Genomic DNA, 57,671 nt, shown 5'->3' with positions numbered 1-57,671 from the left:
CCCATAATAAATAATGGGAATGCCACGCTGCAAATACAGGGCCGTCGCTAACGCCTTGGCACTTGCTTGCGGATAATCAGGATCACCGTAACGCGTGGCGACCCGAGCCATATCATGATTATTCCAGTAAAGTGTTGGTAGACTGGTGTCTGCTAAAGCCGCTTGAATACCGACCGTATTTTGCTTATAGGCCGTCACATCCATCGGTCGGGGCTGAAATGTGTCGGAGAAGCTCGGATCATCCTGGGTATTGTCGTCCGCAAAAGTTCTGAACGTAATCACTTGATCACACTCATCCGTACCTAGTGTCGTATAGTCGACCATCAAATGGGGGTCAGCGGATGACGCTTCACCGACGACGTACGTATCCGGGTGCTTAGCTTTGATTGCGGCGACAAAGTCGTGTAAGTACTGATGCACTTTCGGTAAGTGGGCATAAAACATATCGCTAATGATGGGTGTCGAATCACCAGTCCGATTTGGATAAGTTTGGCGAAAATCTGCTTTAGCCAGATGAATAAACGCATCTAACCGGAGACCATCAATCCCCTTTTCAACCCAAAACTCAGCAACATCACGCATCGCCTGTTGCACTGCCGGATTCTTCCAATTGAGGTCCGGCATCCGTTTATCAAACAAGTGGAAATAATACTGTGAGCCGCCTGCCGGATCCTTCGCCCAAACACTGCCACCGAAAAATGAGCCCCAGTTGTTTGGGCGCCCACCATCGGCTGCGGGATCTTGCCATAAATAGTAGTCCCGATACTTACTCTGTGGATCAGCGAGAGCTTGCTTGAACCATGGATGCTGATCTGAAGTATGATTCAAGACAAAGTCAAAGATAAGATACATGCCGTGCTCATGGACCGTTTTAATGAGCGTCTCAACGTCCGTCATGGTCCCTAAGCTCGAATCAACTTGGTAGTAATCCGAAACATCGTAGCCATTATCAACCTGGGGTGATTGATAAATTGGGTTTAACCATATCGTGGTAATCCCAAGTTGCTTCAAATAGGGAATCTTCGCGGTAATTCCCGGAATATCACCAATGCCATCGTGATTACTATCGTTAAAACTCTTAGGATATATTTGATAAATCGTTTGTTGATCATACCAATGCTTGCTCATCTATCCAGACTCCTCTTTAACGGGTCGATTCAGCCACCGACAACCGTGAATTAATGATGATTTTTTCTTGATCATGCCGCCCGCGAGAACGATCAGTATGGTTGATATTAGCCAATAATAGCCGTGCAGCAGCTCGTCCCATTGCTTCAAGCGGTTGCTTCATCGTTGTCAACCGTTTGGCTGCAATCTGATTTAATAACACGCCATCAAAACCGATAATGCCATATTCTATGGGAACGCGACCACCTTGATTAATAATTGCCGTTTCAACGCCGATCGCCAACCGATCACTTGCACAAATAAACGCCGTATTACGTGGAAAACCAGACCAATGGCTCTTCACATACGCAGTTGCAACGTGTGAATGATTGGCTAATCGAATAATCTGAGCGCTAATATGATGTGTCGTGACGTACTCTCGAAAACCTCGTTCACGATCTAGCTCAAACGGTTCGGCAATAGCGATACCAATAAAGACAAGATGCGTATAGCCCTGTTCCGCGGCATAACGTGTACTTTCCCAGACCGCCTGATAATTATTAGTATCAACGTAGTCGTATCCCTGACGATTGCTACCAACAAAGACGACTGGCTGATTAAGACGTTCGACCCATGCGTAATCGGCTTGCCGAATACCAGTCAAAATATAGCCATCACATTCGCCAACCTCATAGCTATTGCGCGTCGCAATCTGCAAGGCGTATTGATGTTGATTCAATTCATTCGCAATCCCCGCGAGCAACATCATGTAATAGGGTTCCGTCGTGTCCATGTCTTCAAAAATCGTTAATTTTACAACCCGGGTTCTCCGCCCTACTAGGGCTCGCGCTGCCGCATTCGGATGATAGTCTAGCTGTGTCATCACATTTAAAATCATCTCTCGAAGCTCAGGACGAACCTGTTCCGGATGATTAATGACTCGTGAAACTGTCATTTTTGAGACATTAGCTTTTTTCGCGACATCGTTTAGCGTTATCATAATCAAAATACCCCCCTAACTTACTACTGTAAGGACTTGATTTGGTGGACGGAATGGCGTTTAACAATTTGATGAGGCACAATTACTGCCGTTGATAATTCATCAGCAGGATGGTCAGCCATCGCAATCTTGGCCGCTTCTTCACCTAAACGCTGTGGAAAGACCGCAATCGATGTCAGCATCGGGTGCGCTAAATCAGAAAAAATGGAGTTATTAAAACCAATCAGTGAGAATTGTTTAACTTTCCAGTTCGGATCATTATGGAGAACCTGTTGTAATTTCAACGCCAACATATCATCTACGGCCACAAACCCGGTAACATCTGGATACTGTTCAAAAAACTTATGTAGTGTTTTAACACCCGCCGCATGAGTCTCAAACCGTTCTTCCAACATAATATTTGGTAACTGATTTTGCATCATTACACGTTGATAGCCAAGCATCCGATCACTTTGCACCATCCGTGATAAATCTGAATACAAAAACCCAATGCGCCGGTGTCCATGATCAATTAGATATTGGGCTGCATCCGTTCCGGCTTGGATATTATCATTATCAACATACGATGTTTTATTGACGTCTTGGTAAGGTTTACCAATCACAACGTATTGGACATCAAATTGCTTCAAGCGCTCAACAACTGGGTCATTTTTTTCAGAATACAGTAAAATAAAAGTTTTGATATGGCCTTGTGCAATCATGACATCAATATTATGCACCAGTTCATCACTTGAAATCCCCGTTGCTAGCGTTGTCATTGCGCCATTCTTACTACAAACTTCATTGATACCCCGAATCATCTCTAAGAAAAATGGGTTAGAAAAGATTTCGTGATGATCTACTGGTAGTACCACCCCGATTGTATTACTAGCCTTAGTTGCTAAATTCTGCGCATTAAAATCCGGCGCGTAATTTAACTCCCGCGCCGCTTTAATGACCTTGTCACGTGTTGGCTTACTGATAATCTTGCTACCATGCATTGCACGTGACGCTGTTGAAGGCGAAACACCTGCGCGCTGGGCAACATCTTTGATCGTTGCCATCATGATCCCCCCGATCTATTTGAATCCATCTCATTAAATATAAAACGTTTTCATCGTTATTGCAAGCGATTGCATAAACTTGCATTATTTATTTAATTATACTTTATAACAAAAAACTGTGCCCAACAAAATCGGCACAGTTGTGAGTATTTAACTAATAATTGTTTCCAGACCAGCTGCCAAAATACCACCAAGCAATGGACCAAACATTGGAACCCAGGCATAACCCCAATTAGCCAACCCTTTATTAGGAACCGGGAGAATCGTGTAGGCTAATCGTGGCGCCCAATCACGCGCCGGATTAATCGCAAAGCCTGTGGTTCCACCCAAGGTCTGACCAACGACAACAATGAGCAGCCCCACCATCAATGGCTTTAATCCCTGGGTAAAGTTACCGAGATTCAACAACACGAAGATAAAGAAGAAGGTCGCAATCGTTTCGCTTAGAAAATTAAATACCGGGTTACTGATGGCTGGACCAGTTGCAAAAATGCCAACTTGATTGCCATCTGCCGCCGTTTTGGCAGCTTGAAAGTGTGGGTAGTACTGAATAATAACGATTACCGCGCCGATAAAGGCCCCTAAGAACTGGCCTAATAAGTACGGCCAAACGTTAGCCATTGGCAAATAACCGAATAACGCAAAACCAACTGTCACCGCTGGATTTAGATGACCATCCGAACCAAATTGTCCGGCAACATAGACCCCAAACGTAACGGCTAGGCCCCACGCCAAGCAAATAAACGTCCAATTCTGATGGCGTGCATAATTACCCTTTAAATTCATGGCGGCACCACTACCAACCCCAAATACAATTAACACCATGGTACCTAAAAATTCACCTAAAAAACCGTGCATGTTTCGTCACCATCCTACTTGATTTTTAATGGCGCTAATTGAGCTTCGACATCCGCAAGTGGCACAGCCGCCTGTAATAGCGATGCGGCCGTGTAGGCACTCTCAATGAGTGCCGTATCATATAAATGGACCGTTTTATCACTCATTTCAATGGCCATTTCCAGATTCATTTTGGCACTACCAAGATCATAAAAGGCCAAGAGTTCATCCGCATGATTTGCATCAAACGCTTGTGTAATTTTGGTCAGGCTGGTTCCGACTTGATTGTCATCCGTACCACCAGCAATCGTAATCGAAACGTCCTGGGCAACTTGCCCTAACAAACGCTGAATACCTGCGGCAATTTCTGGGACGTGTGAAACAACTACAATTCCTAAACTCATAAGATTCCCTCCGTATCCAGTAACGTTGTAAATAAATAACCACTCGAGACAGCACCTGGATCAAGGTGTCCCACTGAACGTTCACCTAGATAGGATGCTCGCCCTTTTTTAGCCACCATCGGTTCGGTGCTAGCAACTGCATCATCGATAACATCCTGCGTCAATTCGCCCGCTTGGACCGCCTGAACAACCGGCGCCCACACATCAATCAGCGTCTTATCGCCGGTTGTCGCGCCACCCCGCTTTTCAATCCCAGCTAATGCAGCGGCCAACAATCCACCTAAATCGCTATCAATCTTACTTTGCTTTGCCATTTCTAAGAAAGCTGTTCCGTACAATGGTCCAGAAGCACCACCGACTTTGCTAATCAATGCCATCGCCGTTGCTTGAAATAGTTTAGTTATGTCTGCTGGTTGCGTGGCAAGTGCTGCCTTAACTGCTGCTAGGCCCCGAGCCATATTACCCCCATGGTCACCATCGCCAATCGGCGTATCTAATTCACTTAGGTAACTTTGGTGTTGTTCAATCTGATCAGCAAACTTATTCAGCCATACTGTTGTGTTCTCAACTGTTAACATTCTCAATTCCTCCTTATGACCACGCGATTGTTTTGACCGGGTACTGTAAGTAATCTAGCCATTGAGATTCAGCAACATCGAATATCGTCAGTGAAATACCGGCCATATCAATCGAAGTCATATAATTACCAACCTTCATAAAGGCCGGTTGAATGTGCCGTGTTGCCAGTTCATCCAACAAGTCATGGCAAAAGACATACTGATCCATCAATGGCGTCGCTCCCATACCATTAACCAAGAACGCATACTGATGATCTGACTGTAGGTGTAATTCATCATCTAATTTACCTAGCAATTCCTGAACAAGTTGTTTGGATGGCTTGATTTTTTCGCGCCGATAACCTGGTTCGCTATGGATTCCGACGCCAAACTCGATTTCATCATCTGCCAATTCAAAGCCAGGTTTGCCGACTTCCGGCACCGTCGCTGCGGATAATGCGACCGCAATCGTTTTAATCCGTGGTAAAACATGCGTTGCTAAACTTTCTAAATCATCCAAATCAGCGCCTTGATCCGCGGCCGCCCCAAGTATCTTATGCATAAAGATAGTGCCGGCAACCCCGCGACGACCCTGAGTATATAAACTATCCTTAACAGCAATGTCATCATCAACGACAATCGATTTAACTTGAATATCATCTAATTCAGCCATATCTTTCGCCATATCGAAATTCATGACATCACCAGAATAATTCTTCACGACTAAGAAAACGCCCTTACCTTGATCGACAGCCTTAATTGCCGCATAAATTTGGTCTGGCGTCGGTGAGGTGAAAACCTGTCCTGCCACGGCAGCGCTGAGCATGCCAGGACCAACAAAGCCGGCGTGGGCGGGCTCATGACCACTCCCGCCACCACTAACAATTCCAACTTTTCCCCGCATTGAATCTTGATCACTACGAACCATTGCTTCGGTATCCGGTAATTTAGTTAAATATTGAGGATAGGCACGTACTAACCCATCAACCATTTCGTCGACGACATTCTTGGGATCATTAATTATTTTTTTCATTTTTGTTGTCCTTCCTTTCTCGAATTAACAAGTTAATTGTAAATGAATCCGCTTTCAAAAATAATGGACAGTTTTGTTATTTTGTCCGCCAGCTTCCGACAAGCATGGTCATTCGAATGCGTTATAATAAAATCAAACTAACAATATAAGAAGGTGTTCCCATGCAAATCATTAATGAACCTCAAAATGCCCTGAGTCAAGCAACTCAGGGCATTCAATGGGCCTATCCAAATTTAACATGGGTACCAAATACATTCGGATGTTACGACAGCAACTTTCAAGATGATCAGATTCCGTTAATTGCTGGTGGGGGCAGCGGTCACGATCCGGCACACTGGGGTTATGTTGGGCCTGGTATGTTAACTGCCGCAATCATGGGAACGGTTTTTCAACCCCCTACATCTCAAGAAATCGTTAAAGTCACAAAACAGGTGACACGCCAGCGTCGCGTTTTTTTCATTGTTAAAAATTTTCCAGCAGATGTTAGTGCGTTTACGGCTGCTCAACAACAACTGAAAAAGGAACATTGGCAAACTGGTCTATGTATTGTGGCAGACGATATTTCCGTGGATCATGAATCTTTAAAACAGCGCCGACGAGGAGTTGCTGGCACGATTTTAGTGCATAAAATTCTTGGTGCCGCTGCAGCTCAGGGGGCCTCTATCGCTGAATTGACCCACATCGCTGCCGCCCTAGTGCCAAACATTCACACGATTGGGGTTGCTGCTAGCGGTGCCCGCATTCCAGGACAGTCAACGGCATCGTTTAACTTGAATCCTGGTGAAATTTATTACGGTATCGGTATTCACGGGGAACCCGGTTATCGGCGTGAACCTTTTCAATCGTCAGAACGACTCGCACAGGAATTAATTAGTAAATTACGTCTCAACTTTAAGTGGCATGCTGACGACCATTACGCCGTTTTCGTTAACTCCCTCGGTGGGACAACGCCCATGGAACTCATGGTGTTCAATAATGATGTTCACGAATTACTCACCTTAGCCGCACTAACAATCGACTTCAACAAAGTGGGAACTTTTTTAACTGCTAACGGGATGCATGGGTTGTCATTAACCTTACTCAGCCTAGCCGACCCTGACTGGTTAACTGCTCTAAACCGACCCGTCAAAACTGCTGCTTGGCCTAACTAGTTCAAAATTTCGAGTGTCATTTCGATGGCCGCAATAGCGTGCTGAGAAAGCACCTCATAATCTTCAGGATGATTCGCAACGATATTATGCGTTAACGATTGTGCGATTCCCAAGCACAGCAACCAGATTAGGGCCGCCGTTTCTGTTGTATTGGCGTGCGTTAGTTCAGTCAATAACGTGGCTAAGTGGTTACCGACAAGTGCCGTCACGTCAATTTCATGCTGCGTGTTAATACATTCTGCATAAAATTGACGATTCGCATCTAACTCGTAACAAACTAGTTTAATAATGTCGATCCAAGGCAAATAATTCAGATTATGTTCAACCGTTTCAGTCAGGGTGTCATCAATAAACCAGGTTAATAATTCATATTTATCTTGAAAATAATCATAAAATGTTTGCCGTCTAAAATCGGCGGTGCTCATAATTGCCGTCACGGAAGTTCGGCTAAAGCCCCTCACTAGGACGACGTCATGAAAGGCTTGTGCAATTTTCTTTTTTGTAATGTATGCCATTCAAACGCCTCCATACTGCCTTTTATCAACATTGTAGCGATAACTGCAACCCATGTCCAACGGAAGCCATATTCCGGATTAATTGACCACTAGGAGAAACGCTACATAATGTCATAGCGTTTCTCCTAGTGATATTTTTATATTACTTATAACCAATAATTTCAGGTCTAGTAATTCTCAACAAATTCCCCTAAAATACATTCAACACACTTAGGGGGCTTCAATTATTATGACATCATCACTCACGGTTCGGCGTATCCCGTTACTCGGTGCTTTAATTGCCATGCAACTTATCTTAGGAAGTTTACTGTCAATTCAACTATTGCTAACCAAGATATCCTTCGCGTTTATTATTATTGGTTTAACGGCCCGTTTATTTTCACCACTAGTTACAGCCGGCAGTAGCGCGATTTCCTCCCTACTCGGAATGCTGCTCTTCCCAAAGTTCACCTTTTTTCCTGGTTTTATCCTAACCGCTTTTCTGACCGGGTTAGTCTTTGGATACGCCTTTCAACATCAAACTTCACTGACACGCGTTCTCGTCGCTAACTTTATCGTCGTCTTTATTCTCAATTTGTTTCTAAACAGCCTCTGGCTTCATCTCATGTACTTAACACCATGGTCCGTTTTGCTAACAACGCGCATGATACAAGAAGTCATAACCTACGTCTGCTACTCAGTTATCTTGATCGCCCTATTTAAGATTCCGATTCTGAACCAGCTCACCGCACGCTTTAAGTGACGGTGGTCATTAATTATTTCGTTAATTAAGTAATGACTGGTGGTACTTAATTTAAAGCTAAGTAAAAAACCAAGGGCCACAGTACATTGCTGTGACCCTTAGTTTTTGTGCAAACAATTGATTGTCATACGACCCCGTCAGACCTACCAACAGTGCCGAACTCGACTTCGTATTAATTTAATGCTGCCACCATTCCGGCCAAAAATTCAGCGGCACCGCCCACGAAAATTTGTTGTGAATGCTTGAAGATTGGCGCTTGTTCATCCGTATTCACAGAAAGAACGTGTTGCGCACCAGCCATGCCAGCCAAGTAATCATCATCACCAGCGACGCCAATGTTGATCAAGACTTCTGGTGCAACCGTCACTGCTGAGGCACCAATTTGTTGCTCAATGCTAAATTGTTCCATAGCCGTTAGCGGCTGGGTAACAGCCAATGCTGCACCAATCCACTTGGCCAATTGTTGGGCTTGAAGCAATACTGCCGGTTCCATCGCGCCTCGACCTAATGCCACGACGCGTTTCGCCGTAGCAATACTGCCGACATTGACTGGCACATCCCTAGTCAAATTCAAGCGTTTTACGACCCGATGTAGGTCGGCCACGACTAGGTGCTCAGGAGCTGTGTGGGGTCCCGTTGTCGGGACATCGGCCACTTCGTCATTCAGGCTCGTCGTGGCAAAAGTCAACGCCAATTGCGTATCCGTGCCAACAATCAACGGTAGTGTCGCCACGTCATTTTGCAAGGCACTTAACGGCGAGTGTTGCGTATAGGCTAGATCACCGATCAATGGCATCAAAATTTTAAACGGCGCCAAGGCATTTTGGCTGGCAAACATTGCCGCCAATTGCGCTGCGTCTGTAAATGGGCGCTCATCATCGGCCTGTTGGGCCGCATTGTAGACACTAGTCTGTAAGGCGGCCGTAATCGCCATTGCTGGCGCCAAGGCAGTTAACGGCGGCTGTTCTGTCAGCGCTAACTGTCGTGCCTGGTCTGTGGCATGTTGCCATATTCCCGCTGTAATCGCCCCGGCAAATAATTGCCCCAAGCTTTGCGCCCGTTGCATCACTCGTTGTCCTTGTCCCAATTGACCGATTTGATCAGCGGCCGTAACCGGGACATCGGTGAGTTGAACATCCGCGATGGTCAATCCGTGTAACCCTAAAGGGGTTATTGGTTGGCTGACCGTGACGCCTGGCTGATCAGCACTAATAACAAAGGCCCCTGTAGCATTCGGTGGTGTCTGTGCGAGAACTAAATACTCAGTTGCCTGTGTAACATTCAATACCGTTTTAACCGCACCGGACAGTTGCCAGCCAGCTGTTACCGGCGTTGCTTTGACGGTACTACTAGCCATGACTTGTTCCGGTAATGCCGCGAGTCCAAAAACACCTGATTGTGCACAATACCGTTGGCGTTGTTGCGGGGTTCCAAACGTTAATATTGCATCCTCAACTTGCCAACTACTGGCAAAACTCATAGCGAGCCCAGCTGAACTTTGCGCCAGCGCTAATGTACTCAAAACCCGTTGGCTCAGGCGGTCATCTGGTAGTGGATCGTCCAAAGCCAATTGCTGGGCAAGCGTTGTCAGTGTCGGTCGATCGACTTTCCCAGTCGACTCCATCTGCATGGCGAGTCCCATCAATTGCTCACGTGCCAGTGCCATCAACCGTTGCCACAATCCCGTCTGTCGTGCCGTTAAATGTAATTCCATTCCGATCCCTCACTTCATCCGTCATCTATTAAGTCTAACTTACCACATTTTTAGCCTGCTAACGAAAAAAGCGAATAAACATTATCACTATTGAACGCTGCCGAATCCACCGGTCGAAAAACAGTCGTCCGGATTAAACATCCGTCGACTGTTGAAATACGTATTATTACTGCTGGTCATCTAAATCTGCCGCCATAAACCCATGTTCTAAAATCGCCATGTAGGTTTTTGCGCGACTGACCACCCATTCGATATCGGCCATCGATTCAACTTGATGATTCTCACGCATATAGGTCTGAAATTCCATAAAAATCTGATTGTAAACACCCATAATCAAAGCAATCGTTGCATCACGATCAACATCCGCACGCAGCGTCATTTTATCCAGCACCTGACTGATCATTTCCCGGGAAATAGTCATCGACTTAGTATACAGGATCTTCATTTGTGCCTGTATCTTTACCGGCAAGCGCTCCAGCGCGCCATACGCGTCAATCAAGACCTTCATTTCATCCGGGTGGTCTTTACCAAACGCCGCCTTGTAACGCGCACTCCGCACCATCAACGTGACTAGGTCATCTGGAACATCAAAAACTTGTTGATTAATGGTGGCAATAATCGTGTCAGTAGCAAGCTGAACAGTGGCCAAATACAAGCGCTGTTTGCTACCGTAATAATGAAATAATAGGCCCTTAGACACCGTTGCCGCGGACGCAATCACATCCGTTTTAGCATCTCGATAGCCACTGACGGCAAAGGTGTGCATGGCCGCGTGCATAATACGCTCGACCTTCGCCGGGTCTTTAGGAACAGGTTGTTTTACTGCCATGTCACGCACTCCTTTCGTTTACTGAGCTAGATCACGCCGCCGATAACTTAGTGCTGCTACTACTAATATTAGCACAGTTAATAACAGGCACCAGCTACTTGTCGTTCCATCTAAGGGCTTGATTGGTACCTTGTTAACAAAGCCAAGGGGCGTTAAACGGCGTGCCCATTTTGGCAAATCAATCAAATTACCAAGATACAATGAGAAGAAGGCGTAAAATACCCAGATCCACGCAGCATACCGCCATTTAGGTCGCCAGCCCGCTAAGGCACTCGTCACCGCTACCATCACTAACATCGCCGGTGCATAGGCCGCAAACACGTGCCAATAGGTCACCCAACTGATGGGCTTGACCATACTCGTCAGGCCCATCAAATACATACCACTTAGACCGGCAAGTAAAACGAGCAGTCCCGTTACGATTGCCCAGCCGGTATAGCTTGCCCACACGTGCCACCGTGATGTGGCCGTCGCATAAACTTGATGTAGATAGCCTTTTTGTTCATCATTGACCAGTTTGAGCATTAACTGTACTGCTGGAACCAGTGCAACGATCACCATGACGATAGCCAACACAGCAATGAAATTTTTGACGATCAAGCGATTCGCTGCTGCTAAAGCTAACGCACCTAGCAGTTGTTTGATCATTGGATTGCTCTTTGCCAGATCGCCAATCGTATTAAAGACGGACGCATACGCGGCACCTAAGATAAAGTTCCCTAGTAGCCATGCAATAATCAGACCATGTGCCTGCCGCCATAATAGGGTCACGGGACCCCGCAACAAACCGCTAGCCTGTCGCCGACCGCGCCGTGATTCGACTAAGCCCGCGCCCAAGTCCCGATAAGCATTAAGAGCTGCAGCCAAACTTAAACAACCAAGACCCAGTAATACATACAGACCGATTGGTAACCAATCATTGGTTTGATACGCATCTAATTTTTCAATCCAACCAAAGGGGATCCACCAAGTCAGGTCTGGACGGTTAACATCCGTGCCCATTCGTGCAACGTACATGACGCCCAGTAGCAAATAGCTCAGCATCGTCGTACCACTCGCACTAGTCATTACCTGTGCAAGTAACAGCGTCAACATTCCAAAAGCCCAGCCTAAGCCCCCTAAGCCCAGACCAATTAACCAATTACCTGGCGTCGTCGCTCCCGGAAGCTTGGCGACGGTCAGCCCGAGGGCAAAAAGAAAACCAATCAAACCATTTAGCGCCGTTAACTCAGCTGCCCCGGCGAATAGTGGTGCTAACCGACCGACCGCGTGGGCACGCACTAGCTCTAGCAGGCCATCATCTTCATCCCCGCGCGTCGTAACCACGGCCACCATGATATTCATCACAATCATGACGATGGCCATAAAAACCATCATTTCAGTTGCAAACACCTTGGCCGTCGTATATGGCGATTTGGCCGAAAACGCACCAAATAAGGAAATCATCGCGGGCGTTTTAAGCGTTTTGACAATTTCATTCAGTGCCATCTGAGTGCCATAAATACCATCAAACTTCGCGGCGATGGCCGTGAATAGCCCCGTCAACACGACGACCCAAATGAGCAACTTTTTCCAATCTCGTCGTAAGTTGAACCGTATCAGTAATCCGGTACGAGCAAATAGTTGTGTTGCCATCAGCATCACTTCCCCTTCACCGGTTGTTGTTCGGTCGTGTAATAGCGCATGAATAAATCTTCTAACGTTGGTGGGGTCGTTGTTAAGCTGATCAGTTTCCGACTCGCCAAGTACTGCACTACCGGCGTCAACTGGTCAGCATCGACGGCTAGACTGACGTGGTTATCTCCGTGGCGCGCTGTGACCCCGTGAACACCAGCTAGGGTGGTCAAGTCAGCCAAAGGCAGTCGTGTTTGCACATCGACCGTGGTTCGGGTTAAGTGCCGCATCTCAGCTAACGACCCCGTTTCAACAATCTGTCCCTCACGGATAATACCGATGCGATCACACATTTTTTCCACTTCTGACAGAATATGGCTAGATAACAGGACGCTCTTCTCTCGCCGTTTTAAAGCCAATACTTCATTTTGAAACGTCTGCTCATTTAGCGGATCCAGTCCGGACGTTGGTTCGTCAAAAATATATAGATCAGCATCCGTTGAGAGTGCCGCAATCAAGGCCACCTTTTGCCGATTACCTTTAGAATAAGTGCGCGCTTTTTTACGCGGATCCAGTTCGAATTGTTTAATTAGCGCGTCCGTCTTAGCCGTATGCTGACCACCGTTTAGTTTAAGAAACAAGTCAATAATTTCCCCACCACTTAGATTAGGCCATAAATAAACATCGCCTGGCACATAAGCAATTCGCTTATGAATCGCCACACTATCCTGCCAGACATCGCGACCAAAAATCGTCGCCTGCCCACCACTAGCTTTTAAAATTCCAAGTAGTACCCGAATAGTAGTTGATTTACCAGCACCATTCGGACCGATAAATCCAAAAACTTCCCCCGCGTTGATTTCAAAATTAATATCCTTGAGAGCCTGAAACTTCCCGAAATGCTTTTGCAAGTGACTAATCCTTAATAACGGTTCTTTATCCATATGACTCACTCCCATCCTTCAAATTCGAGCATCTTATTGTTGATGCTGCAATCATAGGCGCCGTTGACTAGTAAGTCAATGACTAGCCAGTCAATCAGTTAAAAATTTCATTTTAAACATCTAATCCGCTTGAAACTGGCTTCTGAGGCTAGTCAAGTCAACAAAAAAACTGTTTTGGCGATAAACTTTACTCGCTAAAACAGTTTTTTGACATCTGAATTTCTATGGCAGAACCAGAAAGATATATCGTCTTCATTAGCCACTAGAAGATAGTTGGGACTAACCCACCATCCGCCCGCAATGCTTCACCAGAAAAACTGCTAGCAAACGGACTAGCGATAAACACTGCTAACCGACCAATTTCTTCCGGCCGAATCAAACGCTGAATTTGTGATAGTGGTCGATGATTAATCATAAAGTCATGCTCCCACTGATCCTTTGGCAAATCTGAATCAGCATACATATCATCTAACATTTTCTGAACACCTTCTGTTAATGTCGAGCCGGGCATAACCGTGTTAACCGTTACGTGGCTACCAACTGTTAACTTCGACAGACTCTTCGCTAAAGAAAGGTTCATCGATTTAGTCATCGAATATTGGGGCATTTCCCCCGAAGGCATAACTGCTTCTTCACTCGCAATAAAGATAATGCGTCCAAAATCTTGGGCTAACATTGCAGGTAAATAATGTTTTGCCAACCGATTGCCAGACAACACGTTCACTTTAAAGAAGCGTTCCCAAGTTGCATCGTCAATCTCATCGTAAGCCATTGGCCCAAAGATTCCCATATTGTTGACCAATACGTCAACCGTTGGAATTTGTTGAAACATTTTGTCAGCTTGCTGCGGATCACTAATATCATACGGTGCCGCCACTGGATGAGTTGTTGGGTATGCCGCTGCGAGTTCATCCACAACCGCTGCCACCGTATCTGTGCGGCGACCATTAATGACCACATCCGCGCCTTCCTTGGCAAATGCTACCGCAATTGCCCGTCCGATTCCCTTAGTCGAACCAGTGACCAAGACCCGTTTCCCTGCTAATCCCATTTCCATGCTCAAAGTTCCTCCGTTCTAATTTAAATTGCTCGTTAAGTCTAACTAGTTTGATCAATAAACACAAATAATCGGTCCTCACGGGTATTAATCTAACTCGTTTATTTCCCGGGTAATAATCGCAAAAAAAGCACACCAGTCTCCTGGCATGCTAATTATGTACGCATCTTAATCCGCGCTTGATTTCGCATATTCTTCTAACACTGGCATAACGTAGCGTTGTTCTGCTTGCTTACGTGCCATGATGGCATCATCCATATCAGCAAACTGCTGATTCAAAACTAAGCGGCCCCGATACATTAACCGTGCGACCCACTTCTGTGAGCATCGGTCAAAGGAAACACCAATGACCCCGCTCCGATTCCGGCTATTCGGTTTCAATCGATCGACCGAAGTTCCTTGATAAAGCGGTAAGTTATCACTACGTCCCATATTTTTACGGGTTTGCGGATTTTCAAAAATATTCTTTCGACTAACATCTGCCCGTAAACAGCCACAGCTCTTCGTAATCCCTTTCCGTAACCGATAACTATCGACAACTACTTGTCGTCCACATGAACACTGACACAACCACCGTGCATTACCATTCGGCGCACTTTCAGCCCGTTCGATAACGGTCAAACGGCTGAAAGTCTCACCAGTTAAATCCTTAAGTCGCATCAAAATCACCTCACTAAGCTTTCTGTGTAATCAGCTCAATTGTCTTCAACACAATCGAGCTTGTACTATTTAAGTTAACCCGATTATATGAAATATTTGTGACGAATAAAAAAACTTTTATAGTAAAATTCGCGCAATATCCATTAATTTCCAGCTGATTAACTAACACTCAACCTATTCCAGCTTTGTCTTTTATTTAGAATACTACTATTATGATTATATGTCACTTTTTATCATTTATATTATCATCAGACCGGTAAACACAAAAAAACGTTAGTCTCAGAATAGTCTAACGTTTTATATGTTAATTGTACAAACAATTATTGCCAATCACACAAACCAGCCCAGTGGCGCGAGCCCTAACCAGCTCAGAACGTTAACGTTAGTGTCAGTCGCAACAAATGGTCGTAAAGTCTGCTTAATTTCTGTCGCATTGGCTAGCGTTTGCAGATCATACCAATACTGGCCCTTTTTACTATGACCAACTAAGGTCCACCGACCTAACGACTTTAATGCCGGTTTCTCGGTGTCAAGATCAGCAGTCAATGCACTCACAAAAACGTGCATCGTCGGCATCCAGGCCCCGTCGTACTGTTCAGTGTCACGCCGTAACTGGCTGATTTGATTCTGCAAACGATGCGCCGTCCGATACAGTCCTAATACCGCGAGAAGTCCTACTAACAGCATTAGCATCCAGACGCCTATTAAATCTGTATCACCCCGATGAAGATCAGAATCAAAAACAATCCCCATACCACAACCCCTGCATAAAGACTGAGGTTGATCGTATTCATCGCCCGATCACGTAACTGCAAAGCTACTTGCAAACGAATCTTAGGATCAGTTGGTGCCATTGTCGTTTGCTGTAATGCTGGTTGGTCGCTGCCGGTATACACAATCTGAACATCTGGTTGCTGTACTTGCACTTGGGCGAGAACTTGAAACGCGCTGTTACTGTTGCTCATGTCAGCCGCGATTGCTTGCGGCACATACTCACTAAAGACCCGATAAATCGTCGGCACTTTTTTAAACTGATACCAATTTCCATGAATAGCCATCAATAAATAGCGTCGCTGCGCTTGCGCATTCAGCCATGCCAACTCCTGTTCAGAACCTTTGATCAAAAATCGATGCCGCCACATACCTACCACTTCCATTTTAAAAGTTTAAACAAATCCAATTGGTGCCAATCCCAGCCAACTTACAATCGATACAGAAACGCTATCTTCCACAATTAGCTGTAGCGATTGCTTGATTTCCGCAGCACTTGCCAGCGTCTTCAAGTCATACCAGTACATCCCGTGATGATCTTGACCGACGTAAGCCCACGCCCCTAGACCTGCCACTTTTTCTGTATCCAGCTCAGTGGACATGTTTTTCAAGAAAACGTGCATCGTTGGCCGCCAAGCATCATCATATTGTTGCGTAATGACTCGCAGCGCATTCGCCTGTTTATGCAGCCGACTTGCTTGCCATGCAGGATAGAAGGTAAATAGCAACCATGCTAGCATTCCCCAACTGGCCACGTTATCACTCACATTCAGGCTAATCACGATCACGGCCAGTATCAGACCAACCACTAACCTAATATTCATGACATTTAACAAGTGTCCCCGTTGCGCCAGTGCAATTTTCAACTGCAACGGTGCGTCCTGACGATCCACTCGTGCCCCCTGCAACTCAGTCTGAGCCGTGCCCGTATAAATCACCTGTACGGCTGGTTTCGTCAATTGTAGCCGTGCTAACAATTTGAACGGTGTGTGCTGGTCGTCGATTTCAGTTGCAACATTACCGCTCACATATTCACTAAAGACTTGATACCGCGTCGTCGTTTTTTGAAATTGATACCAGTTCCCCCTGATACGCCGCAGTAATTGCCCGCGTTGTACCTGCTGATTGAGCCATCGCAATTCCTGCTCTGAGCCTTTGACTGCCATTTGATAACGCCACATATACTCACTTCCCCGTTAAATTAACCCATTACAATCCCGCCTGCTCACAAATCTGATTCAATAATTGCAGTCGTTTTCGTTCAGCCGCCAAAACCGATTCACCACTCCCCGTGATTTCATATGTATGCACGTCATTTTCATCGACTCGTTCCGTCATTAAATAATCCTTAGTCATGGCATGCAAATTCGTAAATAAGGTTCCCAATCCTAGCTGTAGTTGATTATTGGTCATTTCAGCGATCTTTGCCGGAATCGCTTCACTGGTAATTGGCTGGCGAACACTGACTAACACTAAGAACGCTGCTTCCGTCATTGGTTCATACTTATCAATTAATCGTTGATAAAAGTTAGCTGGCATATTTTCATCCCCCTTAATCAGATTATTGAAGCGCTTTCTTTTTCAATCAATTTAATTATGGGCCACCGTTTTCTTGAATGCAACTCCCCAGAATAATTTCCACAAAAAATCGGTAGCCACTGATTAACGCGGTTACCGATTGCTTTAATGAATTTGAACATCCGCTACGACCGTACTTGTCTCGTATGGGAAATGTGATTCGGAGACTTCAAAGGGTTGACCATCATCCATGTAACTAATCTGATTAATGACCAACACGGGATCATTCAGAGTCGCGCCCATTGCGGCAACGTCATCAGCCGTCACTCGGGCTGCCGAGATAATACGGTGTGAACCCGCGATTTTCTTGCCACTATGTTGCTCTAAGTAACCGTAGACCGAGCCTTCGAGGACTTGCTTCGTCAACGTCACGATACTCGTTGGCATAATCGTATGCTCATACGCCCACACCTTACCATCAACGTAGCGGGTCCGCCGAATAACGTACACCGGATCCATCTCATCGATTAACAACTGTTCCGCTTCCCGCTTAGTAGGCAAGCGAGCTTGTAATTCCAACACCTTACTCGTCACCTTTTTACCGGCATTCGTTTGCGTTGTTCCCAGGGGCTTGTCTACCAGCGTTTCTTGGCGCCGTTCAGTCAAACCAAAGTCCTTGCGAACAAAGGTCCCCGCGCCACGCTTGGAGTAAACCATCCCTTCAATAATCAGTAATTGAATGGCCTTGTGAATCGTAATTCGTGTCGTATCAAAAGTTTCAGCTAATTTATTCTGGTCGGGCATCAATTCGCCCGGCGTATATTTACCGGATTTTATGTCTTGTCGCAGACTATCCGCAATCGTTTCATACTTATAAGCCAAACTACTCACATCCCCTTCATCATTTGGTCTTGTCAACTAGTTTACCCCTTTTAGTAGCTAATTGAAATCATTTGTATATACTTTTATTGGCTTTGTTTAATTAACGACCAATCCAACTAATCATCAGCATCCGTCACTGACCGTATAGCCGAATGAATCAGCGCATTTGACCACCATTTAATCAGCTGTTCCCGATTTTCCCGTTCAATCTCGATGTAACCGGCTACATCCGTTCGGTTTTACTTGCACCCCCACAGACTTTGGCGTATGCTTTAATAGTTAAATTCAGATTAGAAAAAGCTGTGACAAGATGAGTAAGCTAATTCTCGTGCTTAGAGAGTCGTATTTTTGGTGCAAAACGATGACGTGGTTAGTTGAAGATGGTCTTGAAGAAGCTACTGGGGCCATCTCAGTCGGAGCGATCCGTTACGATCATGATAAGTCCCTGTGGGAAAATCTCGGTGGTAACACGCAAACGCGTCCTAGAAAGCATTCGCTTTTAGGCGCGTTTTTTTATGACCATAACTGATCTGAAATTAACGCCTGTTCGCTTTTATTAATGGTTATTAGAACTTATTCATTCTCAATACTTAAGGAGTGTTACACTATGCAAAACAAGCAATCCAATTCAATTCGTACCGTCGTGGCTACCGGGATCGGCGCCGCCGTTATTTTTGTTCTCATGAAATTTGTCGCCATTCCAACGGGTGTGCCGAATACCCAGGTTAACGTCGCGATGGGGTTTTTAGCCTTACTAGGAGCCATCTTTGGTCCCGTTGCAGCTGGTTTAGCCGTGTTCATCGGTCACGCCTTAAACGACTTCGTAACTTATGGTTCGCCTTGGTGGACCTGGGTCATCGTTGATGGTCTGATTGGGGTTGCCTTCGGACTAGCTAAAAATCGGCTCAAGATTGAAAATGGCGTACTAGGAACGGCAAAATTAGTCTGGTTTAACATTTACCAAATCATCGTCAACTTTATTGGTTGGGTGCTTTTAGCACCAACTGGTGATATTATTATTTATCATGAACCGGCCAACAAAGTTTACCTTCAAGGTGTCATTACTTGGATCGCCGATTCCATCTCAGTTGCCATCATTGGGACCATCCTACTAGTCTTGTACGCCCGGACGCGGACCCAACGTGGGAGCTTAACAAAGGAACGTTAATAACATGAGCGCACCCATCATTAGCTTTAAAAATTTCTCTTTTCAATATAATAGCCAAACGGAACCAACTTTACGTGATATTAATCTGGATATTTACCCCGGTGAAAAAGTGTTGATTGCTGGACCTTCTGGCTCCGGTAAATCTACATTAGGCCGGTGTTTGAACGGCTTGATTCCGCAGTCCTATCCAGGAACAGTGACGGGCCAAGCAAGGATTGCTGGTCAAACCATTACTGAGAGCTCCATTTTTGCATTATCCCAAGACGTCGGTACGGTACTGCAAGATCCTGATAGTCAGTTCGTCGGTTTGACTGTCGTCGAAGATATGGCTTTCTCATTGGAAAATGATCAGCAGACCCAACCGGCCATGCGACAAGCAACTGAACAGTGGGCCCAAACTTTAAACCTCCAGGACTTATTGACTCACCGCCCGCAGGAATTATCTGGTGGGCAAAAGCAACGGGTCGCCATGGCTGGTGTTCTGATCGACAATAGTAAAATCCTATTATTTGATGAACCGCTAGCGAGTCTTGATCCGGCATCGGGTAAAGCCTCGATGGCACTCATTGATCAGCTGACTCATACGCAGGACCTGACTGTCATCATTATTGAGCACCGCATCGAGGACGTGTTACAGCAACCAATCGACCGGCTGATTGTCATGCAAGACGGCGCGATCGTCGCTAACGACCGGCCGGAAACGATTTTGCGGCAATCACTCATGACTCAACTCGGGCTACGCGAACCATTATACCTTTCAGCGCTCAAACTAGCCGGTGTTGATCTAGCAACTTGCCAACACTTGGATAACCTCCAAGCCTTACAAGTACCCGACCTCACCGCGACGTTGCAAAACTGGACCGCCGGCGTACAACTACAGTCGCCCACCGTTCATGACCAACCGTTACTCGCAATTGAGCATCTGACATTCGGGTACGATCCCGCCAAACCAATCATCAACGATATCACCGTCACACTTCATCAGGGTGAAATGATTAGTCTAGTGGGTCAAAACGGGACTGGTAAGTCAACATTAAGCAATCTGATTACTGGGTTTTTGATGCCACAGTCCGGCAAAATGCGATTTAACGGTCATTCCCTAGCTGACCAATCAGTCAAAGAACGTGCCGACCAAATTGGTTATATCCTTCAGGACCCCAATCAAATGATCTCTAAAACGATGATTTTTGATGAAGTTGCTGCCGGTTTGGTCCTCCGAGGTGTCGCTGACGATGAAGTAAAGCGCCGTGTCCAGGCCGTTCTGAAGGTCTGTGGTCTCTATGAGTTTCGCCACTGGCCTATTTCTGCGCTCAGTTTCGGTCAAAAGAAACGGGTCACGATTGCGGCCATCCTCGTATTAGAACCGGCCATGCTAATTCTTGATGAGCCTACTGCGGGCCAAGACTTGCAACACTATACTGAAATGATGACCTTCTTAACTAAGATCAATCAGGAACAACACATGACGATTATGTTGATCACGCATGATATGCACCTAATGCTAGAATACACGGATCGCACGATTGTGTTGGGCCACGGCAACATTTTGATGGATGCTCGCCCAGCCGATGTGTTGACCAACGCATCCATTATTCAGCAAGCTTCCTTAGCCAAGACAAGTTTATACACCCTGGCAGAAGCGCACCATTTAAACCCGACAGAATTCGTCGCAAAATTTGTTCAGGCTGAACGGGAGGCGCGCTAAGATGCAACATGAATTATTGATCGGGTACAACGACCGTCATACTTTTTTAAACCGACTTAGCGGTAGCACTAAACTACTCTGCTTTGTTGGCTTATCAGTTATCGGGATGATGACTTACGACACGCGTTACTTAATCGGGGTGATGATTTTTTCACTGATTCTATTCCGCTTTTCAAAAATTCATTACCGCGATATCGCGTTCGTGCTTAACGTTATTATTGGTTTTTCCGTTTTAAACTTAGTGATGGTGTACGTCTTTGCGCCTCATTACGGCGTCTCGATTTATGGTACCGAACACTTACTACTGGGATCTGCTGATCACTACTTTAACTTGACAGCCGAACAACTTTTTTATGAATTTAATTTGTTATTAAAGTACACGTTTGCCGTGCCACTCGCCCTGATTTTTCTCATGACGACTAATCCCAGCGAATTTGCTGCGAGTCTCAATAAGATTGGAATTTCTTATCGTATCAGCTATTCCGTAGCGATTGCACTACGTTACATTCCAGACGTTCAAGCTGATTACCGTACTATCAGTCTGGCACAACAGGCTCGGGGGTTTGAAATGTCGAAAAAAGCGCATTTTATGACCCGTATTCGTGGCGGCATCCAAATTCTGCTTCCATTGATTTTTTCAAGCTTAGATCGAATCGAAACCATTAGTCAGGCGATGGAATTGCGGCGCTTCGGTAAGGGAAAACATCGCACATGGTACATGGCCCAACGCTTTAAACGTAACGACTATCTGGCGTTAACGTTAGTTGCTCTGCTGATCATCCTCGGCATCGCCCTCTTTAAGGTCAACGGTGGCCGTTTCTGGAATCCGTTTAAGGCATAACGTTGCATCATAATTTTCCAAAAAACTTCGTCGACCATGCTTATCGATGAAGTTTTTTGTTTGCATCTACCTATCAAGCCTCACCTGACTTAACAACAGCAACAATCCCCTTATTCCACACGCACCATCCTGTTATGCCAAGATTAACTAAAACCAGCGACTTTAAAATTGAAAAAACAAATTTCAACCGCTAAACTGAAACTAGATCTTACAAAAAGTAAGCAAAACTAGCTTGAAAGGATGTTTTATTGTGACTAGTTTTAACGAACCACTCAAATTCAAATCTGGCGTTACACTACGCAACCGCCTAATGATGTCGCCCATGACGACGACTCAAAGCTTTTACAATGGTAGTATCACCCATGACGAAATCGACTACTACACACAACGAGCTACTGGCTTAGGTGCCGTGATTACGGGTGCTGCCAACGTCGAAGATCTCGGTAAGGGTTGGCATGGCGAGCTTAGTATCGCGCATGACACGATGCTGCCCGGTCTAAGTGCACTTGCTCATGGCATTCAAAGTCAAGGTGCCAAAGCTATCGTTCAAATCTTCCACGCCGGTCGAATGACGCATCGAGCCGTCTTAAATGGCGAACAGATTGTCTCTGCCAGTGCCGTTGCGGCCCTTCGTGACGATGCGGAAACACCGCGAGCAATGTCGATTGACGAGATCCACGCAACAATTTCAGCATTCGGTGAAGCAACTCGGCGCGCGATTCAAGCCGGCTTTGATGGGATTGAATTACACGGTGCCAATACCTATTTGATCCAACAGTTCTTCTCACCACATAGTAATCGCCGCACCGATGAATACGGTGGTCGCACGCCGCAAGAACGGTTCCGCTTTATTGATGAATTATTAAAGGCCGTCTTTGCAGCTGTTGACCAATATGCGGACCGGCCCTTCATCGTTGGCTATCGTTTCTCACCAGAAGAATTCGAAGAACCAGGTATTCGGCTTGAAGATACCCTTTGGTTACTCTCACAACTACGGGAAAGTCGATTAGATTACGTTCATGTCTCACTCAACAACTATGACCGTGTTTCACGAGACCCGCAGTATCAAGATAAATCCATCATGACCTACGTGCACGAAGCGTTACAAGGTAAATTGCCACTAGTTGGTGTTGGTGGCGTCCGGACCCGCGACGATGTCAAGACTGTGTTACAAACTGCCGAACTAGTCGCAGTGGGCCAACAATTACTTTATGATCCAACTTGGGCCGTCAAACTCGCTAAAAACGCTGACAACACCATGGTTACGGCACCATTTGAAGAAGCCGTTGAGGTCACACCACTTAGCCGGCCGCTGTATGAATTTGCAGCCTCGCGCTATCACAGCGTCATTAATAGTTAACCTGTCAGCCGAATTAAAAACGTCCACTGAAAAAATCAGTGGGCGTTTTTATGTTTCACGTGAAACATTTAGACTTTCAATAACCAATTCAGTTGTTGTAACGCACGCTGATGGTCACCTTGATATTGACGCGCAATATAGTAATAGGCTAACGTTTCATGGGCCGTTGCTTGCCGGTCGACGGGCAATTGATACTGTTGGTCAAAGACCTGTTCAAATGCTTCTAATGTCGGCGCAGCTGGCTGTTCACGCAAACAAAACTGTCGTAATTCCGATCTAGTCATCCGGTCACGGGCAATCGGTTGGCGGTCTTCATGCGCAGCCAAACGTTGCTGTAGTGCTGCTTGCATACCGGCATCCGCATTGTCCGCAAGCCACTGTTGAGTTTGTGGCATTGTCGTTTGCATGGCTAATTGTTCAAACCAAGCCAGCGACAATGATTGGCCCCACCGGGTCGTCAATAAGTGCTCCCAATCCGCACGTTGGGTCGCCTGCTGATGATACTGCCAGCCCCAACAACTATTGAAGACATCGTCATAAAAACGCGTCGTTTGTTGTTCATCTAGCTGTTGAGTCACCTGATTAAGTGCGGCAACGAACTGATGATCAAGCATGGCTAGGCGCCGAACTTGAATCTTCCCAGTCTGTCGATATTCAGTCACCATTTGCCCGAATTGATAAGAGTTCACCAAAGGGCGTTCGGTCGCTGGTGGCGTGATTTTTTCAAACTGTTGCTTCGCCATCGGTCGTTCCGGACGCATCACAATAATGGCCGCCAGCTGCTGTAAATAACATTGATAGGCGTGACTCTGGCGCAAGGTTTGCTCGGCCTTCACAGCACTTTGCTGCGCTTGTGCCTGGCGTTGTTGTTGATTAGTCACAATTGCTTGACGGGCCGCCCGCTCAGCCGCTTCAATCACCGTTTGTTCATCATGGACTAACCGCTGATAGGTTTGTTCAGCGGGCTTTAGTTTCTGTAATGGTAGCTGCTTGGTACGACGTTTTAGGTACGTCGTGACGGTTTGCGTCGTTGTTTGTCGCAACTTGCGCGCTTGGGGCGCTTGCTCAGCCGGTAATTGTGGTAGCCACGGCTGAGCAAACATGATCGTTGGCACTGTTGGTACAGCGGTAGTCAGCGTCTGATACTGGGCCACCGCATAAAAGTTATCTTCTGTTGTAATCACCATCAAGTAACGCGTTTCGGCGTTCATGAACTTTTTGACGCATTCAGAACCGACAATCAACTCACGATGATTATGCTTGTTTTGAACATGGTACTCATAACGAACCGGCTTATGACACAATTCGCAATGATGCCATGCTTGTCGGCTTTCATTCGGGTTAACAACGTACGGCAGACTCGCCAAAAGTTGCCACTCATGACTACAGTCGGTCAACCACTGTGCATGATCTTGTAAAATCAAGTTACGAACAGTCGTTTTCAAGAAATCACTGTCAGCCTTTACCGTTACGTGTGCGCGTAATAACGCACTAATTTGTTGGAGCGTGGTCCGCCGTCGAGCTCGTTCACTTAACAGAAAGAAACGATTTTCAGCGGGGGTTATTAAAGTTGTTGCTGCCGGCAATGCCGCCCACCCCTTTCAGTAAAAATACCGTTCTAGCATACCATAACTTTCCCATTCAGTGCGAACGTTAGTTCTAAAATCTCGATCACTCTCATTAACCCAACGGTTACTCCCATCGCGGTTCGTTTGTTATCAAGCCTTTATTGATTGCATTCAAATTCACCCACTTTTTGATAATTTTATTGATATTACGATTGTTACAAAGCAGTCAAGGTGCTAAACTATCTTCGAATCAAAAAAGATTCACTTTAAGGGGGATTTTGAAATGAAAAAATTAACATCAGTCGTTGCAACACTTGCTTTGGCATTACCATTGGCTGCCAGCCCGTTTGCTATGACTACCACGGCTAATGCCGCCACGGTAACCCCAAAAGCCACTACCCATGCACTTACTAAAGCGACCCACTTTCCCGCCATCACAATGCACGCGAAGGCCGCCACGACTTTGAATACAATTCACTTTGCCGCCGATCGGGCAATCGCCTTTGTTAGCCCGGCCAAAGCAAAACTCAGCACTAAAAAGACTTACACGGTAACTAAGACGATTACTTTAGCAACCGGCAAGCATACGTCGGCCACATATTATCTCATTAGTGAACACGGTAAGGCCCTCGGCTGGGCTAAAGCCACCACGATGATTAAAGGGAACGCCCCGACCGCTAAATTAAAAGCGACCAAGAAAACCCCGAAGACTAAGTTGACGATTGCTAAGAAGACCACCAAAGTAAAATCAACGAAGCTAACGATCAAGCACCCTAAGGCAAGTATCAAACCAACTAAAAAGGTAACGACTCTCGCCACTAAAAAAACGTTAGCCCAACCAACGAAAACTAAGAAAATGGCACCAAAATTAATCAAAAAGACCGCCAAGCAAAACGCTAAAAAGGCGCCCAAACTTGCAACCAAAAAGCATCTCACGGTCAAAACCACTACTAAACACACACCGTCTAAATTAACACCTAAAGCAGCTGCTAAAATTTGATCAACCACTAAATTGCTTAGCAACCTGATCCTGTTAATGACGGCGTCTCAACGAGCCGTTACTACTGATCGTGATGCACACTAAAACGCTCCCTATGAAAGTCATCTTTCATGGGGAGCGTTTTTAAATCATGCCATCATCAGTATTAACCACTGACAGGCCAGCATTTAATTAATCAAACATCTTCTTAGTTGCCTTGAGCAAGGTCTTTGGATCCTTATCGTACCGTGGTGTCTTGACCAAGTTATCCATTGGGACCCCAGCAAAGTGATAAGCGGCAATCTCACCAGAGCGGACCGCACTCTGTTCCGTGAAGATCATCTGGTATGGTTGTTCCGCAAATTCACCCGTAAAGGCTAGGTTCGTTGAGTGCTTTGGTAAGACTTCTGGCCGATCAGACTTAGCCCGGTTATTAAAGAGTGCGGAAGCATATGGCATGTATACCGGAATATTGTTCACAATACTGTCCAAAATTTCCTTTTCCTTGTCCTTAATATTGCCTGGACCCGGATCTACTTTGGAAAGTTGACCAATTAATTCTTGAGCCATTTCCTTACCCGTCATCTTGATATACGGCTTGTTAACAAACTCACCTTGACGCCGTGGATACAAGAAGTAGCCCCACAGAACTGTTTCGTTTGGTTGCTGTGTCGTAAAGTGTGGTTGGTGGTGCACCACGATCGACATATTAACATCCTTTTGGTTCAACGGCGTAATTGGCGTAGTTGATAAGAAGGAGTTCAACGCATTCCCGGGTTCCTGGGTGGTGATCCGAACGATTTCATTTAAGAATAAATGATTCTTAGTCGTCAACGTGAAGCTGACCCATTCGCTAGCATTCCGATCGTTGAAGAACTTATCTGGCGTCCCTAAGTTATAGAACCGCTCAGTAGCCTTCTTCCACAAACTAGCACTAACACCATAATCCATATTTTCAGGAGCAGGCGTGTTGTAATCACCCATCGTTGCAGAATCGGTAATTGAACCGTTAGTGAAGATCACCGCTGTGTCCTCATCAACTTCAACTTCTTCCGTTTCGCCAGTCTGCGCATCCTCAATGACTAAGCCAGTCACCGTAATTTCGTCTTGCATTGGCGTGTCTTTAAATTGCCAATCCTTAACAATCTTATTATCAATGAAAGTCACACCTTGCCCTTGCAAGTACTTAATTAATGGCAAAATCATGCTTTCGAATTGATTGTAACGCGTCCGGTTGACACCAACTAAGTGTTCAATTTGTGTAAATTCATAAATCATTTGATGCATGTAACGCCGCAGTTCTTGAGCAGAGCTTTGCGTTCTAAAGGCAAAGGTTGTTTCCCACATATACCAGAAATTCGTTTGGAACATATGCGGATCATCCTTGAAGTACTCAGCAATCGAAACGTTGTCGAGCTTCGTTTCTTCACTATCTGGCATCATAATCAACTTAGTCAGCAAAGTCCGATCCTTATTATTGAATCCTAACTTACCAGCATTAATAATGCCTTTACCACCCTGCATCAAGCGGGCAATATCATACGTCCGATGTTTCGCATCAAAATCACGCGTATCTTCGGCCGCCGTCATCCCCGGTTCAGTTACCGATGGAATCCGGTCCAATAAATCCATTAAGTCAACGTACGTCCGGTAATTCAGCATCCGACCACCCCGGGCAACATACCCAGTCGTGTTAGCCATCGGATGATTCTTATTCCAATACTCATTGGTAAAATCAGTCGTGGCACCACCATCATTGGCACCGTGCATATCAACACCATAGAATGTGATGTCCTTACCATCCCAATGACCCTCTTGAATCAAGTAGACCGCCGCAGCCATATTTGATAGCCCGGCACCAATCATAATTGCTTTACTTTTAACCATAAATAACGCCCCCAAAATAGGTAATTAGGTTCTGATAACGCTTACAAGTACATTATACAACTTGGATAGTGATTGTCTAGTTTGAACTGAACTTTTTTGTTTTCTTGCCGCTTTCTTAATATTTGCGCTAGTCAACCAATTTCTGCCCATAGCGTAACACCATTTGATGACTTTTCTCCAATTAAACACATTGCCTTTAACAAATATTACATTTTTTCAAGCGGCTCATTCCCACCACAAGTTCTGCCATTTATGTATGCAAAAAGCGAGCCTTAACAAATGCAGACGGCTCACTTTTTATTTTGACTAACCGTTCAAATTAACGAATAGTTCCTGTATATTGAAAATCATCGGCAGTGGGATCTTGTAGAAAAGCCTTCAAATCAGTCATGTTCTCAATAACCGCTTTGCCGGACTTAGCCAGCATCACATTAAACGTGCCATCAGCTAACGTTTCACTATAGTAAGCAACGGGGATATCTAAACCATATGCTGTTCCAGTTTCCCAAATAGTTCCCGTGTCAAAGCCATCAACCACGGCGACAACTAACTTGGCCCGTTTTAAATGGTCCACATTGTCCGTAAATACCGCGTTTCGATCAGCTTCGGTCGCATCCGGCGTCAAATCGATGCCGTCTAGCCGTGGACTGTAATAAGTCAATTCTAACTCGTCCATTAATTTTTCGATCTTAGCTAGCCGTTCTGGTTGGCCCTCAGTAAACCAAGGTCCTGCTAAATAAATTGTTGGCTCATCACTCATCAAACGCGTACTCATTTGCTCAATCCTCTTTCTCATTCAATGTTTATTCATTTTAACCGTCAACCCCATGAATTTCAAGCGTCGTTTAGCTCGTTTTAGGCAAACAAAAAGGTCGGGAATTCCCGACCTAAATACTCATTTAACACTTAATTGACTTAATCCATTAAAATCGGCCGTTGTTAAATCAACGTTGGCGGCTGCCACATTGTCCCGTAAATGCTCAATAGAACTTGTTCCTGGAATCGGTATGATATTATCAGACCGCTTCAATAGCCAAGCCAAGGCAATTTGCGCTGGGCTCACCTGATACTTTTGGGCCATCGTGCTGAGGACACTCCCAGCCTGAGCCAGTTCACCCGTTGCTAATGGGAACCATGGCAGAAAAGCCATCTTTTGTGAGGCCGCGTAGTCAACAACGTCATCATCACCGTGATTGGCGACATTATAGAGATTTTCAATGGCATCAATCTTAGCGACTTGCTGCGCCTCCTTGATTTGATCAACAGTTACTTGACTCAGACCGATATGCTTGATTTTACCTTCATCCTGAAGCTTTTTGAGTTCACCGACTTGATCCGCAATCGAGTAATGAGGGTCAATTCGATGTAAGAATACTAGGTCTTCATGGTCAATCCCCAGTGTCATCATTGAAACTTCTACTTGCTGACGCAGATACCGTGGCTCACCAAGTGGCGTCCACACATTCGGTCCTTGCCGCGTTTGACCGACCTTATCAGAAATGAAGATCTGATCACGATTAGCGGCATCCTTCAAGCCCGCCGCTAAGTACCGGTCAGCAAACCATGGACCGTATGAATCAGCCGTATCAAAGAAATTAACGCCATATTCCAGTGCTTTCTTAACTACCTTGACCCCATTTTCAGGATCAGCGTATGGTCCCCATGTCCCAGGACCCGTTAACTGCATGACGCCATAACCCATCCGGTTAACTTTGAATTGATCATCAAACGCGTAAGTACCCGCGTTAGCTGCATTAATCGTTGTCATCAAATCGCTCCTTATCGTTTATTAATTATGTTCAGTTTACTCCTATCGACCCAAGTGCGGTCAAACATTTTGTTCGTTAACCTTGGGTTGGGTTGTGCATGTATGAACCAGCCGCATCTGGCAAGTCGTTTAAGGCTTGCATATCGGCCACACTAATTGCGAAGTCCAATTGCGTATTCGCCTCAATATGGGCTGGATTAACAGCCTTGGGCAATGGCAAGACCCCATTTTGTAAAACGAAGCGTAACGCTAACTGCGCCACACTGACGCCGTATTTATCAGCATAGGCCTGTACTTGCGGATTATCGAGGACCCCGCCCGTCGCTAACGGCGAGTATGCTTCTACAAGCATGGCATGTTCCTCAGAAAACTTGGTGATCTTAGGTTCCGTGAAGCCCAAGTAATATTGAATTTGATTGACCATTGGTGGTATCGTCGCCTGGTTAAGAATATTCTTCAAATCCCGAACAGCAAAGTTAGAGACACCAATCGCTTTCGCCCGGCCACTTTGATAAATAGCTTCCATTGCCTGCCAAACATCGAGGTTAGCTTCATCGTAAACTCGACCGACTTGCCCCCATGGCCAAGGTGCGTGTACCAAATAGAGATCCACGTAGTCTAAGCCCAAATTTTTCAGTGAGCGATCGAAATCATTTAGTGCACCTTGATATGACTTCGTTTCGGCCGGTAATTTAGTCGTCACAAAGATTTGCTCACGCGGAATGCCAGAATCACGAATCGCCTGGCCAACGCTTGCTTCATTTTGATAGGCCAGTGCAGTATCAATATGCCGATATCCCGCTGCTAAGGCCGCACGAACGGCTTGATACGTTGCCTCACCACCAGGTATCTGCCAAGTTCCGAATGCGACTTTGGGAATGTTGACACCATTTGCTAGTTGATACATCGTTGTTAACACTGTCATCTTATTTTTGCTCCTTTACTGGTTTTGACTGTCGTTGCTGAGTGGGATCACCTACAAGGCTTGCCCCGATGATCGCCACGCCGACGACCGTTAGAATTTGAATAACCGCCATATTACTGTGGCCTCCTTAATTGAATAGAGATTAGTGTAATCCCTTAGAGTAACTCTAAGGCAAAGATAAAGTTTCAAAAAAAGAACGAAATTGACTTGGGCCAATCTCGTTCTGCATTATTGTGATATTAATTACTCATAAATCGTTGCATGCTGGAAAATGATGCTGCCGGATAATGCTAGTAACGCGGAAAGAATGATAGCTAACCAGAGTACTGGTCCCCAGCCTAATTGACCGCCTAACCAGCCGAATAGTACGGGCCCCACTGCAGCTAACAAATAGCCCGCGGATTGGGCCATACCAGATAAGTCAGCCGTTTCAAACCCATTGGTCGTTTTTTGCGTAAAGAAGACGACTGCCAAACTGAAGGCTGCTCCAGAGCCTAATCCTAGTAAGACGCAGGACAGTGCTGCCACCCAAAAATTCGTTCCGGAAAGTAAGATACCACCAATTCCCGCAATAAAACCGACACCTACCACCATAATCATTGCCCAAACGCCGCGCCGATGACCAGAAGTCGCTGGCACTAAATATGACATCGGTAGGCCGCTCAATTGCATGACCGTAACTAAATTGCCAGCCACAATCAAGGAGAAGCCGTGGGCAACAAATACCGTTGGTAACCAAGTCAGTAATGAATAGTAGACTAGTGCTTGCAAGCCGAAAAAGGCCGTAACGACCCACGCTAACGGCCGCCGCCAAACACTCCCGTGAGTTGCCGTTGACTGCCCATCACTCGCGGTCATCGCAACTGTTGGTGCGCGATGATTGTATTTCAAGTTTGGCAACCAGACAACCAAATTAATTAGTCCAATCACCGATAGCACCGCCATCGTTAGTGGTAACGACCAGTGTGCCGCCAACACTCCCGAAAGTCCCGTTCCCAGTGAACCGACTAATAGCATTGAGAGCGTGTATTGACTAGTTGCGACTGGAATCTTCGTCGGAAAATTATCTTTAATAATCGCTGGAATCAAGACATTGCCACCGTCCGCGCCAATCCCGACTAGTAACGTCCCAATGAAAAGGGCAGCAATCGTTGGGATGACCCGCAGATAACTCCCAACGGCTAGAAAGATCAACATGACATAAATTGTCAGTTCGTTGCCAAATCGCCGCCCCCAATGTGCAATCAATGGGGACATAATGGCAAACGTCAATAATGGGATCGTGGTCAGTAATCCCGCCATCGAGCTCGGCAAACCCAGTGTCCGTTTCAAAGAACTGATTAATCCCGGCATCATTGTAATTGGTAAACGCATATTCGTTGCCGCTAACATCATTCCAAGTGTTAAATAGCGGCTATGTTGATGTGTTGTGGTCATAAGTAGTTGACATCTTCTTTCCAAGATTTTAGTTCGATAATTGTCGAACTAAAAAGCAAAAAAACTAAAGCGTTGCTAAGAACCCCGGTAAAAACCGGTCAAAGGTCGCTAATTGTAAGGATAGATACTTCGTCTGTGCCTTTCGTCGCGTATTGGTGAGACCCACTAACCGCAAGGTCTTAAAGTGATAAGAGACGGTTGACTTGCTGATATTTAATTGCGCCCCCACTTCGCTGCAAGTCATTTCCCGTTGTGCTTGATAGAGCACCCGGATAATCCGTAATCGGTTAGCATCGGCCAGTGCTTTGAAAATCGCCACTCGTTGCTGATCAGCCTGATCTTGTTTGCTTATTTCGATATTCATGAAACTAACAATACACTGAATTAACATCATGTTCAAGGACAAGTAACAAAAAAGGCAGCTAGCCAATTTAATAGACTAACTACCAAACACCTAGGAAACTGCCCGTTTGCCGTTCTTCCAAATATCAGGAACTAACCACAAAATTAAACCTAGGTTAATTAACAAAAGTAACGCCGTCATAATGAATACCGCGTTGTAATTGAACCAACCAGCCACCAAACCACCGAGCAAGGCGCCGAACATATTGCCAATAGCTTGAAAAGATTGATTATAGCTAAAAATCGTTGAGGTAAGATGTACTGGCGTATTCTTAGTCAAAACCGTTTGAATCTCTGGATATAGTGCGCCATCGGAAATCCCAATGGCAAACCGCAAAATACCGAGGGCCACGACGCTCGTAACAATGCCTTGTGGGAAATACATAATCACCGCAAAAATATAGCCAAATAACAATACCTTACCAGAACCGTGCTGATCACCATAACGTCCAAGGCGCGGTGCTGAAAAGATGTTTGAAATACCCGGTAAAGCTGCGATAATTCCGGCCACAACCGTAATCGGGCCACGGTAATGCATCAATTCACGAACGTATAAACTAATGATTGGTGCAATCGAGGCGTTTCCAAATTGGACGATGGCCGTCGAACATAACATCACAATAATCAAGCGCGGATTTTGAAACGCTGCTAAAGGATTGCGACTGTCACCTGGTTCACGATGATGTGCGACTGGTTTGAAGTGTTCCTGTACAAAGAACAGACTCAACAAAAACGCCACCATTAATAATCCGGCCGTAATAAAAAACGTGTTTCGAATCGAAAACAATTGGGCTAGCAAGCCCCCAATCACTGGGCCAAACAATTGACCACTAACGGCACCAGTGATCAAAGTGCTCAACGCCCGTCCACTATATTTACGTGGCGTTTGGGACGCGACTAAGGCTTGGGCATTAGAAATAAAGCCCGCAAACACACCTTGTAGCGCGCGCAAGGCAACTAGTTGCCAGACATTCGTTACAAAACCCATTAACCCCATCGCAACTGCCATCCCTAGGGACGCGCGCAATAGCATGATCTTACGACCTTTTTTATCAGCAATGATGCCCCACAGTGGTGCCGAAATTGCTGAAATCGCGTAATCAGCTGCAAAAGCTAACCCGCTATAAAATGTAATCTGGGCCTTCGTGAAATCACCCAACTGACTAACAAATAATGAAAGAAATGGCATAATTTCGCTAAATGCCATTCCCGCAACGAACGTACAAAACCATAAAACAATCAAATTACGATGCCATGGTCCGCGTTCACGTTCTGCGTCATCCACGCTCGTCATCTCCATATCTAACTGACACTAATTTTCAGTAAGTATTATACCGTTAATTAGCTTATCATATTTAGCGACCACCAGTGACAATTATTTCCCGGGAAATTTTTTGTCATATTTCCTGACCAGTTAGCCCGTTTAGTTGACCAAGTAGCAATAAGCACTAGTGTCAAGCCGCATTTTTCACTACAATAAGCTTATCAAAATCGCTATTTAAGGGGGGAATCAGCGATGCACGTACAGTTAACCATCTCTGAAACGATTCATCAATGTTTTTCAAGATCGCTCGCTCATTAAGCTGCCACTTCAATCGGTGTCACGTTTTTACACTGCCAATAAACGACTTTATTGTGAAACAACCACCGGTGCTTACCTCGTTCACAGCCACTTACACACTTTAATGGACCAACTGCCACCCCACCAATTTCTACGTATTTCTAGTAGTGAAATTGTGCGAATCGCCTGTGTTAAAAATTTTACCTTAACCAAATGGGGTAGCTTTCAAGTCAACCTAACAACCGGCACAACAACATACGCATCACGACGCTATACCCAACAAATTAGAAAGGCGGCACAATTATGAAAAGACTTTGGCACACCCTTTTGATTGGCGCCATCGGAGGCATCGTTATCGGCTACTTAATGGCCTTGGGGTTCTCAACCTTCTTTAATACCACCTATTTATTTCCTTCTAATCCCACTTTTGTCAGCCACTGGTCCTCGCCCTTAGCCGCCACCCAGCTTTCGACATTATTGTGGATTCTGATTGGTGAAGTTTGGGCATTCAGTAGCTGGCTATTCGAAATTGAAACGTGGTCGATTACGAAACAAACCATTGCTCATTGTCTGTGTTCTTACCTAGGGATGACCCCACTTGCGATTCTCTGTGGCTGGTTTCCATTAAACGTTCGCTGGTTTGGCTTCTATACCTTGGTTTACACCGGAGCCTATATCGGTCTATGGTTAATTGAAATGGCACTCGCCCGCATCAAAGTCATCCAGCTAAACCAATAGCTTACCAACCACCGGTCATAATTCATACCGATTGTTGATGTCAAAAACGGCCCACCGATTTGATTATCGGTGGGCCGCTCACTTGTTACTGATGATTTAATGATTTAATTATTGAATTTCGATTTGACCGTCATTCGCGCTCGGCTGGGTCTTAGGTAACGTAATCGTTAAGACACCGTCAGCTTGGGATGCCGTAATTTTATCCGCCGCAACGTTTGGTAACATATACTGCCGTTGCAAGGTGCCAGTATGACGCTCATTCATCACAATGTTTTGGTCTTGATCTTCATGATCCACAAAGCTATCTTTTTGAACCTTGATAGACAACACATTGTCACGATAATCCAACTTCACATCTTGCTTATCAATACCAGGGACATCAACCTTCACTTGATACTGATCATCAGTTTCGTTAATGTCGGTCTTCAATACTTGATCCATGTTTTCTAATGGTGCCCAGAAGGAGCGTGCCATCCGTTCAAACGGATCCAACATGCCGAAATCGTTCCGATTCATTAAAGTATTAGCCATACTAACAATCCCCTTTCAAAATTTCACTTGGCTATTAATACTGGTCAGTAATTCAAATCCTTGTTTGACCTTTCCTGACCTTCGATATATATACTAACACCATTTTGTGGGAATGCAACAATTTAGCACTCATTTAACCGGAGTGCTAAATTTTAATTTCACGAATCCGTCGCATTAGGCTAACAAAGCGTCTCAGTTCCGCGTCAGAATAGTCATCAGCAATGGCTTGTGCTTTAGCAGCAATGGCCGCGTCCAGTTGCGTGTGTAAATCAGCGACTGCTTCGCCCAGCGTCGTCAATCGCACGAGAATTTCTTTGTTACTGGTCAAATCCCGATATTTCGTGGCCAATTTCAATCGGGATAATTTAGTCAAACCGCGAGAAATCGTCGCCTGTGAAAGTTCCGTTGGTGCCGGTAGCGACTTAGCTCGACTGGCACCACGCCGTCCCAGATACGCAATAATTTTAATATCCGTCGTCGATAGTTGTTTTAATGCCGCTTGTAGTTGCGGATCAGTCGTTTGTTGCATGGCCCAGCGTTTTTCTTGATCATCAACGCTATCCTGCGTCAAAAATTGATTTAATTCCGTCATCAACTGACTAACTAATGGTGTTGTCATTTAAATATCTCCTTTTTAATTCAAGTGAATAAATACTTGCATACCAATATTATTAAGTCTATACTATCATTTTGTATTCATTAGAATCAATAAAAATATCTGGAGGTCCCACTATGTTTAAAATTGCAATCATCTTAGGGAGTACCCGGTCACAGGCTAACGGCCGCGCTTTATTTAACCATCTAAAATTAATCATTGACCAATTACCGACTCATTCTACGATTCACTACCAATTTTTAGATTTGGCCAACTATCAGCTTCCCCTTTTCGATGAACCCGAGCCACCGATGGCAAACCCGCACCGCGAGCTACCTGCTAACCAGCAGCAATGGCTCACCGATATGGCTAGTGCGGACGGTTACATTATCCTGACACCCGAATACAATCACGCGATGCCAGCTGGATTGAAAAACGCCTTCGATTTTTTGGCATTCGAAGGCGCCCGTAAACCGGCTAAGATTATCTCATATTCTGACAATATGCGCGGCGGTCAATTTGGGGCGGCCGCACTAGTTCCAGTTCTCCAACGATTAGGAATGGTCGTCCTCCCTAAACCAACGCCCATTGGTAACGTACCACAAACCCTTCAAAGTAACGGTCACTTTATCGATAACGCGCCCCTGAGCAAACGCTACGATCATGCACTTCACCAAGCTTTGACCGAAATCACCTACTATACCACGGTTCTTACCACTACGCCGTTTCCAACCGATTAAATTAGTAGCGTTATTGAATCAAACCTGCTACATTATAGTTAGCATTATTAAGGGGGAATTAACTTATGAAGATCGATATTCATCGTTCCGCAACGGACCGGGTGATTGCCGGTGTCATTGGTGGAATTGCCGAACATTTTAACTGGAATACTAACGTTACCCGGCTATTATTTGTTGTTTTAGCAATTACACCCATGTTCCCTGGTATCATCGCTTACCTGATTCTCTGGTTATTAATGAAGGACCCCATCAAGGATTAACCACTATTAACGAACAGTCATCGACTGCTCGTTTTTTATTCGCTAATATGCGGCCAAACTTTCCGTAGCTAGTTCAATGGCAACAAGAACACCGCCCGCACCCCAATGTCGCGGATCATAGTGCTCTAGTTGTGCTAAGGTGTCTGCCGTATATAGTAATTGTCCAAAGGAAACTTGCCGAAACGCCGAACAGGCAGCTAAGGCCGAACATTCCATTTCTACGACTTGACAACCCTGCTGACGAGCAGCTTTGACTTTAGACACAGTCTCACGGAAGAAAGCATCCGTTGTCCACGTTTTGACCATCTGCCATGGCAGGCAAGCCTTCGTCAATGTTGTCCCGAGTACCTGTATAACCTTTGGATCGAGTGGCACCCAATCAGCTGCTGCTAAATAATGAAAGGACGTCCCTTCATCACGCAAAGCCACCGTTGGGATTAATAATTGTTCCTCTGGTAGTGCTGTTAATGCGCCACAACTACCAACGGCTATGACGGTACGAGCACCAAAATCAATCAACATCTCTAAATACATTGTCGCAGCTGGGGAACCAAGGGGCGCTTGCGCTACTGCCAATTTTTGACCACGATAACCGATTTGATAAACCCAGCTAACTTTAGTAATGGTATTAAATTGGCCTAAACGGTGACCATGATACCGAGTGACGAATTGTTGAAAATAATCATCACCAGAAAATATGTAGAGTAGCTTAGCTGGAACAGTAAAGCGGCCATCCACGTCTGGCCCTACCATAACCGTTGGATTTGGATCATATTGCAATAACGTTAACTTATCTGTCATCTTAAGTTCTCCCTATTTAATTTACCCAACAATTCGAGGAAAACCAGTCATTTTCAGCGACAAACTAGCCAAAATCTGATATATTATTGCAACTAACGCAATAATTTGTCATGAATTTGTCAAATATTTTAATGGCGTTCACCTAGATTGTTCGTATATAATATTATTTATAATAACGCTAATTAAGAAAGGATGTGGCGAAATTGGCCTATTTAACACGCAATAAACGTCGTGATTTTACAGAACCTCACCGGTAATAACTTTATTTTTAAGGAGCGAATTGAATGATAAAAGATGACAATCAGTCGTTAACCTCTAATGAAGAGCAAAACGACACCCAGAACCCTCCCGATGCGGATAACTTATGGCAGCTTGATGAATCAGCCTTAGCCGCAAAGTACGCCACCGATCCTGAGAATGGATTGAGCACTGCTGAAGCTGCCGAACGTTTACAACATAACGGTCGCAACGAACTGGAGACCAAGCGTACGTCTCGGTTCGTTCAATTCATCAAGCAGTTTAATAACAGTATTATCTACATTTTAGCCGCAGCAGCGGTCTTAACGTTCTTCATGCACCACTATTCCGATTCTATCGTTATTGGACTGGTTATTATTGCCAATGCCATCATTGGTTATGTCCAAGAACGCCAAGCTGGCAACGCGCTAGAACGGATTCGTGAAATGCTGATTTCCAAGAATTTCGTCATCCGTGATGGAAAAAAACTGGAAATTGACGCCCGCGAATTAGTCGTTGGTGACTTAGTCAACTTAGAAGCCGGTGACGCGGTTCCTGCCGATATGCGCTTGATTTCAGCGGATAACTTTAACGTCCAAGAATCCGTGCTGACAGGGGAGACTAATCCCGTGGAGAAACAAGAAGAACCGATTACTGAGACCACGCCAGCTTTGGCTGACCGTAAGAATATGGTTTACGCGTCAACCGCGGTGACTAGCGGTTCGGCCGTCGGAATCGTAACGGCTACCGCCGAAGATACCGAAATCGGTCATATCCAGCAGTCTGTTAGCGACGTCAAACAAACCACTACCCCACTGATGCGTAATCTGAACTCACTGGGGGTTGGCTTATCCATCGCCATCGTGGTGGCAGCCGTCCTATTATTCCTATTAGGAATGGTCATGGATACCTATAGTTTGCCAACTTTACTAATTGCGGTTATTACGATGGTCGTTGGTTCTATGCCAGAAGGACTGCCCGCTAGTACCTCGGTGGTCTTAGCCATGGGAAACCGGCAGATGACGAAGAAAAACGTCATTGTCAAGTCACTACCCGCCGTGGAAACTTTAGGTGCCGTAGATATCGTTAACACCGATAAGACTGGGACGTTGACGAAAAATGAAATGACGGTCACTAAGGTCGTGACGCCTGAGCATACGTTTGATGTGACGGGGGTCGGTTATGATGATAATGGTGGCGTTAACTTCGATGGCCATCTCAAGCTCAATGGCAACAAAGTCGACTGGTACCAAGATAACGCGATGGAATGGCTCGTTAAGATTGCCGGCCAAACGACCGACGCCGAGCTACACTTCGAAAACAATCGCTGGGAACTGACCGGTGAACCAACCGATGGTGCCTTGACGACGCTGTATCGTAAAATGACTGGTCATGATCCTGAGGTTGAAGAAGTTGACTCGCTACCATTCGATTCCGCCTTCCGTTTTTCTGCTCGCCTGGCCGACTTAGATGGTCAACGCTTACTAATGGTCAAGGGCTCACCCGCGACTGTCCTGCGTTTAACTGACCAAGCTAACCAAACGGCATACTGGGATGACGCCATGGACGACTTAACCGCCGATGGTTTGCGCGTGGTGGCGCTGGCTTACCAAGAAGTCGATGATGACGTGACTACCATTGATGCACAAGCCATTGGTGGGCTGCATTTAGCTGGCTTAGTCGGAATCATTGACCCGCCTCGTGAAGAAGCGGCTACCGCGATCGCCGAATTACGGCAAGCGGGCGTGCAAGTTAAAATGATTACGGGGGACCACCCTGATACGGCGATGGCAATTGCCAACAAGTTGAACTTGGCCGCCAATGTCAAAGCGATTACTGGTCCTGAAATCGACGCGATGGACGATCAGCAGTTACAAGCACACATCGATGATTATAACGTCTTCGCACGGGCAACACCGAATAACAAATTACGGATTGTTCGTGCCCAACAGGCCAATAATCACGTCGTTTCGATGACTGGTGATGGGGTCAACGACGCCCCGGCCCTCAAGCAAGCCGATATTGGGGTTGCTATGGGAATCAAGGGGACCGAAGTTGCTAAGGAATCCGCCGATATGGTCCTGGCCGATGATGACTTTGCTGATATCGTCGCCGCCGTTCGTGAAGGGCGCCACGTCTTCGATAACATTCGTAAGACGATTCGCTTCTTACTCCCAACTAGTTTCGCGGAAGGCCTCGTTGTCATCATTAGTATTTTAATGGGCCACGAACTTCCGCTGTACCCGACGCAATTACTGTGGATCAATATGGTATCCGCGCTGACCATCCAGTTTGCGTTCATCTTTGAGCCACCCGAGGCCGGCATCATGGCCCGGGGTCCCCGGAATGTTAAGTCTGGGTTGTTGTCAAAATTAGATTACTTTGAAATCGGCTATGTCTCCTTCCTAATTTCTGGATTGGGGATCTTCGCCTATGACTACTTGACCGCGCTTGGGTTACCAAACGTCGTCGGTAGTACCATGTCACTGAACATCATCATCTTTGGTAAGATTTTCTACCTCTTCAACTTGCGAAATGACCACCCCGTCATTTCCAAGTACTTCTTCCAAAATAAGATGGCGTTCTACATCATTGGTATCCTGATTCTCTTACAACTGGGAATCATTTACCTACCATTCATGCAATCCGTCTTCCATACGACTAGCATCAACTTCTGGTATGGTTGGGGCATCCCGATTATCTGTGGGATCGTCGTCTTGATTGTGACCGAGGTCGGGAAGTCTATTCGGTTCCGATGGATGGGAAAAGATGGCGTGATTGATTAGTAATTAGTTAATAAATAGAAATGGCTCACCAACCTGTTTTAGTTGGTGAGCCATTTTTTAGTATCGTGAAACTGTTTTTGATGTGGCCGCTATTCAAGACAAACGTTCTATGCTTCGTTTCCTCAGCATCGTTCTAAACCTGTTTGATATGACTACTATTCAAGACGGCATGTTAGTAGTTTAGGCGCCCTCCAAAGTTCTAAACCTGTTTGATATGACTACTATTCAAGACCGTAAATAGGTTGTAAACGTTCAGGTCTGAGTTCTAAACCTGTTTGATATGACTACTATTCAAGACTAATACGATCCATTGACTCCGCTAGTGACAGTTCTAAACCTGTTTGATATGACTACTATTCAAGACGATTGACTTTATCGATTACTTCCTGCAATTGTTCTAAACCTGTTTGATATGACTACTATTCAAGACTATTCTCGTTTATCGCTTTTAGACGTGTTAGTTCTAAACCTGTTTGATATGACTACTATTCAAGACCGTTGGAGTTTGTGCCTTAACTTCTTCAAGGTTCTAAACCTGTTTGATATGACTACTATTCAAGACGTTTGGACTGGTTTATCAAGCAACAAGTTGGTTCTAAACCTGTTTGATATGACTACTATTCAAGACCAGGTCAAACGATTGTACGGTGATGGGGTAGTTCTAAACCTGTTTGATATGACTACTATTCAAGACGGCGAACCATACAGATTTTTTAGGAACTGCGTTCTAAACCTGTTTGATATGACTACTATTCAAGACAAGCGCGGGATCACGTGCAACAGCACCATCGTTCTAAACCTGTTTGATATGACTACTATTCAAGACACGTCGGCAAACTGTTCCAATCCTTGACATGTTCTAAACCTGTTTGATATGACTACTATTCAAGACCGGTGAATAGGCATGGGCAAAATAAACCTGGTTCTAAACCTGTTTGATATGACTACTATTCAAGACCAGCATTTTAACATCATTTACTCATTAATTCATATCACGCCAGTCTACTAAATCCTCGTCAACATAATAATAACAACTATTTTTGAACTTTTCCATTCGATTTATTTCTGAGTATTCGATAACAATGACAGTTGCGCCCAAATCATGCACTAGTTGCTCAAAGCTCGCCCATTGTTTTTGATTTAAGTAATGGCTGACATTAGTCAACACCAGCTTCTGTTTCAAACCTAGTTCAACATGCGTTTGCACAAGTGCCTCCAGTATTGCCCTTGGGTCATTCATAAGCGCCGTTGGAAAGTGAATACCGGTAAACTTCAATATTTGTTCTAGGCTAGGCGATTCGTCAACATCTAGCGGTAAGTCTAGTAAGAAGCTGGCTTCCATTACTTGCGAAACTACTTTACGATTTTCATCTAAGACCGCTACTTGCCGATCATCAGCCATTAACTTGATAATTTGGGTCTGCACTTTCTTTAGAAAAAGGCGGTTCAAATCGACTGATAACATCAAGTCACCATACCAGTTGCATTGGCTACTGATCGTCTGTAATTCAAGGTCGTCATTGCTTATACGTACGCTGTCGATTCGATCTCGAAAGCCTTGGCACACTTCGGCATACATGTTACTATTTCCCAAATCGAGAACGTTGACCTTACCAGCATCGATCTTGAATGGTGGAAATGGATAATATGTTATATTCATATAACAATCGTCCTTTCAGCTGAATTCAAAATATCATTGCTAGGTGTACCTTGAATATAGTGCATTGCCTGATACTGCTTCTCAGTCACTGTCATCGTTTGCACTTTTCCGCCTTTGGGTGCCAGTGGCGCAATCCGCTTTTCCATGAATTCGGCCGCTTTCTTATTTACACAAACCCGGACGTAAGTTGAGTATTGCATCATCAAAAAGCCCTCACGCACTAAAGCTTTGTGAAAGTGCCGATATGCACGGCGTTCTTCCGACGTATCCATGGGAACATCAAACATGACTATTAATCGCATCACTCGATACCTCATTTGGTAATTTCACCTCAATCTTTAATTCTTCCGTTTCACCGCTAAGATAGTGTAAGCACGCGGCAACATACTCTGTAATCGCGTGGCTCACAATTGTTTGGTGCCCATTAAACCCAATCTCTAGGTCTAATAACGACACTAGTCCAATCTTAATATCCGGTGTGAAGTCCTTAAACCGTTGTTGACTGACCCATTGATCAACAATCGGCCGAAAAGGCTCCATTAAATCTGAGCCGAGGTTAAATTCGTTTTCATTGTTCTCATGATGAATACCAATGCAGGTCAGATAGCCATTTAAAACAATCTCTCGATTCACCATGGATAACAGCACGGCGTATCCGTAGTTGAGTGCAGCGTTAATTGGGCTAAAATCTCGACGGTAGAACTGGTCACCAAATAACAATGAAAAATATTTATTAGCCACAACTGCCTCCCGATTAGTCACATCATTCAGTTCTAACTTATCCAACTCATCAACAAGTGTCTGGGTATCGCCACCGACAAAGTCAATGACTTGAATCTGGTTCAAAATCTTACTACCAACATTTTTCGTCCATAGCGTTGCAATTCGTGCTTCGGGCCAAGTCACCTGTTGTCGTACCAAATCAGCTGTTCGCCGTGTCGGATAATAATCGTTGGTCTCACTGATTGGTTCCCCCTGATGATCTGTAAAAATAACTTTGACATGAGCTTCCGTCAGCGCACAAAGCGCTGCGCTAGTAATCACAGCCTGAGTTGTTCCGACTAACAGCAATTGAATATCACTGATTGGAACCGCATATTTATCAGAACTCGTCTGAACTAATATCCGATTCATTGAATAAGAAACTTTAGCATGTTGAGTAATAATCACGTTTCGCCATCCCATAATAACAGCTCCTTGATTAATTATATTTTTCGTGCTACTATTCACTTGTATCAAGTTCTAAACCTTCTTGATATGACTACTAGCGTCAAGATCAAACAAGGCATTTATTGCCAAGTTTCACCTTTTGAGTCCGTATTCGGACCACTACATATGTACCAAGATGTCATCCTTATCGGGATGGCATCTTTTTTCGCTATAAATCTTTTAATGCAATTTTTCGCTCGAACAAACCAGTTGGTGATTGATATATAATTTCAGCGTCACCCGTTAACTTAATGCCACCAGGAACCTGTAACTTACCAAAATCTGTTTTCACACCTAGCACCTTTAAATCACCATACGAGGCATTCGCATGTAAGCCAATAAACATATTGGTCAAAATTCCTTGCTTCCCTAAAACCAGCTTATTCTTAACAAATTGATTTTTCGCTTCCAGCAGCTCAATCTGATCACGAGCAGAATTAAGTATCTTCTTGAACTTGTTCATCTCGTAAAGTGGAAAGTATCGGTTAACCTGGGCAAGCGTTGCGTCAAAAACAGTCAGTAAATTCTGATTTAATTGCACTTCAGACTCATTCTGCTTACCTAAAAATGCGCGCTGTAAAGTTAATGGTAAATACAGCTCTTGAATGTTGTGATAATACGTATCAGTACCAAGTGCGAAGCGGTGCGTTTGACCTTTAATTCTATCTCGAACCACCTGTTCAAACCGTACCTTCGGCAATAACACTTCATACGTCAGCATCTTCTTGTTGTTGGCATCAATGAGCGGTTCAATTACTTTCGTCACCGCTTGCTTGTTTGTCATTCCTTGTTGTTCCAACTGCTCAATTTGTGTCACCATAGTTGTAGGTACACCTACAACTTGGTACTGGACATCCTTTTTAGTCGATACTTTCACGATAGCCATGTAAGCCAGCGTTTTTCCCGTATAACCACCATAAATAGCTGTATCGAAGGATTGTTTTTTCCGAATTAATCGCTTGCCATTATCACTTGCCTTCAAGAGAGTTTGATCAAACATTGCCCCATAGTTTTCGGATACCTCACGCGTCACCAATAATCGCTTGTAATCATAAAGCGTCTCAAAATATTTAATATCGGTTAACTTATCCCACAAAACTTCACCAGTATCGATATCCGTAATTGGGGTATCAGTCTTAGCTAGTTTTCGGATAACATTGAAACGTGTTAGGTTAACCGGCTGTTTAGCGAACTTACCGTAGACGAAGAATCGTTCCAGCTTCGGATATCGCTTCAACAAATAGGTGCCAATGAAAGCAGTTAAGGCTGCGTCAAATGCATGATGGTAGTCATTGACCTCACGAATCTTCGGAAAATCAAACGTTTGTCGAAATTGATGTGTCAAGTTCGCTTTAACCGACACAATAGCGGTGGATGGATATTCTGCATTAATCAGCTCTTCAACTAGTTTGATAACCTGACGTGTCTCAACCAACTGCCGATTAATAAAACCAGTCGCGTACTTGCTGATTTCATCAGGACGCATCAGTAAGTGGTCAAGCTTCCGTTTGGTCATCAGCCCCATTCGGTGCATCTCTTTCCACTTAGCACCCATCTTTTTCCCAAACTTTTCACTAGCAAACGTATCATTTTTCTCACGATTGATGCGTGCATTTGTCAGTACTCGATTATCTAATGAGTCATCTTTCACCAGAGATTGTGGCAAGATGTGGTCGATATCATATTCTGACAATCGATCGATATTAATCGCATCACCGGTATACAAATCGCGGCCATTTTGTAGGAAATAAAGTACGAGCCGCGTATTGAAATTAGCTTTGTTCTTGATTTTCTCTTTTAATTCACGTTGGACTTGATCCCTGACAATGGCCTGAGCTGTTCCCTGATAGGCTGCAACAATTTGTTTTGACCGTGATTGTGTCCGCCGACCAGCAACGCCACCACCACGAGCCGCTTCCACAAATATCCAGTTAGGTGTTTGACCATGCATCGCATCTTTAATGTCAGCTAACACCACCATCACTTCGCGAATAGCCTTCTTATTTTGCGGTGACGTATATAATTCATTGATGGTATCTTGAAGATCCGCCGTTGTTAGGTTGGCCTGGTTTGCCGATTTAATTTGATTCTCAATGGCAGGTTGGCTTCGTAATTGCATGAAATTAGCGTTTGTCTCCCACAAGCCGTCCATGATTGAACGATTATTATCATCTTTGAGACCTGTTAATAATTTTCGTGATAATTGTCCCCAGCCACGATATCGTAATTGACCTAGTTGCTTAAGTTGGGCCGCTGTCAGCCAGGAAATCTCTGTCAGTTTTTGCTTAAAAATCGTACTATCTTCAAAAATAGTTGACCATAAAATGATTTTTTCAATATCAGCTTGCTTACGCACGTCTGACATAGCTTCAGGCAACACCTGTTTCAAATCATGATACGTGGATAACGAACTATTGAATACTTTCGGATCCGCAAGCCCCGTAATTCGTGGCGCAGTGGGAAACTCTCCCGCTGCAACTAAATTGTCTTGAATATTCTTAGCTGTTACTCGTTTGTGTTTTTTAAACACTTGGTTATATAGTCGTTGTTTTTGCCGGGGTGTTAATTGCCCATCATCAACTCGAATATTATTCAGCTCATTGAGCACCATAAAGCGTTGGTAAATCAAGCTGCGTGCGGGTAGCACTTCCTCACCGATCAAATACGTATCCGTCGTCTGCATCCGCTGAATGAAAGCGGTCGCCGAGGCCACCCGATCGACCTTATCATCAAAATTCCATGGCGTGATTGGCCCATCAGCCTTACGTACCATCCATGCAAAACCTGCATTGGCAGTTGCTGCCTGCATTTCTTTAGTAATCAGCGGTCCAACATAATAAGGCACCCGGAAACCGACAAGCTCATCAAGTTTGTATGGAAACTTACCGCGTCGCTTGATGACCGGATTTTCTTCACCCAACCACGGGTAGTATTCCTTCTGATTACTAATAATTTGATCTAGCTCATTTTGTTGAACCTGATAAGGAATAGCTCCATTCTGCTTTGTCCGCAATTTAGGCATGAATTGTTCAGAGTCAATAGCTTGCTTAATTTGAGCTGCCCAACTATTCAAATCTACATCGGCGTCAACAAATTTTCCCAAGGCCTTTTGAAACGCTTCTTGCGTCACCTGTTTACTTTTCACACCATCAATATATTGATCGTAGGTTGCCCGAATAGCCCGTCCGCGCTTGGCGTCTGACTGAGAGCGAATATACGCTTTCAATAACTTCAAATCTTCGCCATGGCGTTTATACTTCTCAACCATACTCTGTGAGAACCGTTTACCTTCTGGAATAAGCTGTGCAAGGTTGACGCTGGCGTATAACCGAATTACCTCATCAATAATTTGTTGGCCCACTTCGCTAAAACGGTCTTCAATGCCAGGAAGTTTGTCTTGATTTTCCTCTAAACTAAAGGCCCAATCCTTTGCTTCAGTAGCGTCGATGTCCGTTAGAGTCAGCACATCAATCTTGGTTTTATTTCCAACGAGGGCTTTCGCAAATTCTGTTACCACTGCCTTTTGGCGCTTCTTTTCCGCAGTAGTCGCGCCAGTTAAAACTGCTAATAGTGGCATAATTAATTTTTGGCGGTCACTACGCGAGATATCAGTTCGTACCAATGTTTGTTTGATGCTGTCAAGCAACGCTACATCGGTTGTCAGGTTCAAGTTCAGCTCCAGATCAGCCTGACTAAACAAATGATTCAAAGTTTCAAAGTGCTGCTGTAAATCAAGTGTCCCACTTCGATACGCTGTCGCTGCATCATTACGCAAAAAATTGCCGCGATATTTGACAATATGGTGAATCGCTAGGTAAATTTCACGCACATCAAACTTGCGGTGCTGAGTCATCAGCGCCTCACGTAAATGATAAATCGTTGGATAATCATGATAGAAATCCTGATCACTCCGATCATTAAACAACGTTTTTTCAAGACCGTTATAATTAGGATCACGAGGTGAAATATCCGAATATTTGCGCCGCGCAAAGAAATTGATATCCACCTTGCTGATTGGTTGGTCAAAGAATTCGCGTAGTAATCGTAACCGCCATTTCACCCGTTTCAACCGACGACGCGTTGTTCGAAATCCCCGCCGGTCTGCTGCGGCTGCCCCTTCTTTAAATAACCGTACACCAATCCCAGTCTGCCCCTTAATTTTTCTGACATGACCACTTGCATCCACAACCGTCCAGCCAACCGAGTTCGTACCAATATCCAAGCCTACACCGTATGGTTCTTTCATTTATACATCCTCCGATAAATTTTAGATTATGCACTCATTATCGCGCAGTTGGATAATCATTTGCAACAAGCAAAAGTTAATCCTAGCAACGATTGTAAGCGCAGTCTTAATTATTTTCTTTAATATTAATGTATTAAATATATAATCTTTGTCGTGTCGCCAAAATTAGCGACCTATTACTATAGACAAAAATACGGTGATGACACAAAGAATGTTATCACCACCGTACTTTGAAATAACTATAATTTTAAAAATAATAATGCATCAAGGAAACTCACTGACCACGACCTAGCACGTCGCCAAAAATTCCAACAACGCCTTATTAAATGCTGCCGACTGTTCCGCCATCACGATATGACCAGCTTCCGGAATGACCACACTCTGTCCTCGTAGTGCCATTTGAGCAGTCACTGCCGCAAAGTCGGGATTGAAGAACGGTGACTTGGCGCCCGCAATGATCAAGAACGGTACGGTCAATTGGCGGATCACATCCCGCCAATCCTGAACCGCGTGGTTAACCAACAATGGAAACATTAATTTCGCATCGAACGGTGCCTGCGCTTCTACTGCCTTGACGCGCGCATACGTCGCATCATCGATGTGCTTAAACGTCGAGTGTCCCAGCGGCATTCTAAAATAGTCCGGAATATCCTGCCATTGAACCTGTTTGAACCCATATTGCCAGTGCGGTGTATTGATCATCCGCGGCGTTTGATCCACGTCGATCAGGGCCTTAATTCCTGTATCACCATACAATGACACGTACGCAAACCAAGTCGCGGCCCCCATCGAATTACCGAGTAAAATTGGTTGTTCGAGTTGTAATTTTTCAATCAATTCATGCGCATCCACCGCGCGACGACTCATACGTAAGCCTTTCGCCGTGTGCTCGGATAAACCTTGGCACCGCCCATCTAAATTAATGACCCGGTAGCCCGCCTGAATCAGTACCGGGATTTGAGCGCGCCAAATATCATTAGCGCCACCAAATCCCGTCAAAATAACGATTGGCTGCCCCTGGCCTTCATCCGTATAATCTAACTGAACGTGATCTGACGTGATAAAACGCATTTCACCATCCTCCTTTTTGACTATTCATTCAACATGGTCATTAAAATCTTGTGGCGTTAGCTTCTTTAATTTTTCTAGCCATTGGCGCGTTTTGTCATCCAGCCCAGCTTCGGAAAGTGTATTCTGGGCAATCACTGTCGAATCAAGCAACTGAGCAACCTTTTCCCAATCAATCCCCGTCGCTGTTTGAATACTGGTTTGTAGCTGTCGTACTTGCTCAGTCGTTATTTGGCCCAATTGTCGTGAATCACCAGTTAATGCTAATAGGGCATTGATTGCTAATTGCTCTGATAGGCAGGCCTGCCACGTCGCTGGGGACAGTGCCTCAGTTAACGTAATCCGCTCACTTAACGGCACAGCTGGCACTTCCTTGTTCAGAAAAGCCGTCCAGCGCGCCATTTCCTGGTCAACTAAGGCATACCCCTGCCACGGTAACTGCCGATTAAAGGTCTGTAACGTTTGCTTCGTCAATGCCACTACTGACCACGTTGTCTGACCATTGTCGCTCAATTCTGCTTGCCCTGCGGCTAACCACTGTGCCATAAAACGTTGCATCATCTGTCGCATCACCGGCCGCTGTTTTGCCGCTTGCGTCAGGTGGTAACGCACTTGCAAAAATTCGCTAACCATTTCTGGCATAATCGCCCGCTTCTCCTGGGCCTGACGTCGTTGCTTTAATTGTCGTAACCGTTTCTGTTTACTGACTTTTGCATAATGTCCTTGCTTGACCATCGTGCCACCACTTTTCCTGATAATTATATTGATACCTAATTTTAACGCAATAAAAGCCCAAAATAAAAGCACTTACCATTTACTGGCAAGTACTCTTGATTACAACGTTTCTTCCTTGTTACCGGCGTATTTACGGAAATAAATCAATGTCATGATGACCAGAAATACAACACCGACTAAAATTGAGTAGCGCGTTTCCGGATTAATAAACATGAAGACCAGTGTTAACGCGAGGAAGGCCAACGTTAAATAATTTGAATAGGGTGATAATGGCATTTTAAAAGGATGGTTCGCCATCTTGGCTGCGTTTTGCTTACGGAACGCAATTTGACTCACTAGAATAACAAACCACGGTACCATACCGGGCAAGACACTCGAACTGTAAACCATCACGAAAATCTCGCTAGCATCCTTGAAAAACATTGGTAACACAACATTCAAGACGACTCCAATTAGAATCCCGGTCGCAATCGCAATAACGGAATAAAATGGTACTCCATGACGATTTAATAAAGTCATCTTCCTTGGTAACTGGTGACTTTCCGCCAACGTGTAAGTCATTCGACTCGCACTATAAATTCCAGAATTTGTTCCCGATAAGGAAGCCGTAATAACCACGAAGTTGATAATCGAAGCCGCAGCGGTAATCCCAATTTTGGCAAATGTCTGTACAAACGGTGAACCGATCTGGCTTAACTTATCCCAGGGGTAAATGCTGACAATTACGAAGATGGCACCCACGTAAAAGATTAAAATCCGGGCAACCGTTGAACGAATCGCTTTAACGATCGTGCTTTGTGGATTTTCAGCTTCACCAGCTGTGACTCCAATCAATTCAATCCCTTGATACGACGCCAACACAATTGCTAGTGCGAAGACAAAGCCCTTCACCCCACCAGTGAAGAAACCACCATGGGTCCACAGGTTACTGATTCCAATTGGATGACCGCCGTTACCAATACCAAAAATAATCAGACCTAAACCGGCAATAATCATCAGAATAATCGTCACCACTTTAATAAGTGAGAACCAGGTTTCCAGCGTCCCAAACATTTTAACCGAGATAAGGTTGGCCGCACATAAGAATACAATGGCAATTAGGCCCGGAATCCAATCTGGCAAGTTCGGCCACCAATACCGGCAGTAGCCGCCTAGTGCAATCATTTCACTCATCCCAACAACGACGAACTGAAAAATGTTGCTCCAAGCCGTCAAGTATCCAAAAACGGGGTGAATATATTCAGAAGCAAACTTGGCAAACGAACCGGTATTCGGATCGACATACAGCATCTCACCTAGTGCCCGCATAATCAGGTATAGAAAGGCCCCTGATACGATGTACGCAATTAGCACTGACGGCCCGGTCCACTTGATCGTTGAGCTGGATCCCATAAATAGGCCCACTCCGATCGTGCCGCCCAGTGCAATCATTTGCATCTGGCCCGTACTTAATTTTCTCTGCATAAATTACTCTCTTTTCATAAAATCAAAGAACTCACACTATCACGGCTGACAGTATATAGCTTTTATCTTAGCTAAAAAAGTGCACCGACGCAAACGGATTTAGTAACACATAGTCAGTATGTACTTGCTCTAACGCGGTTCGAGCATGCTTCGTATAAATTTATCAACAAACAGCTTTCAGTCAGAATTATCGGTATAATAAGGGTAATTAAACTAGAAACGAGGTTTCGTCATGGCAAATTACATTAAAGAAATTCGGGCTTTGGTTGGTCACAAACCAATCATTTTGAATACGGCCGCTGGTATTTTAGTCAACGATCAGCAACAAATCTTGCTGAACCTTCGTACCGATACGCATAACTGGAGTTTACCCGGTGGCTATCTAGAATACGGTGAGACGTATGCCACGGCCTGCGTGCGGGAATATAAGGAAGATAGTGGCATTGATGTCGAAGTTGTTGATCGCATCGGCATCTTTGATAAAGGCGAGACGGCCTATCCTAACGGCGATGTAGCTCAAACAATCAGTGCACTCTTTCTTGTAAAACCCATTGGCGGCCACGTTCTGACCCAAGCCACTGATGAAACACTCAAACTCGACTACTTTGACTTCGACAACTTGCCGCCATTGTTAAATCAACAAAATGCAGATATGATTCACGCCGCCCAGGAATATTTACAGACCCATTCGGCAACCAAATAACCTAACCAAAAATCGTCATTCCACCCATGTAAGAATATGCGTAACCAATCCGGACTTTCCGTCTCCGGTGTTGTTTGGGGATGCTCCGGATCGGCAATAATCGCGATACGAGCAATTGCCGTCAGCGGCACCTGTTGGATTTCAAACGTTTCGTAATTGTAAAGCGCTAAGCAACCCACTAATTGTGCATCATCCTCATCCTTAGTCGTGGTGCTAAATAATTGAATCGGATAAATAACCTGGTCGACCATCCCTACAGTCGGCTGGTAATAGTGCATGGTCGTCAACTCATGATACGTGACTGCATGAATCAACGCCTGTAACAAGGTCTCGTTGACACCTTCCGTACTACCCGCAACTAGCTGAACATGACGCTGATAATTCGCCAGCGCATGATACGTCTGATCACCTAACGTCTGCCGCAATTTTTCTACCGTTATCGTTGTCACACTTGGTTCTAGGCGTTGACCACCCTGATAATTTGGTAATGCGGAGACTAACAAGGCTGCCAACTCTTGCTGCGTAAACGTCGCGTTGGTGCGACTAGGTGTTACTGGATGGTAAGGAACTAGCGGTTGTGAGGAGAAGTGCAATGCTAATTTCAGTGCTGGTTGCACGCGTGGATCACCAAACGGCGCCCAGCTGACCATGAAGCCGGCCTGCATATGTGCACTAACCTGGCCAACTCGGTAAATAACCGCGGGTTGCGCAGCATCATCGACCAAGTTATCATTCAGCCCCGTCTTGGTTTGAGCACTGATACCAACTACATAAAAGCTACTAGCGTTCGTTAAGACCGCTGCTGAAATGTGTTCATTTTGCCACCGCTGAACCACGTCGGCCTTCGCCGTCACTTGACAAGTAATGAGGCTGTCCGGCGGTACTTGTGACCAATCAGGCGTTAATAGATAACGTTTGGTAACGTGTAATTCATCAGCGGGCGTCAACCATGGCGATAACGGAACCTGCTGATACTTAATCGGGTGACCATTGCACATCATGACAATTGTTCCTAACGGTGTCTGTAACGAATGCGTTGGCACTGCCCCTAAATTTGTCCTCGATTTAGCCAATCGTTGGCGGATTTGCAACGCCTCAATCGGACTCGGGACTGCAGTAGTCCGCCATAGCATCAATTCAAGATGCTGTTTTTGCTGATCTAATACCGTCACGATGCCGTACAATCGTTGTCCCTGATCCATCAGTGCCGCGTACGGCTGATTCTGATACCGGGCAATGTAGCCTAACTTAGCATGTTGCAACGTCCACACTGAGATGGCATTATCATCGTATTGATTGCCACTTTCTCGCTGGAGCAACACCGCCATACCCACTCTGAGCGTCGTTAACGTTGCCACAATATCATCGACATACCGTTCGCCAACGACCGTGACTGTATCCAATGCGACGGCTGCATCGCCTGTTGAATTTTGTTCAGTTACTTGAACAGCTGTGGTCACTGGAATTATTTCAATGTCAGCTGTTTCTGGTTCGTGGGCGCGAACTAACAGTTCTTGCCCCTGATTAATCACAGCGATAACCCGATAGGTCTGCTTCTTCAACGTCATTACGCTCATGCCAGCTTCAATTCGTTCCATAGCGGTCACCCCCTTAACAATAACTTTATTCCATTATACGAAAGCGTTGCCAGTATTAACAGCTTTACGAATTGTTTTACACGTCAGCTTACAATATCTTGGATTAGTTATCTAGTTGCCAACACCATTTCAGATGTTTCACGTGAAACATTCATTAGTTTTGCGGCTGCACATTAAAAACGTGGTTATCCTACAATTCAGAATAACCACGCCCGATTTTATCAATTTGCTAGTCAATGCTATCTACGCCACACAAGCCCGCATAAACGCCGCAAACAACCGCGCCTGCACGGAGTTTACTTGTTGCATCATTTCTGGATGCCACTGGACACCCAACTGTAGACCACCAGCTGTCGCCTCAATTGCTTCAACAACCTGATCCGCACTTTGGGCCACCACCTGAAAGCCCGTTGCCACCTGTTTCACGGCCTGATGATGAAATGAATTGACCGTGATTGCGTCACTAGTGGTGCCTAAATATTCAGCTAAGGTCGTACCTGGTACGACCTTCACGTGATGCATGCCGTAAGCGGCCAATTGTCCTTGCATATGTTTTAAGGTACCCTGACCAGCTGGTAGTTCACTCATATCCTGATAAAGATTGCCACCATAGCACACGTTTAAGATTTGTAAGCCCCGACAGATACCGAGCACCGGTTTACCAACGGCGTGGGTGGCACGAATCAGCGCAATTTCATACTGATCCCGTTCCGGATCTACCCCACCCAATTTAGGCTGGGGTTCCTCCCCATACGTCAATGGGGCCACATCTGCACCACCACAAAGTAGTAGACCATCGATCATTCCAACGTATCGTTCAATCGTCGTTGCGTCGGTCGTTACCGGTAATACCAATGGCACACCGCCATTATCCGTTACTGATTTCAAATAATCACGATTCACATAATCACGGACCCGCCCCGGGAACATCTGGCTGTTCACTGTCACAACGCCTGGTGCGATTCCAATTATCGTTTTAACCATTCTGTCGCCCTCTCTCAAAAAAATCCCACGGTAACATGCGTATTACCAATGGGATTATCATTTACTTTTTACATCTAATTGTCAATGACTAAGCTCACGATATTCGAGCTCGGTTGGTTTGACGATAATTCCCGTCAACCAGACGGCGATGCTCAGCCCAACCAATACTAATAGCGTCGTGCCACCAATGAAATCAATGGCCTGTAACTGATAATAGGCGACAATCCCCACAACCCACCAGCAAAAGTTCAACCAGTATGGTAACGTAGCGTGCCGCACAAAGTACGTGACGAAGATAATAGCATATAGCGGTGTGAAGACCGAACCAATCAAATACAGGAAGTTCTGATAATACGTCATGGCAACCGTCAGCGCAATCAATAGCCCAACTACCGTCACACCAACGGCTAATCGATTAACATGGCGGCTACCGGTCAGATTAGCCAAACTCGTGGCGGCCGAATAAGTATCTAAAAATGTCGTCGTCACCGTTGAGAAAACGATAATCAGCAATGCAACCAATCCTAAACCGGACCGCGTCAGCAATGCCGTGATATCAGTTTGCCCTGTCCGTAACACAACTAATAGCCCCGTCACAAACATCACTAAACTGCCTAACATATAGCCACCTGCGCTGACTAGTGCGACTGGTAAAGGACGATCAACACGCTGGGTATAATCACCAATTAGTGGCAACCATGAGAGTGCCATCGTAACGTTCAATTCCACTGCTTGCCCAAACGTCATACTAGTCGTTGATACCGACTGACTAGTTGTCGGTGCCATAAATACCATTACGAGCATTAACACCGTCCCGAGCACCAACAAGCCCACAACGGCATTGTTGATTTTGAACAGTAACTGACTACCCATGAGCAACCACGCAATAATCAAAATCGCCACGATGGTTGCCATTAATAGCGGACTTCGAAAGCCAAATAGCTTTCCACTAATACTGTTCATGGCTAACTGAGCATTGACGATCATCACCGCCGTCCAGCCAACGAGTTGCAAGGCGTTGAGTCCTGACGCTAGTAACACTCCGCCGCGACCAAAAGCCAGTTGGGCTGACGCTAACGCGGACTGGTGTAATTTAGCCCCCAAATAGCCGGCTGGAACCAAGAACAGGCCACAGCCGATCATGTGCCCCAATACAATCGCAGCCAATCCGCGTGTCAGCCCCAGTGGTGCCATCAGCGTACCTGTTAAGATTTCGGCAATTGAGATAGCCGCACCGAGCCACAGTAAAAATTGGCTCCGAAAAATCCCGTCATGTTTCATCAGTGCACCTCCGTAGCCGTTAGCATCGCCTTGACCGTGGCGGCCATATCGGGACTACGCGTTAACATTGAGATCACCGCAGCGCCAGCCGCACCAGTAGCCGCAATAGCTGGCAATTGCGCGACAGTAATTCCGCCAATGGCGACAACGGGACAGGTTGCAGTCACGACTAATTGTCGCAACCCCGTCAGACCGACTACTGGATCCGCATCGGCCTTAGATGTCGTTGGAAAGATGGGACCACTACCAAGATAAGCAATGCCTTCCAATTGGTTAGCAATCTGCACTTCAGCTAAGGTTGAACAAGACAAACCGACAAACATTTGATTAGCGACCCGTTGAATAACTTGTGTCACCCGGTCATCCTTTTGACCAACGTGAACCCCATCTGCTTGCAGTGCGAGTGCCAGCTCGACATCATCATCGACGATAAAGGGAACGTGCGCTTGCGCACAACGTGCCCGCAGCTGTTGCCCCAATGCAAAACGCTCAGCCGTAGTCAACTGGCTATTACCTTTATCTCGGTATTGGAATGCCGTGATGCCCGCATCCAAGGCCGTTTGGACGACCACATTTAGATCCTGTCCCGGCACGTCTTGTGTCCCGCACACAAAATAAGCACGTAATTGTGTGGGTTCAAATTTAAGCGTCATGAACGATCACCTGCTCACTTGGGGTTGCCCAATGATTCAGCGGGCCATGACCATGCCCGACCTGGATACCATCCTGAATCGTCCCAGCAACGTACGCCTTAGCCGTTTTAATGGCCGCAGCCATTGACCGTCCTTTTGCTAATTCGGCGGTAATACATGCCGATAGGGTATCTCCCGTGCCGTGGGTTCGCACCGTATCAATCCGTGGGGCCGAAAGCCAAAAGGCGGTCCCGTCAGCCAACAGTACGAAGTCATTAGCTAAATCGGAATTATCACCATGCCCACCTTTAATAATGACATTGTCAGCACCTAACCCCTGTAGCGCATGTCCAGCTGTAACCATCGCTTGATTACTAGTGATTGCCTGACCAATTAATTGTTCTGCTTCCGGTAAATTCGGCGTCACAACAGTCGCTAACGGGAGCAGTTCGTCGCGAACCGTTTTAATCGCATCCGCGGCTAATAACGCCGCCCCGCCTTTCGCAATCATGACTGGATCAACTGTCAGCGGCCCAAAATCAACTCGTTTCAAGTTCTCAACGACGGCATGGACGTGTTCAGCATCCGCAAGCATCCCCGTTTTACAAGCGCGAATGTCTAAGTCAGCTGCTAACGAAGCAAATTGTTCGTCAATGATCTTCGTCGGCATTGCCATAAAATCTTGGACCCCCAATGTATTTTGAGCTGTCACGGCAACGACTACCGCGGTACCAAAAACGTGACGTGCCTGCATCGTTTTTAAATCGGCCATGACACCGGCACCGCCACCACTGTCCGTACCAGCAATCGTTGCCACTTGTGGAAATTCATTCATTAAATCTCGCGACCCTTCATTATATTTAATCAACTTTAGCAATTGTTTGAATTTCTGACACTGTCACTAAGCTCAGCCGGTCAATCAAATCAATGGCAAATGTGGCGGGACGATCGGCCGTCAGATGACTGGCGACAAGTTCCCCCGCTCCCGCTAAGACTAAGCAAGCCACTTGCGCCGCCTGGTAAACGTCGGTTGGACTAACGGCTGTAAAAGCCGCGACGATACTAGAAAGTAAATCGCCCGAGCCCACGTGACGTTGGAAGAGCGGGGTACCATTAGCGACTTTAACTACGCGCTGACCATCCGTAATAACATCAGTAGGTCCCGACAATATGACACAGCATTGGAATTGCTGTGCACAAGCTTGAGCAATTTCAACCAGGTCGCCCTGACCGCTCCCCGCATCAATGCCCTTCGCTTGCCAATCCATGCCAGCCAATGCCGCAATTTCACCAGCATTGCCCCGAATAACATCGACTTGAAAATCAGATAGTAATGCTAGCGCGACTTCTTTTCGATAAGGGACCGCCCCGACGGCCACCGGATCAAGAACGACTGGCTTATGATACTGATTAGCAAGCTTACC

At 45.4% G+C, this 57,671-nt stretch carries 55 protein-coding genes, 1 pseudogene and 1 CRISPR repeat array (2 of these 57 cut by a window edge); of the genes and pseudogenes, 14 read left to right on the top strand and 42 right to left on the bottom strand.

The window, feature by feature from the left end; all coding sequences use genetic code 11:
• The 7 genes from ACOV1R_RS02430 to dhaK all read right to left on the bottom strand — a co-directional run.
• A protein-coding gene (locus tag ACOV1R_RS02430; RefSeq protein WP_003646347.1) for an alpha-glucosidase crosses the window boundary here: on the bottom strand, window positions 1–1,128 show its 5' portion. It extends 546 nt beyond the left edge of the window; 1,128 of the gene's 1,674 nt are visible here — the first part of the coding sequence; it begins with the start codon at window positions 1,126–1,128; its stop codon lies off the left edge, out of view.
• 16 nt (window positions 1,129–1,144) lie between these two features.
• Window positions 1,145–2,107, bottom strand: coding sequence for a LacI family DNA-binding transcriptional regulator (locus tag ACOV1R_RS02425; RefSeq protein WP_003641768.1), 963 nt, complete (start codon window positions 2,105–2,107; stop codon window positions 1,145–1,147).
• A gap of 23 nt (window positions 2,108–2,130) precedes the next feature.
• Window positions 2,131–3,150: a LacI family DNA-binding transcriptional regulator gene (locus tag ACOV1R_RS02420; RefSeq protein WP_003643677.1), complete on the bottom strand. Its 1,020-nt coding sequence runs from the start codon at window positions 3,148–3,150 to the stop codon at window positions 2,131–2,133.
• A 150-nt stretch (window positions 3,151–3,300) separates the two neighbouring features.
• A complete protein-coding gene (locus tag ACOV1R_RS02415; RefSeq protein WP_003641766.1) occupies window positions 3,301–4,008 on the bottom strand; it encodes an MIP/aquaporin family protein in 708 nt (235 codons plus the stop codon).
• A 14-nt stretch (window positions 4,009–4,022) separates the two neighbouring features.
• Complete coding sequence (gene dhaM / locus ACOV1R_RS02410; protein WP_003641765.1) at window positions 4,023–4,391, bottom strand: dihydroxyacetone kinase phosphoryl donor subunit DhaM; 369 nt, start codon at window positions 4,389–4,391, stop codon at window positions 4,023–4,025.
• Window positions 4,388–4,969, bottom strand: a complete 582-nt coding sequence (gene dhaL / locus ACOV1R_RS02405) for a dihydroxyacetone kinase subunit DhaL (protein ID WP_003641764.1) — start codon at window positions 4,967–4,969, stop codon at window positions 4,388–4,390. Before dhaL ends, dhaM begins: the two co-directional genes overlap by 4 nt.
• Window positions 4,970–4,982: 13 nt before the next feature.
• Window positions 4,983–5,981 (bottom strand): dihydroxyacetone kinase subunit DhaK, encoded by a 999-nt coding sequence (dhaK, locus tag ACOV1R_RS02400; protein ID WP_015379658.1) that lies wholly within the window; start codon window positions 5,979–5,981, stop codon window positions 4,983–4,985.
• Between the two features lie 161 nt (window positions 5,982–6,142).
• Between dhaK and dhaQ the strand changes: the two genes are divergently transcribed.
• Window positions 6,143–7,132 carry a DhaKLM operon coactivator DhaQ gene (dhaQ, locus tag ACOV1R_RS02395; RefSeq protein ID WP_015379657.1) on the top strand — a complete coding sequence of 330 codons (990 nt, stop codon included), beginning with the start codon at window positions 6,143–6,145 and terminating at the stop codon, window positions 7,130–7,132.
• Here the strand turns inward: dhaQ and dhaS are convergent.
• Entirely contained in the window at window positions 7,129–7,647 is a 519-nt protein-coding gene (gene dhaS, locus ACOV1R_RS02390; protein ID WP_003641761.1) for a dihydroxyacetone kinase transcriptional activator DhaS, read from the bottom strand. The genes dhaQ and dhaS overlap by 4 nt on opposite strands.
• Before the next feature lie 229 nt (window positions 7,648–7,876).
• Between dhaS and ACOV1R_RS02385 the strand changes: the two genes are divergently transcribed.
• Window positions 7,877–8,389 carry a folate family ECF transporter S component gene (locus ACOV1R_RS02385; protein ID WP_003641760.1) on the top strand — a complete coding sequence of 171 codons (513 nt, stop codon included), beginning with the start codon at window positions 7,877–7,879 and terminating at the stop codon, window positions 8,387–8,389.
• A gap of 172 nt (window positions 8,390–8,561) precedes the next feature.
• Here ACOV1R_RS02385 and ACOV1R_RS02380 read toward each other — a convergent pair whose 3' ends face one another.
• From ACOV1R_RS02380 to ACOV1R_RS02335, 10 genes and pseudogenes are all read right to left on the bottom strand, one after another.
• Entirely contained in the window at window positions 8,562–10,103 is a 1,542-nt protein-coding gene (locus ACOV1R_RS02380) for an FAD-binding protein (protein ID WP_003641759.1), read from the bottom strand.
• Between the two features lie 166 nt (window positions 10,104–10,269).
• On the bottom strand, window positions 10,270–10,932 hold the full coding sequence (locus ACOV1R_RS02375; RefSeq protein WP_003646341.1) for a TetR/AcrR family transcriptional regulator: 663 nt from the start codon (window positions 10,930–10,932) through the stop codon (window positions 10,270–10,272).
• A gap of 18 nt (window positions 10,933–10,950) precedes the next feature.
• On the bottom strand, window positions 10,951–12,567 hold the full coding sequence (locus tag ACOV1R_RS02370) for an ABC transporter permease (RefSeq protein ID WP_031263220.1): 1,617 nt from the start codon (window positions 12,565–12,567) through the stop codon (window positions 10,951–10,953).
• Window positions 12,568–12,572: 5 nt separating this feature from the next.
• Window positions 12,573–13,490 (bottom strand): ABC transporter ATP-binding protein, encoded by a 918-nt coding sequence (locus ACOV1R_RS02365; protein ID WP_003646339.1) that lies wholly within the window; start codon window positions 13,488–13,490, stop codon window positions 12,573–12,575.
• 262 nt (window positions 13,491–13,752) lie between these two features.
• Complete coding sequence (locus tag ACOV1R_RS02360) at window positions 13,753–14,547, bottom strand: SDR family NAD(P)-dependent oxidoreductase (protein ID WP_003646338.1); 795 nt, start codon at window positions 14,545–14,547, stop codon at window positions 13,753–13,755.
• 168 nt (window positions 14,548–14,715) lie between these two features.
• Window positions 14,716–15,207: a hypothetical protein gene (locus ACOV1R_RS02355; protein WP_003641754.1), complete on the bottom strand. Its 492-nt coding sequence runs from the start codon at window positions 15,205–15,207 to the stop codon at window positions 14,716–14,718.
• A gap of 330 nt (window positions 15,208–15,537) precedes the next feature.
• A pseudogene (locus ACOV1R_RS02350) lies at window positions 15,538–16,349 on the bottom strand (hypothetical protein).
• Between the two features lie 24 nt (window positions 16,350–16,373).
• Window positions 16,374–17,159 (bottom strand): hypothetical protein, encoded by a 786-nt coding sequence (locus ACOV1R_RS02345; protein ID WP_003646336.1) that lies wholly within the window; start codon window positions 17,157–17,159, stop codon window positions 16,374–16,376.
• Window positions 17,160–17,187: 28 nt separating this feature from the next.
• Window positions 17,188–17,517 carry a helix-turn-helix transcriptional regulator gene (locus ACOV1R_RS02340; protein ID WP_003641750.1) on the bottom strand — a complete coding sequence of 110 codons (330 nt, stop codon included), beginning with the start codon at window positions 17,515–17,517 and terminating at the stop codon, window positions 17,188–17,190.
• Between the two features lie 144 nt (window positions 17,518–17,661).
• Window positions 17,662–18,414, bottom strand: coding sequence for a GntR family transcriptional regulator (locus tag ACOV1R_RS02335; protein ID WP_003641749.1), 753 nt, complete (start codon window positions 18,412–18,414; stop codon window positions 17,662–17,664).
• A gap of 325 nt (window positions 18,415–18,739) precedes the next feature.
• Here ACOV1R_RS02335 and ACOV1R_RS02330 point away from each other — a divergent pair, with 325 nt between their 5' ends.
• The 5 genes from ACOV1R_RS02330 to ACOV1R_RS02310 all read left to right on the top strand — a co-directional run bounded on the left by ACOV1R_RS02330 (window position 18,740) and on the right by ACOV1R_RS02310 (window position 23,452).
• Window positions 18,740–18,907 carry a hypothetical protein gene (locus ACOV1R_RS02330; protein ID WP_003646335.1) on the top strand — a complete coding sequence of 56 codons (168 nt, stop codon included), beginning with the start codon at window positions 18,740–18,742 and terminating at the stop codon, window positions 18,905–18,907.
• Between the two features lie 78 nt (window positions 18,908–18,985).
• Window positions 18,986–19,546, top strand: coding sequence for an ECF-type riboflavin transporter substrate-binding protein (locus tag ACOV1R_RS02325; RefSeq protein WP_003641748.1), 561 nt, complete (start codon window positions 18,986–18,988; stop codon window positions 19,544–19,546).
• Between the two features lie 4 nt (window positions 19,547–19,550).
• On the top strand, window positions 19,551–21,251 hold the full coding sequence (locus tag ACOV1R_RS02320) for an ABC transporter ATP-binding protein (RefSeq protein WP_003646334.1): 1,701 nt from the start codon (window positions 19,551–19,553) through the stop codon (window positions 21,249–21,251).
• 1 nt (window position 21,252) lies between these two features.
• Window positions 21,253–22,092, top strand: a complete 840-nt coding sequence (locus ACOV1R_RS02315) for an energy-coupling factor transporter transmembrane component T family protein (protein WP_003641746.1) — start codon at window positions 21,253–21,255, stop codon at window positions 22,090–22,092.
• Between the two features lie 250 nt (window positions 22,093–22,342).
• Window positions 22,343–23,452, top strand: a complete 1,110-nt coding sequence (locus tag ACOV1R_RS02310) for an NADH-dependent flavin oxidoreductase (RefSeq protein ID WP_003641745.1) — start codon at window positions 22,343–22,345, stop codon at window positions 23,450–23,452.
• Window positions 23,453–23,520: 68 nt separating this feature from the next.
• On the opposite strand, the gene ACOV1R_RS02305 is transcribed toward ACOV1R_RS02310, so the two are convergent.
• Window positions 23,521–25,038 carry a hypothetical protein gene (locus ACOV1R_RS02305; protein WP_097558005.1) on the bottom strand — a complete coding sequence of 506 codons (1,518 nt, stop codon included), beginning with the start codon at window positions 25,036–25,038 and terminating at the stop codon, window positions 23,521–23,523.
• A 265-nt stretch (window positions 25,039–25,303) separates the two neighbouring features.
• Here ACOV1R_RS02305 and ACOV1R_RS02300 point away from each other — a divergent pair, with 265 nt between their 5' ends.
• Window positions 25,304–26,020 (top strand): hypothetical protein, encoded by a 717-nt coding sequence (locus ACOV1R_RS02300; protein WP_015379649.1) that lies wholly within the window; start codon window positions 25,304–25,306, stop codon window positions 26,018–26,020.
• A gap of 171 nt (window positions 26,021–26,191) precedes the next feature.
• Here ACOV1R_RS02300 and ACOV1R_RS02295 read toward each other — a convergent pair whose 3' ends face one another.
• The 7 genes from ACOV1R_RS02295 to ACOV1R_RS02265 all read right to left on the bottom strand — a co-directional run bounded on the left by ACOV1R_RS02295 (window position 26,192) and on the right by ACOV1R_RS02265 (window position 33,703).
• A complete protein-coding gene (locus ACOV1R_RS02295; protein WP_003646331.1) occupies window positions 26,192–27,886 on the bottom strand; it encodes an oleate hydratase in 1,695 nt (564 codons plus the stop codon).
• A gap of 319 nt (window positions 27,887–28,205) precedes the next feature.
• Window positions 28,206–28,661, bottom strand: a complete 456-nt coding sequence (locus ACOV1R_RS02290; RefSeq protein ID WP_003646330.1) for a nucleoside 2-deoxyribosyltransferase — start codon at window positions 28,659–28,661, stop codon at window positions 28,206–28,208.
• 120 nt (window positions 28,662–28,781) lie between these two features.
• Window positions 28,782–29,654 (bottom strand): aldo/keto reductase, encoded by an 873-nt coding sequence (locus tag ACOV1R_RS02285; RefSeq protein ID WP_003646329.1) that lies wholly within the window; start codon window positions 29,652–29,654, stop codon window positions 28,782–28,784.
• A 76-nt stretch (window positions 29,655–29,730) separates the two neighbouring features.
• Complete coding sequence (locus tag ACOV1R_RS02280) at window positions 29,731–30,579, bottom strand: aldo/keto reductase (protein WP_003646328.1); 849 nt, start codon at window positions 30,577–30,579, stop codon at window positions 29,731–29,733.
• Window positions 30,580–30,822: 243 nt separating this feature from the next.
• Window positions 30,823–32,016, bottom strand: a complete 1,194-nt coding sequence (locus ACOV1R_RS02275; RefSeq protein WP_003641738.1) for a CynX/NimT family MFS transporter — start codon at window positions 32,014–32,016, stop codon at window positions 30,823–30,825.
• Between the two features lie 64 nt (window positions 32,017–32,080).
• Entirely contained in the window at window positions 32,081–32,380 is a 300-nt protein-coding gene (locus ACOV1R_RS02270; protein ID WP_015379645.1) for an ArsR/SmtB family transcription factor, read from the bottom strand.
• Between the two features lie 90 nt (window positions 32,381–32,470).
• The gene (locus ACOV1R_RS02265; RefSeq protein WP_003643663.1) at window positions 32,471–33,703 is read right to left on the bottom strand and encodes an MFS transporter; all 1,233 of its coding nucleotides are present in this window, start codon (window positions 33,701–33,703) and stop codon (window positions 32,471–32,473) included.
• 313 nt (window positions 33,704–34,016) lie between these two features.
• On the opposite strand from ACOV1R_RS02265, the gene ACOV1R_RS02260 reads away from it, so the two are divergent.
• Both ACOV1R_RS02260 and ACOV1R_RS02255 read left to right on the top strand, forming a co-directional pair.
• Window positions 34,017–34,286, top strand: coding sequence for a LytTR family DNA-binding domain-containing protein (locus tag ACOV1R_RS02260; RefSeq protein ID WP_015639833.1), 270 nt, complete (start codon window positions 34,017–34,019; stop codon window positions 34,284–34,286).
• Window positions 34,283–34,717, top strand: coding sequence for a DUF3021 domain-containing protein (locus tag ACOV1R_RS02255; protein WP_128485146.1), 435 nt, complete (start codon window positions 34,283–34,285; stop codon window positions 34,715–34,717). Before ACOV1R_RS02260 ends, ACOV1R_RS02255 begins: the two co-directional genes overlap by 4 nt.
• 108 nt (window positions 34,718–34,825) lie before the next feature.
• On the opposite strand, the gene ACOV1R_RS02250 is transcribed toward ACOV1R_RS02255, so the two are convergent.
• Together ACOV1R_RS02250 and ACOV1R_RS02245 are read right to left on the bottom strand one after the other, a co-directional pair.
• Window positions 34,826–35,248: an Hsp20/alpha crystallin family protein gene (locus ACOV1R_RS02250; protein WP_003641733.1), complete on the bottom strand. Its 423-nt coding sequence runs from the start codon at window positions 35,246–35,248 to the stop codon at window positions 34,826–34,828.
• Between the two features lie 145 nt (window positions 35,249–35,393).
• Window positions 35,394–35,867: a winged helix-turn-helix transcriptional regulator gene (locus tag ACOV1R_RS02245; protein ID WP_021357414.1), complete on the bottom strand. Its 474-nt coding sequence runs from the start codon at window positions 35,865–35,867 to the stop codon at window positions 35,394–35,396.
• 113 nt (window positions 35,868–35,980) lie between these two features.
• On the opposite strand from ACOV1R_RS02245, the gene ACOV1R_RS02240 reads away from it, so the two are divergent.
• On the top strand, window positions 35,981–36,583 hold the full coding sequence (locus tag ACOV1R_RS02240; RefSeq protein WP_003646320.1) for an NADPH-dependent FMN reductase: 603 nt from the start codon (window positions 35,981–35,983) through the stop codon (window positions 36,581–36,583).
• A gap of 65 nt (window positions 36,584–36,648) precedes the next feature.
• Complete coding sequence (locus ACOV1R_RS02235; protein ID WP_003641730.1) at window positions 36,649–36,843, top strand: PspC domain-containing protein; 195 nt, start codon at window positions 36,649–36,651, stop codon at window positions 36,841–36,843.
• 42 nt (window positions 36,844–36,885) lie between these two features.
• On the opposite strand, the gene ACOV1R_RS02230 is transcribed toward ACOV1R_RS02235, so the two are convergent.
• Entirely contained in the window at window positions 36,886–37,644 is a 759-nt protein-coding gene (locus ACOV1R_RS02230) for a nucleoside phosphorylase (RefSeq protein ID WP_054519094.1), read from the bottom strand.
• Between the two features lie 284 nt (window positions 37,645–37,928).
• On the opposite strand from ACOV1R_RS02230, the gene ACOV1R_RS02225 reads away from it, so the two are divergent.
• On the top strand, window positions 37,929–40,667 hold the full coding sequence (locus ACOV1R_RS02225; RefSeq protein WP_054519095.1) for a cation-transporting P-type ATPase: 2,739 nt from the start codon (window positions 37,929–37,931) through the stop codon (window positions 40,665–40,667).
• Between the two features lie 130 nt (window positions 40,668–40,797).
• Window positions 40,798–41,625: direct repeats of the CRISPR family, unit length 36 nt; unit sequence GTTCTAAACCTGTTTGATATGACTACTATTCAAGAC.
• A 24-nt stretch (window positions 41,626–41,649) separates the two neighbouring features.
• Here ACOV1R_RS02225 and csn2 read toward each other — a convergent pair.
• The 7 genes from csn2 to ACOV1R_RS02190 all read right to left on the bottom strand — a co-directional run bounded on the left by csn2 (window position 41,650) and on the right by ACOV1R_RS02190 (window position 51,049).
• Window positions 41,650–42,327 (bottom strand): type II-A CRISPR-associated protein Csn2, encoded by a 678-nt coding sequence (gene csn2, locus ACOV1R_RS02220; protein ID WP_015379641.1) that lies wholly within the window; start codon window positions 42,325–42,327, stop codon window positions 41,650–41,652.
• On the bottom strand, window positions 42,324–42,629 hold the full coding sequence (cas2, locus tag ACOV1R_RS02215) for a CRISPR-associated endonuclease Cas2 (protein WP_054519096.1): 306 nt from the start codon (window positions 42,627–42,629) through the stop codon (window positions 42,324–42,326). The genes csn2 and cas2 overlap by 4 nt, the downstream gene beginning before the upstream one ends.
• Window positions 42,607–43,512, bottom strand: coding sequence for a type II CRISPR-associated endonuclease Cas1 (gene cas1 / locus ACOV1R_RS02210; RefSeq protein ID WP_015379639.1), 906 nt, complete (start codon window positions 43,510–43,512; stop codon window positions 42,607–42,609). The genes cas2 and cas1 overlap by 23 nt, the downstream gene beginning before the upstream one ends.
• Window positions 43,513–43,705: 193 nt before the next feature.
• Complete coding sequence (cas9, locus tag ACOV1R_RS02205; protein ID WP_054519097.1) at window positions 43,706–47,782, bottom strand: type II CRISPR RNA-guided endonuclease Cas9; 4,077 nt, start codon at window positions 47,780–47,782, stop codon at window positions 43,706–43,708.
• A 288-nt stretch (window positions 47,783–48,070) separates the two neighbouring features.
• Window positions 48,071–48,853 (bottom strand): alpha/beta fold hydrolase, encoded by a 783-nt coding sequence (locus tag ACOV1R_RS02200; RefSeq protein WP_054519098.1) that lies wholly within the window; start codon window positions 48,851–48,853, stop codon window positions 48,071–48,073.
• 24 nt (window positions 48,854–48,877) lie between these two features.
• Window positions 48,878–49,585, bottom strand: coding sequence for a hypothetical protein (locus ACOV1R_RS02195; protein WP_021357178.1), 708 nt, complete (start codon window positions 49,583–49,585; stop codon window positions 48,878–48,880).
• 99 nt (window positions 49,586–49,684) lie between these two features.
• A complete protein-coding gene (locus tag ACOV1R_RS02190) occupies window positions 49,685–51,049 on the bottom strand; it encodes an amino acid permease (RefSeq protein WP_003641725.1) in 1,365 nt (454 codons plus the stop codon).
• Window positions 51,050–51,281: 232 nt separating this feature from the next.
• Between ACOV1R_RS02190 and ACOV1R_RS02185 the strand changes: the two genes are divergently transcribed.
• The gene (locus ACOV1R_RS02185) at window positions 51,282–51,752 is read left to right on the top strand and encodes an NUDIX hydrolase (protein WP_021357176.1); all 471 of its coding nucleotides are present in this window, start codon (window positions 51,282–51,284) and stop codon (window positions 51,750–51,752) included.
• Here ACOV1R_RS02185 and ACOV1R_RS02180 read toward each other — a convergent pair.
• The 6 genes from ACOV1R_RS02180 to thiM form a co-directional block, all read right to left on the bottom strand.
• Window positions 51,707–53,350: an HIRAN domain-containing protein gene (locus ACOV1R_RS02180; RefSeq protein WP_054519099.1), complete on the bottom strand. Its 1,644-nt coding sequence runs from the start codon at window positions 53,348–53,350 to the stop codon at window positions 51,707–51,709. The genes ACOV1R_RS02185 and ACOV1R_RS02180 overlap by 46 nt on opposite strands.
• A gap of 243 nt (window positions 53,351–53,593) precedes the next feature.
• Window positions 53,594–54,334: a gamma-glutamyl-gamma-aminobutyrate hydrolase family protein gene (locus ACOV1R_RS02175; protein WP_021357004.1), complete on the bottom strand. Its 741-nt coding sequence runs from the start codon at window positions 54,332–54,334 to the stop codon at window positions 53,594–53,596.
• Window positions 54,335–54,415: 81 nt separating this feature from the next.
• Window positions 54,416–55,615 carry a putative hydroxymethylpyrimidine transporter CytX gene (gene cytX, locus ACOV1R_RS02170; protein ID WP_015379633.1) on the bottom strand — a complete coding sequence of 400 codons (1,200 nt, stop codon included), beginning with the start codon at window positions 55,613–55,615 and terminating at the stop codon, window positions 54,416–54,418.
• The gene (gene thiE, locus ACOV1R_RS02165) at window positions 55,615–56,268 is read right to left on the bottom strand and encodes a thiamine phosphate synthase (protein ID WP_021357003.1); all 654 of its coding nucleotides are present in this window, start codon (window positions 56,266–56,268) and stop codon (window positions 55,615–55,617) included. Before thiE ends, cytX begins: the two co-directional genes overlap by 1 nt.
• Window positions 56,258–57,082, bottom strand: a complete 825-nt coding sequence (gene thiD, locus ACOV1R_RS02160) for a bifunctional hydroxymethylpyrimidine kinase/phosphomethylpyrimidine kinase (RefSeq protein ID WP_015379631.1) — start codon at window positions 57,080–57,082, stop codon at window positions 56,258–56,260. Before thiD ends, thiE begins: the two co-directional genes overlap by 11 nt.
• Before the next feature lie 25 nt (window positions 57,083–57,107).
• Window positions 57,108–57,671, bottom strand: the 3' portion of a protein-coding gene (gene thiM, locus ACOV1R_RS02155; RefSeq protein WP_021357002.1) for a hydroxyethylthiazole kinase. Its footprint extends 228 nt past the window's final position; 564 of the gene's 792 nt are visible here — the last part of the coding sequence; its start codon lies beyond the right edge, outside the window — the gene reads right to left on this strand; the stop codon is at window positions 57,108–57,110.

Source organism: Lactiplantibacillus sp. YT640 (genome assembly GCF_049745435.1).
GTDB classification, from domain to species: domain Bacteria; phylum Bacillota; class Bacilli; order Lactobacillales; family Lactobacillaceae; genus Lactiplantibacillus; species Lactiplantibacillus plantarum.
This window is presented reverse-complemented; position numbering and strand designations above follow the sequence as displayed.

Coding starts and splice junctions, on each gene's coding strand:
- ACOV1R_RS02365 (WP_003646339.1), bottom strand. CDS start 13,490: ATGGATAAAGAACCGTTATTAAGGATTAGTCACTTGCAAAAGCATTTC.
- ACOV1R_RS02270 (WP_015379645.1), bottom strand. CDS start 32,380: ATGAATATCGAAATAAGCAAACAAGATCAGGCTGATCAGCAACGAGTG.
- ACOV1R_RS02345 (WP_003646336.1), bottom strand. CDS start 17,159: ATGTGGCGTTATCAAATGGCAGTCAAAGGCTCAGAGCAGGAATTGCGA.
- ACOV1R_RS02385 (WP_003641760.1), top strand. CDS start 7,877: ATGACATCATCACTCACGGTTCGGCGTATCCCGTTACTCGGTGCTTTA.
- dhaQ (WP_015379657.1), top strand. CDS start 6,143: ATGCAAATCATTAATGAACCTCAAAATGCCCTGAGTCAAGCAACTCAG.
- ACOV1R_RS02330 (WP_003646335.1), top strand. CDS start 18,740: ATGACGTGGTTAGTTGAAGATGGTCTTGAAGAAGCTACTGGGGCCATC.
- dhaS (WP_003641761.1), bottom strand. CDS start 7,647: ATGGCATACATTACAAAAAAGAAAATTGCACAAGCCTTTCATGACGTC.
- ACOV1R_RS02320 (WP_003646334.1), top strand. CDS start 19,551: ATGAGCGCACCCATCATTAGCTTTAAAAATTTCTCTTTTCAATATAAT.
- ACOV1R_RS02380 (WP_003641759.1), bottom strand. CDS start 10,103: ATGGAATTACATTTAACGGCACGACAGACGGGATTGTGGCAACGGTTG.
- ACOV1R_RS02360 (WP_003646338.1), bottom strand. CDS start 14,547: ATGGAAATGGGATTAGCAGGGAAACGGGTCTTGGTCACTGGTTCGACT.
- ACOV1R_RS02200 (WP_054519098.1), bottom strand. CDS start 48,853: ATGCGTTTTATCACGTCAGATCACGTTCAGTTAGATTATACGGATGAA.
- ACOV1R_RS02275 (WP_003641738.1), bottom strand. CDS start 32,016: ATGACCACAACACATCAACATAGCCGCTATTTAACACTTGGAATGATG.
- ACOV1R_RS02175 (WP_021357004.1), bottom strand. CDS start 54,334: ATGGTTAAAACGATAATTGGAATCGCACCAGGCGTTGTGACAGTGAAC.
- ACOV1R_RS02415 (WP_003641766.1), bottom strand. CDS start 4,008: ATGCACGGTTTTTTAGGTGAATTTTTAGGTACCATGGTGTTAATTGTA.
- ACOV1R_RS02235 (WP_003641730.1), top strand. CDS start 36,649: ATGAAGATCGATATTCATCGTTCCGCAACGGACCGGGTGATTGCCGGT.
- thiD (WP_015379631.1), bottom strand. CDS start 57,082: ATGAATGAATTTCCACAAGTGGCAACGATTGCTGGTACGGACAGTGGT.
- ACOV1R_RS02185 (WP_021357176.1), top strand. CDS start 51,282: ATGGCAAATTACATTAAAGAAATTCGGGCTTTGGTTGGTCACAAACCA.
- cytX (WP_015379633.1), bottom strand. CDS start 55,615: ATGAAACATGACGGGATTTTTCGGAGCCAATTTTTACTGTGGCTCGGT.
- thiE (WP_021357003.1), bottom strand. CDS start 56,268: ATGACGCTTAAATTTGAACCCACACAATTACGTGCTTATTTTGTGTGC.
- ACOV1R_RS02225 (WP_054519095.1), top strand. CDS start 37,929: ATGATAAAAGATGACAATCAGTCGTTAACCTCTAATGAAGAGCAAAAC.
- cas1 (WP_015379639.1), bottom strand. CDS start 43,512: ATGGGATGGCGAAACGTGATTATTACTCAACATGCTAAAGTTTCTTAT.
- ACOV1R_RS02255 (WP_128485146.1), top strand. CDS start 34,283: ATGAAAAGACTTTGGCACACCCTTTTGATTGGCGCCATCGGAGGCATC.
- ACOV1R_RS02190 (WP_003641725.1), bottom strand. CDS start 51,049: ATGCAGAGAAAATTAAGTACGGGCCAGATGCAAATGATTGCACTGGGC.
- ACOV1R_RS02180 (WP_054519099.1), bottom strand. CDS start 53,350: ATGGAACGAATTGAAGCTGGCATGAGCGTAATGACGTTGAAGAAGCAG.
- ACOV1R_RS02285 (WP_003646329.1), bottom strand. CDS start 29,654: ATGACAACGATTAATGCAGCTAACGCGGGTACTTACGCGTTTGATGAT.
- dhaM (WP_003641765.1), bottom strand. CDS start 4,391: ATGAGTTTAGGAATTGTAGTTGTTTCACACGTCCCAGAAATTGCCGCA.
- ACOV1R_RS02250 (WP_003641733.1), bottom strand. CDS start 35,248: ATGGCTAATACTTTAATGAATCGGAACGATTTCGGCATGTTGGATCCG.
- ACOV1R_RS02290 (WP_003646330.1), bottom strand. CDS start 28,661: ATGAGTACGCGTTTGATGAGTGATGAGCCAACAATTTATTTAGCAGGA.
- ACOV1R_RS02420 (WP_003643677.1), bottom strand. CDS start 3,150: ATGGCAACGATCAAAGATGTTGCCCAGCGCGCAGGTGTTTCGCCTTCA.
- ACOV1R_RS02295 (WP_003646331.1), bottom strand. CDS start 27,886: ATGGTTAAAAGTAAAGCAATTATGATTGGTGCCGGGCTATCAAATATG.
- ACOV1R_RS02315 (WP_003641746.1), top strand. CDS start 21,253: ATGCAACATGAATTATTGATCGGGTACAACGACCGTCATACTTTTTTA.
- ACOV1R_RS02300 (WP_015379649.1), top strand. CDS start 25,304: ATGAAAAAATTAACATCAGTCGTTGCAACACTTGCTTTGGCATTACCA.
- cas2 (WP_054519096.1), bottom strand. CDS start 42,629: ATGCGATTAATAGTCATGTTTGATGTTCCCATGGATACGTCGGAAGAA.
- ACOV1R_RS02195 (WP_021357178.1), bottom strand. CDS start 49,585: ATGGTCAAGCAAGGACATTATGCAAAAGTCAGTAAACAGAAACGGTTA.
- ACOV1R_RS02370 (WP_031263220.1), bottom strand. CDS start 12,567: ATGGCAACACAACTATTTGCTCGTACCGGATTACTGATACGGTTCAAC.
- csn2 (WP_015379641.1), bottom strand. CDS start 42,327: ATGAATATAACATATTATCCATTTCCACCATTCAAGATCGATGCTGGT.
- ACOV1R_RS02245 (WP_021357414.1), bottom strand. CDS start 35,867: ATGACAACACCATTAGTTAGTCAGTTGATGACGGAATTAAATCAATTT.
- dhaL (WP_003641764.1), bottom strand. CDS start 4,969: ATGTTAACAGTTGAGAACACAACAGTATGGCTGAATAAGTTTGCTGAT.
- ACOV1R_RS02425 (WP_003641768.1), bottom strand. CDS start 2,107: ATGATAACGCTAAACGATGTCGCGAAAAAAGCTAATGTCTCAAAAATG.
- cas9 (WP_054519097.1), bottom strand. CDS start 47,782: ATGAAAGAACCATACGGTGTAGGCTTGGATATTGGTACGAACTCGGTT.
- ACOV1R_RS02230 (WP_054519094.1), bottom strand. CDS start 37,644: ATGACAGATAAGTTAACGTTATTGCAATATGATCCAAATCCAACGGTT.
- ACOV1R_RS02240 (WP_003646320.1), top strand. CDS start 35,981: ATGTTTAAAATTGCAATCATCTTAGGGAGTACCCGGTCACAGGCTAAC.
- ACOV1R_RS02355 (WP_003641754.1), bottom strand. CDS start 15,207: ATGCGACTTAAGGATTTAACTGGTGAGACTTTCAGCCGTTTGACCGTT.
- ACOV1R_RS02375 (WP_003646341.1), bottom strand. CDS start 10,932: ATGGCAGTAAAACAACCTGTTCCTAAAGACCCGGCGAAGGTCGAGCGT.
- dhaK (WP_015379658.1), bottom strand. CDS start 5,981: ATGAAAAAAATAATTAATGATCCCAAGAATGTCGTCGACGAAATGGTT.
- ACOV1R_RS02280 (WP_003646328.1), bottom strand. CDS start 30,579: ATGACAGTGTTAACAACGATGTATCAACTAGCAAATGGTGTCAACATT.
- ACOV1R_RS02340 (WP_003641750.1), bottom strand. CDS start 17,517: ATGCCAGCTAACTTTTATCAACGATTAATTGATAAGTATGAACCAATG.
- ACOV1R_RS02325 (WP_003641748.1), top strand. CDS start 18,986: ATGCAAAACAAGCAATCCAATTCAATTCGTACCGTCGTGGCTACCGGG.